This is a genomic window from Bacteroides sp. An19 (genome assembly GCF_002160215.1).
In the GTDB taxonomy this organism is placed as follows: domain Bacteria; phylum Bacteroidota; class Bacteroidia; order Bacteroidales; family Bacteroidaceae; genus Phocaeicola; species Phocaeicola intestinalis.
In genome coordinates, this window is the sequence record NZ_NFKD01000004.1 from 1 (window position 1) to 57,671 (window position 57,671).

Annotated in this window: 42 protein-coding genes and 2 tRNA genes (1 of these 44 running past the window's edge); 29 read left to right on the forward strand and 15 right to left on the reverse strand. The window is 44.9% G+C overall.

The window, feature by feature from the left end; all coding sequences use genetic code 11:
* Nucleotides 1–557 precede the first annotated feature (557 nt).
* Nucleotides 558–633, forward strand: a tRNA-Glu gene (locus tag B5F25_RS02405).
* 14 nt (nt 634–647) lie between these two features.
* Nucleotides 648–734, forward strand: a tRNA-Ser gene (locus B5F25_RS02410).
* 273 nt (nt 735–1,007) lie between these two features.
* Here the strand turns inward: B5F25_RS02410 and B5F25_RS02415 are convergent.
* Nucleotides 1,008–2,429 (reverse strand): undecaprenyl-phosphate glucose phosphotransferase, encoded by a 1,422-nt coding sequence (locus B5F25_RS02415; protein ID WP_087247368.1) that lies wholly within the window; start codon nt 2,427–2,429, stop codon nt 1,008–1,010.
* A gap of 362 nt (nt 2,430–2,791) precedes the next feature.
* On the opposite strand from B5F25_RS02415, the gene B5F25_RS21505 reads away from it, so the two are divergent.
* From B5F25_RS21505 to B5F25_RS02445, 7 genes are all read left to right on the forward strand, one after another.
* Nucleotides 2,792–3,160 (forward strand): hypothetical protein, encoded by a 369-nt coding sequence (locus B5F25_RS21505; RefSeq protein WP_162614345.1) that lies wholly within the window; start codon nt 2,792–2,794, stop codon nt 3,158–3,160.
* A gap of 76 nt (nt 3,161–3,236) precedes the next feature.
* Nucleotides 3,237–3,542 carry a DUF4286 family protein gene (locus B5F25_RS02420; protein ID WP_022039152.1) on the forward strand — a complete coding sequence of 102 codons (306 nt, stop codon included), beginning with the start codon at nt 3,237–3,239 and terminating at the stop codon, nt 3,540–3,542.
* Nucleotides 3,539–4,108 (forward strand): crossover junction endodeoxyribonuclease RuvC, encoded by a 570-nt coding sequence (gene ruvC, locus B5F25_RS02425; protein WP_022039151.1) that lies wholly within the window; start codon nt 3,539–3,541, stop codon nt 4,106–4,108. Before B5F25_RS02420 ends, ruvC begins: the two co-directional genes overlap by 4 nt.
* A gap of 78 nt (nt 4,109–4,186) precedes the next feature.
* Nucleotides 4,187–6,163, forward strand: a complete 1,977-nt coding sequence (gene pulA / locus B5F25_RS02430) for a type I pullulanase (RefSeq protein WP_087247370.1) — start codon at nt 4,187–4,189, stop codon at nt 6,161–6,163.
* 188 nt (nt 6,164–6,351) lie between these two features.
* A complete protein-coding gene (locus B5F25_RS02435; RefSeq protein WP_087247372.1) occupies nt 6,352–7,803 on the forward strand; it encodes an ATP-binding cassette domain-containing protein in 1,452 nt (483 codons plus the stop codon).
* A gap of 81 nt (nt 7,804–7,884) precedes the next feature.
* Nucleotides 7,885–9,429 (forward strand): carbon-nitrogen hydrolase family protein, encoded by a 1,545-nt coding sequence (locus B5F25_RS02440; protein WP_022039148.1) that lies wholly within the window; start codon nt 7,885–7,887, stop codon nt 9,427–9,429.
* Nucleotides 9,430–9,898: 469 nt separating this feature from the next.
* The gene (locus B5F25_RS02445; protein WP_022039147.1) at nt 9,899–10,261 is read left to right on the forward strand and encodes a hypothetical protein; all 363 of its coding nucleotides are present in this window, start codon (nt 9,899–9,901) and stop codon (nt 10,259–10,261) included.
* Nucleotides 10,262–10,552: 291 nt separating this feature from the next.
* Here the strand turns inward: B5F25_RS02445 and proS are convergent, their stop codons facing one another.
* Nucleotides 10,553–12,043 carry a proline--tRNA ligase gene (gene proS, locus B5F25_RS02450; protein WP_087212719.1) on the reverse strand — a complete coding sequence of 497 codons (1,491 nt, stop codon included), beginning with the start codon at nt 12,041–12,043 and terminating at the stop codon, nt 10,553–10,555.
* Nucleotides 12,044–12,340: 297 nt separating this feature from the next.
* Between proS and B5F25_RS02460 the strand changes: the two genes are divergently transcribed.
* Nucleotides 12,341–13,258, forward strand: coding sequence for a helix-turn-helix domain-containing protein (locus B5F25_RS02460; RefSeq protein WP_087212722.1), 918 nt, complete (start codon nt 12,341–12,343; stop codon nt 13,256–13,258).
* Between the two features lie 172 nt (nt 13,259–13,430).
* Here B5F25_RS02460 and B5F25_RS02465 read toward each other — a convergent pair whose 3' ends face one another.
* Nucleotides 13,431–14,870, reverse strand: a complete 1,440-nt coding sequence (locus B5F25_RS02465) for a tagaturonate reductase (protein ID WP_087247374.1) — start codon at nt 14,868–14,870, stop codon at nt 13,431–13,433.
* Nucleotides 14,871–15,171: 301 nt separating this feature from the next.
* Here B5F25_RS02465 and uxaC point away from each other — a divergent pair, with 301 nt between their 5' ends.
* Both uxaC and B5F25_RS02475 read left to right on the forward strand, forming a co-directional pair.
* Nucleotides 15,172–16,578, forward strand: a complete 1,407-nt coding sequence (gene uxaC, locus B5F25_RS02470) for a glucuronate isomerase (protein ID WP_013616758.1) — start codon at nt 15,172–15,174, stop codon at nt 16,576–16,578.
* Nucleotides 16,579–16,683: 105 nt separating this feature from the next.
* A complete protein-coding gene (locus B5F25_RS02475) occupies nt 16,684–17,490 on the forward strand; it encodes an MBL fold metallo-hydrolase (RefSeq protein WP_087247376.1) in 807 nt (268 codons plus the stop codon).
* Between the two features lie 374 nt (nt 17,491–17,864).
* Here the strand turns inward: B5F25_RS02475 and B5F25_RS02480 are convergent, their stop codons facing one another.
* The 4 genes from B5F25_RS02480 to B5F25_RS02495 form a co-directional block, all read right to left on the reverse strand.
* The gene (locus B5F25_RS02480; protein WP_087247378.1) at nt 17,865–19,007 is read right to left on the reverse strand and encodes a DUF362 domain-containing protein; all 1,143 of its coding nucleotides are present in this window, start codon (nt 19,005–19,007) and stop codon (nt 17,865–17,867) included.
* Nucleotides 19,008–19,189: 182 nt separating this feature from the next.
* Nucleotides 19,190–20,092, reverse strand: a complete 903-nt coding sequence (locus tag B5F25_RS02485) for a metallophosphoesterase (protein WP_239414095.1) — start codon at nt 20,090–20,092, stop codon at nt 19,190–19,192.
* A gap of 226 nt (nt 20,093–20,318) precedes the next feature.
* A complete protein-coding gene (locus tag B5F25_RS02490; RefSeq protein WP_022039318.1) occupies nt 20,319–21,743 on the reverse strand; it encodes a hypothetical protein in 1,425 nt (474 codons plus the stop codon).
* 51 nt (nt 21,744–21,794) lie between these two features.
* Complete coding sequence (locus tag B5F25_RS02495) at nt 21,795–24,446, reverse strand: TonB-dependent receptor (protein ID WP_087247380.1); 2,652 nt, start codon at nt 24,444–24,446, stop codon at nt 21,795–21,797.
* Nucleotides 24,447–24,721: 275 nt separating this feature from the next.
* Between B5F25_RS02495 and B5F25_RS02500 the strand changes: the two genes are divergently transcribed.
* From B5F25_RS02500 to B5F25_RS02510, 3 genes are all read left to right on the forward strand, one after another.
* Entirely contained in the window at nt 24,722–25,186 is a 465-nt protein-coding gene (locus tag B5F25_RS02500; protein WP_087212588.1) for a GNAT family N-acetyltransferase, read from the forward strand.
* A 51-nt stretch (nt 25,187–25,237) separates the two neighbouring features.
* Entirely contained in the window at nt 25,238–25,408 is a 171-nt protein-coding gene (locus tag B5F25_RS21510; RefSeq protein WP_158098033.1) for a hypothetical protein, read from the forward strand.
* Nucleotides 25,409–25,536: 128 nt separating this feature from the next.
* Entirely contained in the window at nt 25,537–25,953 is a 417-nt protein-coding gene (locus B5F25_RS02510) for a hypothetical protein (RefSeq protein WP_337625212.1), read from the forward strand.
* Here the strand turns inward: B5F25_RS02510 and B5F25_RS02515 are convergent.
* Together B5F25_RS02515 and mfd are read right to left on the reverse strand one after the other, a co-directional pair.
* The gene (locus B5F25_RS02515; protein ID WP_087247384.1) at nt 25,941–27,227 is read right to left on the reverse strand and encodes a histidine-type phosphatase; all 1,287 of its coding nucleotides are present in this window, start codon (nt 27,225–27,227) and stop codon (nt 25,941–25,943) included. The two genes, B5F25_RS02510 and B5F25_RS02515, sit on opposite strands and share 13 nt — an antisense overlap.
* Before the next feature lie 124 nt (nt 27,228–27,351).
* Nucleotides 27,352–30,720 carry a transcription-repair coupling factor gene (mfd, locus tag B5F25_RS02520; RefSeq protein WP_087247386.1) on the reverse strand — a complete coding sequence of 1,123 codons (3,369 nt, stop codon included), beginning with the start codon at nt 30,718–30,720 and terminating at the stop codon, nt 27,352–27,354.
* A gap of 75 nt (nt 30,721–30,795) precedes the next feature.
* Here mfd and B5F25_RS02525 point away from each other — a divergent pair, with 75 nt between their 5' ends.
* Nucleotides 30,796–32,973 (forward strand): CDC27 family protein, encoded by a 2,178-nt coding sequence (locus tag B5F25_RS02525; RefSeq protein ID WP_087247388.1) that lies wholly within the window; start codon nt 30,796–30,798, stop codon nt 32,971–32,973.
* 221 nt (nt 32,974–33,194) lie between these two features.
* Here the strand turns inward: B5F25_RS02525 and lipB are convergent, their stop codons facing one another.
* Together lipB and B5F25_RS02535 are read right to left on the reverse strand one after the other, a co-directional pair.
* A complete protein-coding gene (lipB, locus tag B5F25_RS02530) occupies nt 33,195–33,866 on the reverse strand; it encodes a lipoyl(octanoyl) transferase LipB (RefSeq protein ID WP_087247390.1) in 672 nt (223 codons plus the stop codon).
* Nucleotides 33,867–34,145: 279 nt separating this feature from the next.
* Nucleotides 34,146–35,312: a mechanosensitive ion channel domain-containing protein gene (locus tag B5F25_RS02535; protein WP_204247017.1), complete on the reverse strand. Its 1,167-nt coding sequence runs from the start codon at nt 35,310–35,312 to the stop codon at nt 34,146–34,148.
* Nucleotides 35,313–35,657: 345 nt separating this feature from the next.
* Between B5F25_RS02535 and B5F25_RS02540 the strand changes: the two genes are divergently transcribed.
* The 4 genes from B5F25_RS02540 (at nt 35,658) to gcvP (ending at nt 40,739) form a co-directional block, all read left to right on the forward strand.
* On the forward strand, nt 35,658–36,509 hold the full coding sequence (locus B5F25_RS02540; protein ID WP_087247392.1) for an RsiV family protein: 852 nt from the start codon (nt 35,658–35,660) through the stop codon (nt 36,507–36,509).
* 10 nt (nt 36,510–36,519) lie between these two features.
* Nucleotides 36,520–37,146, forward strand: a complete 627-nt coding sequence (gene rsmG, locus B5F25_RS02545) for a 16S rRNA (guanine(527)-N(7))-methyltransferase RsmG (RefSeq protein WP_087247394.1) — start codon at nt 36,520–36,522, stop codon at nt 37,144–37,146.
* A 20-nt stretch (nt 37,147–37,166) separates the two neighbouring features.
* Nucleotides 37,167–37,805: an MBL fold metallo-hydrolase gene (locus B5F25_RS02550; protein ID WP_022039329.1), complete on the forward strand. Its 639-nt coding sequence runs from the start codon at nt 37,167–37,169 to the stop codon at nt 37,803–37,805.
* A gap of 81 nt (nt 37,806–37,886) precedes the next feature.
* Complete coding sequence (gene gcvP / locus B5F25_RS02555; protein WP_087247396.1) at nt 37,887–40,739, forward strand: aminomethyl-transferring glycine dehydrogenase; 2,853 nt, start codon at nt 37,887–37,889, stop codon at nt 40,737–40,739.
* A 289-nt stretch (nt 40,740–41,028) separates the two neighbouring features.
* Here gcvP and uvrB read toward each other — a convergent pair whose 3' ends face one another.
* A complete protein-coding gene (gene uvrB, locus B5F25_RS02560; protein ID WP_022039331.1) occupies nt 41,029–43,059 on the reverse strand; it encodes an excinuclease ABC subunit UvrB in 2,031 nt (676 codons plus the stop codon).
* A 141-nt stretch (nt 43,060–43,200) separates the two neighbouring features.
* Between uvrB and bamD the strand changes: the two genes are divergently transcribed.
* From bamD to glmS, 4 genes are all read left to right on the forward strand, one after another.
* The gene (gene bamD / locus B5F25_RS02565; protein ID WP_087209402.1) at nt 43,201–44,034 is read left to right on the forward strand and encodes an outer membrane protein assembly factor BamD; all 834 of its coding nucleotides are present in this window, start codon (nt 43,201–43,203) and stop codon (nt 44,032–44,034) included.
* Nucleotides 44,035–44,060: 26 nt separating this feature from the next.
* Nucleotides 44,061–44,396: a DNA-directed RNA polymerase subunit omega gene (locus tag B5F25_RS02570; RefSeq protein ID WP_022039334.1), complete on the forward strand. Its 336-nt coding sequence runs from the start codon at nt 44,061–44,063 to the stop codon at nt 44,394–44,396.
* A gap of 112 nt (nt 44,397–44,508) precedes the next feature.
* Nucleotides 44,509–44,958, forward strand: a complete 450-nt coding sequence (locus tag B5F25_RS02575; RefSeq protein WP_087247398.1) for a DUF4293 domain-containing protein — start codon at nt 44,509–44,511, stop codon at nt 44,956–44,958.
* A 305-nt stretch (nt 44,959–45,263) separates the two neighbouring features.
* The gene (gene glmS, locus B5F25_RS02580) at nt 45,264–47,108 is read left to right on the forward strand and encodes a glutamine--fructose-6-phosphate transaminase (isomerizing) (protein WP_087247400.1); all 1,845 of its coding nucleotides are present in this window, start codon (nt 45,264–45,266) and stop codon (nt 47,106–47,108) included.
* Between the two features lie 86 nt (nt 47,109–47,194).
* Here the strand turns inward: glmS and B5F25_RS02585 are convergent, their stop codons facing one another.
* The 3 genes from B5F25_RS02585 to B5F25_RS02595 all read right to left on the reverse strand — a co-directional run bounded on the left by B5F25_RS02585 (nt 47,195) and on the right by B5F25_RS02595 (nt 49,737).
* On the reverse strand, nt 47,195–48,382 hold the full coding sequence (locus B5F25_RS02585) for a class I SAM-dependent rRNA methyltransferase (protein WP_022039337.1): 1,188 nt from the start codon (nt 48,380–48,382) through the stop codon (nt 47,195–47,197).
* Nucleotides 48,383–48,462: 80 nt separating this feature from the next.
* Nucleotides 48,463–49,095 (reverse strand): 3'-5' exonuclease, encoded by a 633-nt coding sequence (locus B5F25_RS02590; RefSeq protein WP_087247402.1) that lies wholly within the window; start codon nt 49,093–49,095, stop codon nt 48,463–48,465.
* Nucleotides 49,096–49,125: 30 nt separating this feature from the next.
* Nucleotides 49,126–49,737 (reverse strand): DUF5063 domain-containing protein, encoded by a 612-nt coding sequence (locus B5F25_RS02595; RefSeq protein WP_087247404.1) that lies wholly within the window; start codon nt 49,735–49,737, stop codon nt 49,126–49,128.
* Nucleotides 49,738–49,875: 138 nt separating this feature from the next.
* Here B5F25_RS02595 and B5F25_RS02600 point away from each other — a divergent pair, with 138 nt between their 5' ends.
* The 5 genes from B5F25_RS02600 to B5F25_RS02620 form a co-directional block, all read left to right on the forward strand.
* Nucleotides 49,876–52,302: a DNA translocase FtsK gene (locus B5F25_RS02600; protein WP_225226179.1), complete on the forward strand. Its 2,427-nt coding sequence runs from the start codon at nt 49,876–49,878 to the stop codon at nt 52,300–52,302.
* Nucleotides 52,303–52,381: 79 nt separating this feature from the next.
* Nucleotides 52,382–52,993: a LolA-like putative outer membrane lipoprotein chaperone gene (locus B5F25_RS02605; RefSeq protein WP_225226170.1), complete on the forward strand. Its 612-nt coding sequence runs from the start codon at nt 52,382–52,384 to the stop codon at nt 52,991–52,993.
* Between the two features lie 219 nt (nt 52,994–53,212).
* Nucleotides 53,213–54,160 carry a thioredoxin-disulfide reductase gene (gene trxB / locus B5F25_RS02610; RefSeq protein ID WP_087247406.1) on the forward strand — a complete coding sequence of 316 codons (948 nt, stop codon included), beginning with the start codon at nt 53,213–53,215 and terminating at the stop codon, nt 54,158–54,160.
* Between the two features lie 83 nt (nt 54,161–54,243).
* Nucleotides 54,244–57,060 (forward strand): M16 family metallopeptidase, encoded by a 2,817-nt coding sequence (locus B5F25_RS02615; protein WP_087247408.1) that lies wholly within the window; start codon nt 54,244–54,246, stop codon nt 57,058–57,060.
* A gap of 12 nt (nt 57,061–57,072) precedes the next feature.
* Nucleotides 57,073–57,671, forward strand: partial view of a DUF5687 family protein gene (locus B5F25_RS02620; RefSeq protein ID WP_022039344.1) — the beginning only. Its footprint extends 886 nt past the window's final position; 599 of the gene's 1,485 nt are visible here — the first part of the coding sequence; it begins with the start codon at nt 57,073–57,075; the stop codon falls past the right edge of the window.

The following is a 57,671-nucleotide window of genomic DNA, read 5'->3' on the forward strand; positions in this document are numbered from 1 at the left end:
GTCCTTTTCGCTCCTGTTCTTCGTCAGATAGCCCGCTATCTTCCTCATCACAGAAGCGAAAATGCCTCAAAAACTCATCCCAAATCATCGCACGATAAATTCAAAACAGCTTCTAAAAAACTGATTTCAAGCATGCCTTTTAATGAACATAAGTGAGTTAGCCGTTTCACATAAGTAAGTTATGCGTTTCACATAAGCAAGTCAGTCCTATCACTTATGTTCGTTTGAGAGTGTCAGCATGTGAATGTGTCCTGCAACGACATCAGCAAAACGCACAAATCCATACCGCGCATAGTATGAAAATAGAAAATAAGGACATTCATAAAATAGAAAACCCATAAAATAGAAACCCATAAAATAGAAAACCATAGATTGAAAAAAAATAGTTTTAAAAACTTGTCCAATTCAAAGAAAAGCCATACCTTTGCAGCCGGAAAAGAAAAAGAAAGATTTTCAATTTAATCAAAACCTATTAAAGGCTTGTTAAGAAGAATGTCATTCTTTTCAGTAGCAATGAAAGGACAAACCGGTCCGGCAATTGCTACAAAAGTTCAGATGGCGCTTTCGTCTAGTGGCCTAGGACGCGGCCCTCTCACGGCTGAAACACGGGTTCGATTCCCGTATGCGCTACCAACCTAAATTATATTGGAAGTTTGGGTGAGTGGCTGAAACCAGCAGTTTGCTAAACTGCCGTACGGGTTACCGTACCGGGGGTTCGAATCCCCCAGCTTCCGCTATAACTACTGGACAGAAGTGAATAAGGTCCCATAAATCAATGATTTGTGGGACTTTTTTTACAACTAAAAGTCCACAGAAAACAACATTGTATCTTGTATTATACATAATACATTCAGGGCAAACGCATCTAAATTATACAGATTATCATCTACAGCAGCATTACACGTCCTCCAAAGACCGCCTTTGGATACCCCAAAACGTATATCCCAAGGGCAGTGTTTTGCAGAAATCAAATGCGTCGGCCCTGATAGTACCGTATCTTGATTTTATCAATAAGCATTTTTTTCACCATGAATGGCATTACGGACTGTGCGGTAGATGATATATAAATCCAACCCGAAACTCCAGTGCTCAATATACCAGATATCACCTAAGATACGTCCTTCCATATCTTTTAATTCTTTGGTTTCCCCCCGATATCCCGTCACTTGGCTCCAGCCTGTTATGCCTGGCTTAACAAAATGACGTACCATATATTTATTAATCAATTTAGAATATTCTTGTGTATGTTTCAGCATATGGGGACGTGGTCCGACTATACTCATGTCACCTAGTAATACGTTGATAAATTGAGGCAATTCGTCTATATTGGTTTTACGCATAATATCCCCCCATCTTGTTTTACGCGGATCATTTTTAGTAGCTTGTACGGTATCAGCATCTTTGTTGACCTTCATAGAGCGGAACTTGATGCAATAAAATTCCTTATCGTTCAGTCCATTACGTTTCTGGCGGAAAAATATCGGACCAGGCATGGTTAATTTGGTAACGATAGCCACAATGATAAAAATGATAGGAAAGAAAGTACATAAGAACAAGAGTGAAAATGCAATATCGAAAGCACGTTTCAAGAACTTGTTTTCCGGACGGCTTAAAGGGTCTGGGCGCAAACTGAGGTAAGGCACATTACCCATCATATTGAAATATACCCGGTTATGTAGATAGTTGCGAAGATTAGGAACGCTGTAAAAATGTACCACATTATTCTCGCAATAATTGATAATGGGCAAAATGACATCTGCTTTTCGCGATGGAAGACAACAGAAAAGATAATGAATATAAGGATGAGCAGAAAGATAGTGTTCCACTTCTTCCGGCTTGCCTAGATAAGTGCAATGTTCATTATCCATGTTAGGATTTGGTTCATCATCAAAATATCCCACAACCCCATAACCACTTGCCGGGTCATCGGTCAATTCATGGTATAACTCGATATTGTTTGGAGTACTTCCCACCAAAACTACATAGTGTATGTTTTTTTTGTTGTTCCGGTAAATTTTCAGGCATGTGCGGAACATAAGCCTGTATATACTTATAATAAGGAATAAGGCAGACAGATAAGCTGCATAAAATAATGATATGACATTAAAATGCATACCTACCGTTAATAAAAAACCACTTACAATGGTAAAATAGAATACATTACGAAATACACGTGCAACAATTTGATACGAATGTACCTTTTGTCTATGTAATATAACCCCTCCACGCATTGTGCATAATAAATAGCAAAGCGATATTACTATAAGAATCTGGGGTAAACTGGAATTAAACGAAACAGGCTTGTCCATCATGTTGCCCCAATAATAAAAAGCATAAAACAATCCATTACATAGGCATAAGTCCCCCATTATCACAAAAGCCTGGATGATACTGTTGTATCTTAGGATGCGATTGCTATTACTCTCCATATAAAATAAGGTTTTAGTTAGACTTTATTTAGTAATCAATTCCTTTAAAATAGTTTCTTCGTCTTTTGCCTGTCTGTTTGTTTATTGTGCAAAGATTGTAGAAATTTTAAAGAAAAGCAAATTTTACCCCCTCAAAATCTCATTGATATTTAAATATATGTTAAATAACACACGATTTTTCTTATATATGTATGTTGAATAACATAATATATATATCTTTGCATCGTGTTTTTCATGGTATTAGATTTAAGGTTAATGAAGATTGGGAATCTGGGAAGATTCCCTTTTTTTATGCTTGCTTTTTCCGATGCATATCAGTCCCTCCAGAGCCACTTTAGAAGCTGTTTTGAATTTATCGTGCGATGATTTGGGATGAGTTTTTGAGGCATTTTCGCTTCTGTGATGAGGAAGATAGCGGGCTATCTGACGAAGAACAGGAGCGAAAAGGACCAAAAAATCGCCCAAAGCACACACGAAAACAGATACATCAAGCCAAGAAAAACTTTTTGGAGAAATTCAAAACAGCTTCTTACTGTAGATGCGACAATATCGGTGCTAAAACTAATCTGTTCATGATAGAACCGCCAATGAATGAAGAATCCTTTCGGACATGGCTTCATCAGTCACATTACCGAAAAACTTTGAAAATCAAAGAAAATAAGCCATATCTTCACTTATGCCAAAACAAGACCTTTTACACGACTTTAAATGAAAGAACCATGAAGGCTTGACTTTTTTTCTTATTACTCTAGCCTATAAATCGAGATTTATATCTAAATTTGCAGGGTAATTTAAAGCTCAAAAATTATGTTGATTTACAATACGACCTTTCACGTGGAGATGGCTGACGCACGCAATTTCGTCATCTGGCTTCACGAATGTTATATTCCCGAGGCAGAAAAATCGGGAGAGTTGAGCAACCCGCGCATCTTGCGCATCCTGAGCCATAAGGAGCAGGACAGCGAGTGCTTCTCTTTGCAATGGGAAGTGGAAGACAGTGCCGCACTGCACCGCTGGCACACGCAGGTGGGAGCACACCTGAATGAGGAACTAAAAAGAACGTTTAAAGACAAGGTGATAGGTTTTCCTACCTTGATGGAGGTCATCGCGTGATACAGCCTGTAAGGGAAAAGATTATTCTGGGCATCGATCCGGGCACGAACATTATGGGCTATGGTGTCTTGAAAGTGACCGGCATTAAGCCTGAAGTGATAACACTGGGAGTCATCGACCTTCGCAAATGCGGTGACCCTTATCTGAAACTGAAACATATCTACCAGCGCGTGCAGGGCATCATCGCTTCGTACCTGCCCGATGAACTTGCCATCGAAGCCCCATTCTTCGGAAAAAACGTCCAGTCTATGCTGAAGCTGGGACGTGCGCAAGGAGTAGCGATAGTGGCAGCTTTGTGCCGTGATATCCCCGTAACCGAATATGCACCTTTGAAAATCAAGATGGCGATAACGGGAAACGGACAGGCCAGCAAAGAGCAGGTAGCAAATATGCTGAAACGGATGCTCCACATCCCCGACTCAGAAATGGGTCCCTTTATGGATGCCACCGATGCACTGGGCGCCGCCTATTGCCATTACTTACAGATGGGGCGTCCGGCACTTCCCGATGCCTATTCGGGATGGAAAGACTATCTTCGGAAACATCCGGAGAAGATCGTGAAATGATGTAAGCTTGTTCACCACAGCAGCACATAGAAGTTTTAATATTTGCACCATCTGTGATGAGTAATAAATATACAGACAATGAATATAAAAACAATATTGTTGATGGGAATGTTAACTACAATGATTTTCGCTTGCCAGCCACATTCTGTTTTGTATGCTTCCTACGATGAGTATCCGGTATACGAAGGGAAGTGGGAAGAAATGACATATACCCCTTTGCATACCAGTTTCGCCTTGTGGGCACCTACCGCCCAACAAGTAAAAGTGCTAGTGTATGAAACCGGACAAGGAGGGTCTGCAAAACGAATGGTTGACATGGAGCCGGCCGAAGACGGTATGTGGAGAACATCGGTAGAGGGCGATTTAAAAGGCTGTTTCTATACTTTTAATGTGCGGATAAACGATGTGTGGCAAGGTGACACACCAGGACTATGGGCAAAGGCAGTGGGCGTAAACGGAAACCGGGCAGCCATTATCGATATGAAAGAAACCGACCCCACCGATTGGGAGAACGATCGCCGTCCGACGGCAAAAAGCTTGCAAGATGCCATCATTTACGAAATGCACTTACGCGATTTTACCACGGATAGCACAGGAGGCATGAAATACCGGGGTAAATACCTTGCCTTGACAGAAGATACTACACATACATGGATGGGAGAACATACAGGACTTGCACATCTGAAAGAGCTAGGGGTAACGCATGTACAGCTGATGCCTGTGTTTGACTTTGCTTCCATCGACGAAAGCCATCCCGAACGTACCCAATACAACTGGGGATATGACCCGAAGAATTACAACGTGCCTGAAGGCTCGTATGCTACAGACCCTTATAATCCCCAAGTGCGTATCCGCGAGTTTAAACAGATGATACAGGCTTTACACAATGCGGGTATCCGTGTAATTATGGACGTAGTATATAATCATACGTTTACTGTTCAAGGAAGTGTGTTTGAACGTACTGTCCCAGGATATTTCTATCGCAAGGATGCGAAAGGAAATTTTGCTAATGGATCGGGATGCGGAAACGAAACTGCCAGCGAACGAGCGATGATGCGCCGCTTTATTGTGGAATCGGTCTGTTATTGGGCAAAAGAGTACCACATCGACGGATTTCGTTTCGACTTGATGGGCTTACACGATGCAGAGACAATGCGTACCGTACGTCATGCACTTGACCGTATTGACCCTGCCATCTTCATCTGCGGCGAGGGATGGGCGGCATCAGTTCCAAGTCTTTCGCCCGACCTGCTTGCCATGAAAGAGAACGTGAACAAAATGCCCGGAATAGCAGTCTTCCGCGACGAATTCCGCGATAGTTTGCGCGGGCCATTCGGAAATGACAAGAAAGGAGCTTTCCTGATTGGCAGACCAAACCACGAACAAGGCGTACGTTTCGGCATATCGGGAGGCACATATCCCTTGACTCCCAATGACTCATGTACGGGTTCTCCACTGCAATTCATCAGCTATGTCAGTTGCCATGATGACTTGTGCCTCACCGACCGTTTGAAGGCAACACTTCCAGGAGCTTCAGTGCAGGAACTAGGTTCGCTGCAAAAACTGGCGGCTACTGCCCTCCTTACCTCGCAAGGAGTGCCGTTCTTATTCGCGGGAGATGAATTCTTGCGCACAAGACAAGGGAAACCTAACCCGTATAACCTGCCAGATGAAGTAAATGCCATCCGCTGGAATGACAAGACATTGCATCGTGACGTATTCGATTATTACCGAGGGTTGATAGCCATGCGCAAGGGGCATCCAGCCTTCCGCATGGGAGATGCTGCTTTAATAAGAGAACATTTAGAATTTATCCCCGTGCCTGCTTCTAGCGTTGTAGCTTTCCGCCTGAAAGGGAACCCATGTGGAGATGCTTGGCTCAACACAATAGTAGTGCTCAATGCACGCACAGAAGCCGTAAAAGTGAATATTCCAGAAGGGAAGTACTGGGTGGTATGCCAGAATGGAAAAGTTGATTTGGTACTGGGACTTGGCACAATAACGGGGAACCAACTCCAAGTAGCTCCTCGCTCAGCTACGATAATACACCAATGATTTATGGAAACAAGAACATTAAGACACAAAATCGCGAAGAACTCCTTTTTAGGAAAAACCAAACCCACAGAGATTTGCCGAGAATTATCTCTCCACATGCTCTGCTTCTCTAAAAACAGGAAACTTTGCTTTAACAATAACAACTCTGCGTATTTGCGTCTTTGTGTTCAATTATAATATAAAAAACAATGCAACATATCATTACCATCGAAAACGGCATAACCCGCCATCCGGCATACCGGATGAAAGAACCAGTGAACCTGCAATTCAACGAAGGTGAACACATCGCCATCGTCGGACCCAACGGTGGAGGAAAGAGCCTGCTGGTTGACACCCTAACCGGACGTTATCCCTTGCTAATGAACGAAGTGAAATATGACTTCTCGCCTTCTGCATCGAAAATGGTGTCCGATAACATCAAGTATATCACCTTCCGCGACTCGTATGGTGACTCCGATGCTACATATTATTACCAACAACGCTGGAATGCACACGACCTGGACGACACGCCTGTTGTACGCGACTTGCTCCCCGAGTGTAAGGATGAAACGTTAAAACAAAACTTGTTTGACTTGTTCGGCATCAAGGCGATGCTCGACAAACATATTATCCTTCTTTCAAGTGGCGAACTCCGTAAGTTCCAGCTCACCAAGACCTTGCTGAGTCATCCTAGGGTGCTGATTATGGACAATCCGTTCATTGGCTTGGATGCCAAGACGCGCGACTTGCTGCATGTCTTGTTGAAACGCCTCACCGAGGTAACCCACCTACAAGTCATTCTTGTGCTTTCGAAGTCGGATGATATCCCTGCGTTTATCACCCACGTAGTGCCTGTGTCCAACAGAGTATGCGGAAAGAAAATCACACTTTCTGAATACTTGGCTTCGCATCCTGAAATCCCAGCTTGTGTATTGTCTGAGGAAAAACGCGCACGCATCCTGAATCTGCCATATGCCGAAGGTTTATATCACAGTGACCACATCGTTGACCTGAACAAGGTGAGCATCCGTTACGGAAACCGCACTATACTGAAAGACCTCGACTGGTCTGTGCGCTGCGGCGAACGGTGGGCCTTAAGCGGCGACAACGGATCAGGCAAGTCTACCCTACTCAGTCTGGTATGTGCCGATAATCCGCAAAGCTATGCATGTGACATCTCCCTCTTCGGACGGAAGCGCGGAAGCGGAGAAAGTATTTGGGAAATCAAACGGCATATCGGGTACGTCAGCCCTGAAATGCACCGCGCCTATTTGAAAAACCTACCAGCTGTCGACATCGTGGCAAGCGGCCTGCACGACTCCATCGGGCTATACAAAAAGCGGAGTGACGCCGACCGTGCCATGTGTGAATGGTGGATGGACATCTTCGGTATCCTCGCCTTGAAAGACCGCAGTTTCTTACAACTTTCCAGTGGTGAACAACGCCTCGTATTACTGGCACGCGCTTTTGTGAAAGATCCCGAGTTATTGATATTAGACGAACCACTTCACGGACTCGACTTGTTCAACCGCCGGATGGTGAAAGACATCATCGAGGCGTTTTGCCAACGCCAAGGCAAAACTTTAATTATGGTGACACACTACCAGGAAGAACTTCCGGCATGTATCACCCACCGGCTTTATTTGACAAGAAACAGATAAAGATATACTAACGACAAGGTGGAAATATACGAGTAATGTTGTATACCAACCCACTTTGCCACATTGATAATTATAACCATTATGGAACAGACACATAAAATCAACAAAGTAGAAATCCGCAACTTGCGGATGGAAGATTATGACCAGTTGGCACAATCATTCACACGCGTGTACGCCGACCGGGACGTATTTTGGACACGCGCTCAGATAAAGAAGTTGATTGCCATTTTTCCGGAAGGGCAAATCGTGACCGTGGCAGACGACAAGATTGTAGGCTGTGCGCTCTCCATTATCGTTGACTATGACATGGTGAAAGGCGACCATACCTATGCCAAAGTAACTGGCAATGAAACTTTCAATACCCATAACCCGAAAGGGAACATCCTCTATGGCATCGAAGTGTTTATCCACCCCGAATACAGAGGTCTTCGCCTGGCACGACGCATGTATGACTACCGAAAAGAACTGTGCGAAAAGTTGAATCTGAAAGCAATTATGTTTGGCGGACGCATTCCAAACTATCACAAGTATGCCGACACGATGCGCCCGAAAGAGTACATCGAAAAAGTACGCCTGCGCGAGATTTATGACCCTGTACTCACCTTCCAGTTATCGAACGACTTCCACGTGCGCCGTGTGATGCGCAACTACTTGCCCAACGACGAGGAATCGCGTCATTGCGCCACACTCCTTCAATGGGACAACATTTACTATCAACCACCTACCGACTCGTATGTAGACAAAAAAACTACCGTGCGCGTAGGCCTGGTGCAATGGCAGATGCGTTCATACAAGACTCTTGATGATGTATTCGAACAGGTAGAGTTTTTCGTGGATGCCGTTTCGGGCTATAAGAGCGATTTTGTACTTTTCCCCGAATATTTCAATGCTCCGTTGATGGCTAAATTTAACGATATGGGTGAGGCACAATCCATCCGCGCCCTGGCGCAATACACCGAAGAAGTACGTGACCGCTTCGTTGAGCTTGCCATCAGCTACAACATCAACATCATCACCGGAAGCATGCCTTACGTAAAAGATGACGGAAGCCTGTACAACGTAGGATTCCTCTGCCGCCGTGACGGAACTTACGAAATGTATGAAAAAGTCCATGTCACCCCCGATGAGGTAAAGAGCTGGGGCTTGAGTGGTGGACGTATGGTACGTACCTTCGATACCGACTGTGCAAAAATCGGCGTACTGATTTGCTACGACGTCGAATTCCCCGAACTCTCCCGACTGATGGCAGACCAAGGGATGCAAATCCTTTTCGTGCCTTTCCTCACCGATACACAGAACGGATATTCACGTGTACGTGTCTGTGCCCAGGCGCGTGCCATCGAGAATGAATGTTTCGTGGTGATAGCTGGAAGTGTCGGTAATCTGCCCCGCGTGCATAACATGGATATCCAATACGCCCAGTCGGGTGTATTCACGCCATGCGACTTCGCTTTTCCGACCGATGGCAAACGTGCCGAGGCTACTCCGAATACCGAGATGATTCTGGTATCGGATGTCGACCTTGACCTGCTGAACGAGCTTCATACCTACGGAAGTGTACGCAACCTACGCGACCGTCGCAGCGACCTCTACGAACTGCGAATGAAAAAGAGTGCACAAGAATAAAAAACTAAAGGAAACGAATGTTTTTAATAATGTGCTTTAAATGAAGATATACTTATTTGACATTTCAGGCTGTAGCAGCTAACTGGAATGGCTTATGAAGTATATCTTCGTTTTCGTAGATGATGCATTGGCTGAATGGCAGACATTCATCTAAAGAAAACTTATCATTTTAACGAACTATTGTTTATAGCAACATTAATCTTACAAAAGGTTACTTCTTTTTCAGATAACACATTTAGAATATTACAATTCCATTTCAAAAACACACATTTTGCTATATTGATATTGATTTACATCAATAAATGACACCTTTCTCTATAATTTTCCCCAATATTGTTTTTATGTTATTCAACATATTCTTATCTTTGCAGTGGTAAAAAGATAAAGCTCGAGCTAAACTAGATTTAAAAAGATAACGTAATTGTTTTAAGGTAACAAGTTTTTAGGTAACATTTAAAATTTAGGTATTATGAAAAAGTTTGGATTAACATTAGTAGCTGCTTTGGCGTTTTCTGCATCAGTATTTGCTAACGGTGTGAATGATTCAACTGCTGTTGCCAAATGGGATGGATCTATTAACAAGGCTAAACTGAATAAGTATTTGAAATTAACTTCAGCACAGAATGAAGAAGTTGCAGATATCTGCGATTACTTTCAGGAACAAATGAAGTTAGCGAACAGATCGTCTAAAGATACTGACCAGAAAGTTCGCAATGCAGTATATGGAAATTTGAAGTTGATGAAAAAAACATTAAATGACAAGCAGTATGCCGACTACGTTCGTCTGATGGCGTTAACTTTGCGTAATAAAGGCATCAACATCGACAAATAATTCGTTCAAATAATTTAACCATAAGGCGAATCAATAATCAATTTTATCTGATTCGCAAGCAACATTGGATCAGGTTAGCATTGCAGCAACCAGCTCCATGAAAATAAAACAGTGTCAGCTAGAGATAAAAACATTAACTCTGCCGGCACTGTTTTTTATACAATATCTCTAACCTGATACAAGACAAAAACATGTTCTCACTATCAGCCAACTTCTAATACTCCTTTCCCTGTTTCCAATCAGGATTGGAATCCTGCAAAGCAAAACTCCAATCCTCAGGAAGAAAAATAATCAATAAGCACGTGCAAACAATACGCGGCGTACCGAAGGTTTACCTGTTACCATATCGACGCCCGGTGTCAGACTTTCCTCGTCTGCTTCGAACGGGATGCAACGGATGGTTGCTTTCGTCTCTTCCTTGATACGTTCTTCAGTTTCAGTCGTACCATCCCAGTGTGCAAGGATGAATCCGCCCTTTTCGATCTGTTCCTTGAACTGTTCGTAAGTATCCACTTTCACAATGTGTTCATTGCGGTATTTCAAGGCTTTCTGGTAGATATTCTCCTGAATTTCTTCCAACAGATTCTTTACGTATTCCTCAATACCGTCGCATGAGCGGGTCTCCTTTTCCAACGTATCGCGGCGCATCAGTTCAATGGTATTGTTTTCAAGGTCTCTGCCACCCATTGCCAAACGTACGGGAACACCCTTCAGCTCGTAATCGGCAAACTTAAATCCCGGACGCTTATTATCGGCATTATCATATTTCACGGTAACCCCCATATTACGGAGTTTCGTGACAATACCTTCCACTTTCGCATCAATCTGTTTCAGCTGCTCATCGTTCTTGTAAATAGGAACAATGACCACCTGAATCGGCGCCAGATGTGGAGGAAGAACCAAACCATTATCATCCGAATGAGTCATGATAAGTGCCCCCATCAAACGGGTAGACACTCCCCATGAAGTAGCCCATACGTAATCAAGCTTATTGTTCTTATCGACGAATTGCACATTGAATGCCTTAGCAAAATTTTGTCCCAGGAAATGGGATGTACCACACTGCAAAGCCTTACCGTCCTGCATCAGTCCTTCAATGGTATAAGTATCCAATGCTCCGGCAAAACGTTCGTTGGCACTCTTCACTCCTTTAATGACCGGCACTGCCATGTATTTTTCAGCAAAATCACCATACACGTGCAACATCTTCTGTGCTTCGGCTTCGGCTTCCTCACGGGTAGCATGCGCCGTATGTCCTTCTTGCCACAGAAACTCGGCTGTACGCAGGAAAAGACGTGTGCGCATTTCCCAACGCACTACATTTGCCCACTGATTGCAAAGGATAGGCAAGTCGCGATACGAATTAATCCAGTTTTTGTAGGTACTCCAAATAATGGTTTCCGAAGTAGGACGGATTATCAGTTCTTCTTCCAGTTTAGCTGCCGGGTCGACAATGACACCCGAACCATCCTCGGCATTCTTCAGGCGATAATGAGTGACCACCGCACATTCTTTAGCAAACCCTTCCACATGTTCTGCCTCACGGCTCAAGTATGATTTTGGAATAAGTAACGGGAAGTAAGCATTCACATGTCCCGTTTCCTTAAACATTGTATCCAGCTGGTGCTGCATTTTTTCCCAGATGGCGTACCCATAAGGTTTGATTACCATACAGCCACGCACGGGCGACTGCTCTGCCAGGTCTGCTTTTACTACCAAATCATTGTACCATTGCGAATAATTCTCGCTTCTTTTGGTCAGTTCTTTCAGTTCTTTTGCCATAGATATGTCTTTTGTTTGATTATTCTCCAAGATTTCGTTCGAATTGCAAAATTAGTAAAAAAAGCACTCAATATCGCGTAACGGGCTGTTTTTTTCTCATATCCGGAAGCCATAATACCAAAAACTTCAGATATTTCCGATGCTTTACACACACAATCACAGCAAAATCTGCAGCAAGAGCCTGATTCTTATGGAGAAAAATTACGGAGATTTGTACCTTAATTACAGATTCTATTCCATCAAGCATAGCATTTTTCCACAAAATATGTATTTTTGCTACGTAAAATATACACGCATATGAAAGAAGATTTTATCAAAATGGATTCGGTAGAAGTGTACAATCAACTATTCGGATTAGAATCACTCCATCCGCTGGTAAATGTTATCGACCTGAGCGAAGCCACACACTTTCCTACTCATTTCACCATCAATTATGGAATATATGCCTTGTTTCTAAAAGATACCCGATGTGGAGATATCCGCTATGGCAAGCAGACTTACGATTATCAAGACGGAACCATTGTCAGTTTCGCACCTGGACAAGTTGCAGAAACAGAACTTCAGAAAGGAGTAAAGCCCAAGGCTAAAGGCCTCTTGTTCCACCCTGATCTGATAAAAGGTACGTCACTCGGACAAGAAATCAAATCATATTCATTCTTTGCATATAGTTCGTACGAAGCATTACACCTCTCGGATGAAGAACAAAACACCATCCTTGACTGCCTGACAAACATAAAAGCAGAATTGATGCACCCGATAGACAAACTAAGCAAAAGACTGATAACCAGAAATATACAACTACTACTGGATTATTGTATGCGTTTCTACAACCGACAGTTCGAAACTCGGAAAGAAGTCAACAAGGATGTCCTGACACGTTTTGAATCGTTGCTGGATGACTATTTCCACAACGGAAAGACCCAAGTAGAAGGTATTCCCACAGTGAGATACTTTGCAGAGAGAGTATTCCTATCGCCCAATTATTTTGGAGACCTCATAAAAAAAGAAACAGGCAAAACGCCACAAGAATACATCCAGAATAAAATCATTGACACCGCCAAGGAGCTGCTTTTAGGTTCGGACAAAACCATTACTCAAATAGCCTACGAACTAGGGTTTCAATATTCACAGCATTTTAACCGGGTTTTCAAAAAGCATACAGGACACTCTCCTAATGAATACCGGAAAACACAAACATTTTATCCAACAGCCTAAAGACTGCGATATTCCACATCCGTTTATTCATAATTCCAGTCCGCTGGTCCATTGTTGCCGAACATGAAGAAGGTAGAGGAAATTAAGAAACTTGGGCCCATAAAAAAAGAAGGGAAGTAAAAAACACTTCCCTCCCCCACATGGAATTTCTAACAATTAAGTTAAGGCACTATTACAGAATCGACTTCACAGTTTCCAACATACCTTTTTCCTGAATGCTGTCCAAATCAACTTTTACGGCTGCGGTCAATCCCGGAATCTGATTCAAATCTTCGCCCCAAATAGACTGTGCCGCCAATACACCTTCAGCAATCTTTTGTGTATCGCCAGTCGCCCACAGCTGCTTCAGCAAATCCATGATTTCCGGAGCATCATTCGGAACGATTTCAGCACCGTCTTCGCGTACACCGCCTTTATAATAAGTAATGATAGCAGCCAGTCCCAATACCAAGCCTTTCGGAAGTTCACCCTTACGTTCCAAATATACCTTCAAGCCGGGCAGGTCACGAGTCTGGTATTTCGGGAATGAGTTCAGCATGATAGAGGTCACTTGATGGTCAACGAACGGATTGTTGAAGCGTTCCAGTACATCATGAGCGAATTGTTCCAATTCAGCCTTCGGCAAATTCAAGGTTTCCATCAGTTCGTCAAACATCACCTTGTGGATGAACTTGCCGATAACCGGATGCTGGCAAGCGTCGCGGACGATATTTACTCCCGACAGATATGCAACCGGCGACAATACGGTATGCGGACCGTTCAGCAACGTAACTTTTCTTTCATGATACGGAGCTTCAGACGGAACGAACAAGACATTCAGGCCTGCCTTGTCTGCAGGGAATTCTTTTGCCACTTCTTGCGGTGCCTCGATTACCCACAAATGGAAAATTTCACCCTGTACCACCATGTTATCATCATATTGCAGTTTTTCTTTGATAGCATCAATTTCCTTGCGCGGGAATCCCGGAACGATACGGTCTACCAAAGTAGCATATACACCGCAGGCTTTTTCGAACCAATTCTTGAAATCCTCGCCCAAATTCCACAATTCAATATACTGATAAATGGTTTCTTTCAGCTTATGCCCGTTCAAGAAAATCAATTCGCAAGGGAAAATAATCAAACCTTTTGACATATCACCATTGAATGTCTTAAAACGATGATACAGCAATTGGGTCAGTTTACCCGGATAAGAAGCAGCAGGAGCATCATCCAGTTTGCACGAAGGGTCGAAAGCAATACCTGCTTCGGTAGTATTCGAAATCACAAAACGCATCTCAGGCTGCTCGGCAAGTTTCATAAACTCGTCAAATTGACTGTATGGATTCAATGCACGGCTTACTACATCAATCAATGTCAGGCTATTCACCACCTGACCTTTATCAAGTCCCTGCAAATTAACGTGATACAAACAGTCTTGATTGTTCAGCGTATCAATCATACCTTTACCCAAAGGCTGCACAATGACTACACTGCTATTGAAATCTGTCTTCTGGTCCATATTATAAACAATCCAGTCGACAAACGCACGTAAAAAGTTACCTTCACCAAATTGAATGATTCTTTCAGGACGAACAGGCTTGTTCGCATTTTCTTTGTTTAACGGTCTCATACTTTGTATTTATTTTTAGGTTTACTGTTGCATACAATACATATTCAAGTTCAAATCACCTTCACAAATGGTAAAAAATATTTATCCAGTACATAACCTACCCATCAACGAAGTGATTAATTTTACTAAATATTCGCTGCAAATATACGAAATATTTTGTTATTCCAAATAAAATTTCTATTTTCGTGTTCGATAACGGAGAATAAAACGATATTTGTGTTGTTCAGCATAAAAAATCGTTCCAGCAATTAGAAAAAGTGAAAATACCTAACAAAAAACATAAACCAAAAAGAAAACTTATATGAAAAAATTTATGGACGAAAATTTCCTGTTAAAAACAGAAACTGCACAGGAATTATACCACAACCACGCTGCCAAGATGCCTATTATCGATTACCATTGCCATTTGATTCCGAAAATGGTAGCCGATGATTATCAATTCAAGTCAATCACAGAAATCTGGCTGGGCGGTGACCACTATAAATGGCGTGCTATGCGTAGCAACGGTGTAGACGAACGCTATTGTACCGGAAAAGACACCACAGATTGGGAAAAATTCGAGAAGTGGGCAGAAACTGTTCCTTACACATTCCGTAACCCCTTGTATCATTGGACTCATCTGGAACTGAAAACCGCTTTCGGTATCGATAAAATCCTGAACCCCTCTACCGCACGTGAAATATTCGAAGAATGTAATGCCAAATTGGCTACTCCTGAATACTCTGCACGCAACTTGATGCGCCGCTACCACGTAGAGACCGTATGTACGACAGACGACCCTGTAGATTCTTTGGAATATCATATCGCAACACGCGAAAGCGGCTTCGAAATCAAGATGCTTCCGGCTTGGCGTCCCGATAAGGCCATGGCTGTAGAATCTGCAGCCAACTATCGTGCTTACATCGAAAAACTGGCGGAAGTGAGCGGCGTAAACATTTCTTCGTTCGATGACATGATTGACGCTTTGCGCAAACGTCATGCATTCTTTGCAGAACAAGGATGTAGATTGTCAGACCACGGAATCGAAGAATTCTATGCTGAAGACTATACGGATGCTGAAATCCGTGCGATATTCAATAAAGTGTACGGCGGCACGGAATTGACGAAAGAAGAAATCCTGAAGTTCAAGTCGGCTATGTTGGTTATCTTTGCCGAAATGGACTGGGAAACCGGTTGGGCACAACAATATCACTACGGAGCTATCCGCGACAACAACAGCAAGATGTTCAAGTTATTGGGACCGGATACCGGTTTTGACTCTATCGGTGAATTCAACACAGCCAAATCAATGTCGAAATTCCTCGACCGTTTGAACTCTGAAGGCAAACTGACTAAAACCATCCTGTACAACCTGAATCCATGCGCGAATGAAGTCGTTGCTACCATGCTGGGCAACTTCCAGGACGGTTCGGTACCGGGCAAGATTCAGTTCGGTTCGGGCTGGTGGTTCCTCGATCAGAAAGACGGTATGGAAAAGCAGATGAACGCGCTTTCACTGCTGGGCTTGTTGAGCCGCTTTGTAGGTATGCTTACAGACTCGCGTTCATTCCTGTCTTATCCGCGTCATGAATACTTCCGCCGCACATTATGTAATTTGTTAGGCAATGATGTTGAAAACGGAGAACTCCCGGAATCAGAAATGCCGCGCATCCAGCAAATGGTAGAAGATATTTGCTATAACAACGCAAAGAATTATTTCAATTTCTAATCGTTCTTCATAAATCAGATTTTGCATGAGAAAGCCCGCTATTTGGCGGGCTTCTTTCTTTTTCGTATCTTTGTCCGCTCCTAAAAACAAAAAGACAGAAAGAACATGAAGGTACAATTTATGAGCTTAGGTAGCGGAAGCAGCGGAAACTGTTATTATCTTGCCACCGAGGCATGCAGTATATTAATAGATGCCGGAGTAGGCATCCGCACTGTAAAGAAAATATTCAAGGATTACAACATTGACATGCAGTGCATCCACGCCATCTTTATCACACACGACCATGCCGACCATATAAAAGCTGTAGGCAACCTTGCCAAACGGTATAATATCCCCGTCTATGCCACACAGGCTATCCACAAAGGTATGGAGCGCAGCTACTGCATGACCGAAAAACTTTCGGCAGACTGCATCCGTCTGATAGAAAAAGAAAAAACTATCAGCCTGGGTGATTTCACCATAACCTGCTTCGAGGTGCCTCATGACGGTACTGACAATGTGGGTTATTGCATAGAAACAGGCGACAAGACTTTCGCCTTTCTTACCGATATGGGCCACATTACCCCTACAGCTGCTTCATACATCGAACGTGCCGATTACCTGATTCTGGAAGCCAATTACGATGATGCCATGCTGCAGATGGGACCTTATCCCCCTTATCTGAAAGCACGTATCGCCGGGCCAAACGGACACATGAGCAACCGTGAGGCAGCCCAGTTTATTGCCGAGCACTTTCCTCCCCACCTGAAGGTACTTTGGCTTTGCCATCTAAGCAAAGACAACAACCATCCGGAACTTGCATACAAGACCGTAGAGCTTGCCTTGCGCGAACAAGGCATCGTAGCAGGACGCGATGTACAACTTTGCGCACTAAAGCGCACGCTGCCTTCAGAGTTGTATACTTTCGAATAAGATTGTCTGATTCTGGAAAAAATCCCACAGATAGATGCGCCGACACATATAGGTTCATCTGCTGTAAGATTATTAATCTTCAGGCTGCAAGATTATTAATCTTACAAGCGGAAGATTATTAATCTTACACCAGACGAAGCTATCTGCGTGCGTTGAAGCAAGAAGATAATAACGACAACCTTTTATACCATGCGCGGTATGAAATTGTGTATTTTAATAGGACACAGAAGACACGGAAAGGCACAGACGAACACAGATTTTTATATTTTCCTTCTGTGTATTCTTGTGTAGTCTGTGTTCTATGATAGCATCAACAAAATGCACAAATCTATATTGCGCATAGTATAAATCAGCTAAACGATATGTATCAGGAGCTATCTTACACGTACCAATTCATAATCACGGTTGCCCAACCCGATTTTTTCAGCATGAGCCAAACACGTTTTATATTCCGCGTTCGGATTGGTATTGTCGAAATGGTCATGATGGTCATGAAAATGAGGACTTGCCATTTCATCCGCCAACTGGCTATCGGGCAAAGGAGTCTGTTTCAAACAAGCGTCTACACATGCCTGGTCTAAAGCCAACGGGTCGAAAGATGCGAACATGCCCACATCGGGTATAATCGGAGTGTCATTGCCCGAATGGCAATCACAAGTCGGCGAGACATCGCACACCAAGGAGATATGGAAGTTTGGCCTGCCATAAACTACGGCTTTCGTATATTCAGCCATCCGGCAATTCAGCTCTTTGATTGCCGCATCTTGGGCAAAGCCGATTGCATCAAAATTACATGCCCCAATGCAGCGTCCGCAACCTACACAGTTGTCTTGGTTGATAGACATCTTCTTTCGCCCTTCGTCAAAAACAAGACCGTCATTCGCACATTCGCGCATGCACCTCTTACATCCCCTGCATGCATCCTGATTGATAACAGGCTTTCCGTTGCAGTGCTGGTCTTTCTTTCCGGCTCTCGACCCGCATCCCATACCGATATTCTTTATTGCGCCTCCGAATCCGGTCATCTCATGCCCTTTGAAATGAGTGAGTGAAATAAAAATATCGGCATCCATTACGGCATGGCCGATTCTCGCTTCTTTTACATATTCACCTCCAGCCACAGGCACCGCAATGTCATCCGTTCCTTTCAGTCCATCGCCGATAATCACCGGACAGCCTACGGTCAAAGGCGTAAAGCCATTCTCCCATGCACAATACAGATGTTCAATGGCATTCTTGCGGCTGCCCGGATACAATGTATTGCAATCGGTAAGGAATGGCTTCCCGCCACATTGCTTCACCATATCCACTACAGCCCGTGCATAGTTCGGACGAAGGAAACTCAAGTTCCCCAGTTCGCCGAAATGCATCTTGATAGCGACAAACTTTCCGTCCATATCTATTGTATTCAGACCTGCTGCCTTTATCAGCCTTTTCAGCTTGTCAGCAGGCCCTTCATCAGGTTTGCACCGGAAATCAGTATAATAAACCTTGCTTTTTGTTTTTACTTCATCCATTGTCTTATTCCTTTTGGTCGATACCGCAAAGATAATCGAAAATCACATTACAGGCAATAAAAAAGCAGATTAACACAAATCCTTCCAATCTGCATTAATCCGCTTTCTTAGTTCCTATGTTTGTAATGTGCTATCTTTCGCTAGCACATTACAAACATAGGAACTTATTATATCACAATGTCTTATTTCGTACGGCGAACCGTATGGAGCACTTTCCCGTCCTTGTCCATCATGTGTAGGCAAAGCTCGTGTTTGTCTACCGTAATGAGCGAGAAACCTGTCGCACCGCTGCAGAACTGCGTGCCGTCTACCGGTTTCACTTCGCGTGCCAACGAGCCGGAAGTGTTCACCACATAGTCAATCTTGCTGTCCGTCTTACGGATGTGCTGGAAGTTATGGATATGGCCACATACGTACATGTCTACATTGCCGTGCTTGCGCAAAATAGAGTCTACCCGCTTCTGCATGTCCGTCCGTTCGCTATCGTTCTTATCGGTATCGGCATAGATGGGGTGATGGCCTACCACCATTACCCAGTCTTCTTTAGCCGAAGTCAATACCGAATCCAGCCATGCCAACTGCTTGTCCATATCTTGTTTGCCTGCATCGGGATATTTCTCGGTATCTTCACGGTATTTGTCAAGCAAAGGTGGCGTATCAATCATCACCAAGCGGATAGTCGCCCCGTCTTCCTCCATCACCTTTGTATAATAGCGTGCCGGCATCTCCCAACGGGCGCTGACATTGCTATAATCCAACACCGCCTGCGTATTGCCCCGATACTCATGATTCCCTAAAATGGGATACCAGGGCAACATCAAATCGGGATGGCTGTATATCAGTTCGTAATTGGTCATCCACAAAGGGTCTTGCACACTGCGCACCCCCTCGAAATGATGCACGTCACCGGCAGCTACTACAAATTCGATATCAATCGTTTCTGCCATTTTACCCATCAGTTCGGCTATCGGCTTCTGGTCATAATAACCGTTGCGCCCAAGGTCGTTTGCCAAATAAAAATTAAGCGGTTTTTCCAAAGATTTCCACGTTGCCGCATCTTGCGCGAAAGCGACTACAGCCGCCATTACCAGGAATAAAGAGATTCCTATTTTCTTCATTGATTTCATTTGCTTAAAGATAAATGTTGATTAATAATTATGCGACAAAATTAGGAGACAATTCTGAATTAAAACTGAAACCTCCTGCTGTATGTCTTAATAAAAAATCCGGGTACTGGAGTTATTTCCGGTCCCGGACCTCTTAGGAAAAAAGAATGTATATCAGAGTTGTATCAGAGATACCGCATTCAGATTACTCACCATAAGCGCCATAACGAGCGGCAACTGCCGGTGAAGTATAAGTTTCGCCGTTAACGGTCAGCCCGGTTGTCGAGAAGTAAGGAGCAGCAAATGCCTCTGTACCATCGCAAGCACCTGTCAGTGCCGGAGAGCCAGCTTGCAAATGGAAGTCCCAAGCATCATTGTAAACATAGTCGGTCAAGCCTACACCATTGATGTCGAAACCAACAAATTGCGGATCTTTTAAATCATTTTCTGTAGCGATAACGCTATGCACGTCTACTACCCCTACATTGTAATCTTCGTGTTCATAGTTATAACCTTGCCATGCGTATGCCACACCCGATTCGTCTTCACCATCCCATACAATATCACTCGGTTGGTTACCCGATGCGTAATAGTTGTAATCAATTACAGAATCGTCATCGTAACCTTCTTCGGGGTCGTTCGGAATGTCAAAGCTCGGAGTCATCGCACGGAACTTGCAATTTACCATTAAGTTATTGAATACATTAGCCAAGATATTCTTCTCTACATAGATGCAACCGCCTTTTTCACCGTCGCGTCTCCATCCTGCATTGATGATAGTATTGTTGTAAGCTTGAACCAAAGCCTGGGCACGGTTTTCGCTCTGACCTGAACTAGAGAGCTTCAAGCCGTTGGTGTTCGGGCTGAACATCACGTTTCCGGCAATGTCTACCTTGCAACCTGCTTTCACGTTTACAGCCTCAGCACCATCGAATCCGTTAGCGGCAAAGACATTGTTCATAATAATCGCTTCACCACCCATCAGATAAATGCCATCCGACCATCCGTTACGCAAGATTGAATTCGTAATCACGTATTTACCATTGATATTATTGGTAGTAATCTGCGGATAAGCATCGTCACCGGCGGTATACACACCCGAAGTTGCTGCAGGAGAACCTTCTACTACCTGACCACCGGTATATTCTATGATTGTATGGTCAATCAACATTTCGCCACAAGTTTCCGAAGCTACAATACCCCCCCAAAGACCTGCAAAAATATTCGCCTCTGTGCGGTCGGCTTCAGGAATAGAAAAACGAACAGGTTTTTCTTCTGTACCTTCGCAATACAAGTTTCCATTTACCGTAAACTCTACAGGCACATGGTTCGCTCCTACACCGGCTGTGCTGGCGATGATTTGGACACCTTCTTTAATAATCAATGTTTTGCCTTCGGGCACCGTGTAATGATTAGTCAGGTTGATTATTGTATCAACCGGCCAAGTCACCGTATTGGTATTGTTCCATTGGTCTTCCAGACTTACAGGACCTTCCGGATCATCGCCATTCGGTTCATCCGGTTCTTCTACAGGAGGATTCTGCGGTTCGTTCTCATCATCACTACAAGCAGCGAAGAATGATACGCTCATCAAAGCTGCACCTACGAATAAAAACTTCTTAAAATTCATAATTGAAAAGATTAAATGTGTTTGTTAGTCAATATGTTCTGTTTTTCTTTTTTACAATTTATACCTTACACCTAACATAATGGTCTGTCCGTGCCATTCTTTACGCTCGATAACATTGCCATTATGACGTTCATAATCAATGTTTGCCGTGCGAGGTCCGTTCTGAATGTAGCGGTACAAGGGCACATCCAACAGATTGGAAGCTTTCGCAAATATATTCACGCCACATTTGAAGCTCTTCTCTACCGATACGTCCAACTGGAAATAGCCGTCTTCCCAAATATCATTATCATACCAGTTCGAAATATCACTCAGACGTTTGCCTGTATAGCTTCCGGCGATTTGCCCTTCCCATCCATATTTCGTGCTCTTGAAGAGCAAGGAAAGATTTGCCACGTGGGCAGCTTGACCAAACAATGGACGAGATTGTTTTTGAGTCCTTACTTCCGAACCTTCCATGATGCGTTTATCAGTTGTTATCTTCGAGTGTGTATACGTATAGTTCGCTTTGATACCGAACCAATTGAAATATTTCATAATATCCACTTCCACACCCAAATTGGTTGCATCGCCAAAGTTCATCGGTTGGTAATACGTATCCTGACCCTCGTTTATCAAACCGTATTCAATCGGATTTTGAATATTCTTATAAAACAGGCCGACCATAAACTGCTCCGAAGACTTCGGGAAAAATTCGTAACGCAAATCCACATTATCCGCAACCGTATGCTTCAAGTCGGGATTACCTTTTTCCTTATAGTCTTCGTTGATAATGCTATAAGGCACAATTTCGAAGAAGCTCGGACGATTGATGGCACGGGCGTATGAGAAACGCAAATTGGCATTTTCGTGCACATTGTATTTTGCGTGGAAACTGGGCAATACATCCGTATACTTTTGATTGCCTTCGGGGTCTACATCACGCGGGAATTTCAATACATATCCCTGATTGGTATGTTCCACACGGACACCCGCTATCAATTCCCATTTATTATAGGTATATTTCACCATGCCATAGCCTGCCCCTACTTTTTCTGAAGCGTCATAGTTGAGCGGGTCGCCGATATTACCATAACGGCGCGGTGTAATCAAGATTTCATCGAAATTATTCCAATCCTCGCCCAAATATTGCGGATCCTTGCTTCCGGTAGCCGAATCGAAAGTATATTCATTGAAGAAGCTGTCACGTTTCTTATCACGATACATACCTCCTATGGAGAAATCGAACACCGGACCTCCGTCCAGCTGCCACTTATAACTCAAGTCTACATATCCCGCCTTGTCTTTATCAGAGTTATGTTCCCACCGGCGTGTAGCCGCACCCGATGTCTGCAGGTGTGTCCCTTGCAGGAATATTTCCGCATTGTCCGGCGTTTCACTATAAGCTTTCGAAATGACCGCCGACCAATTCAGTTTCAAGGCTCCGCCTTCTAAGAACTGATGTTCACCTTTCAGGGTTGAATTGATAATGTACTGGCGGTTCCACTTCATCCGGACTGCACGTTCCTGATCGTCCTCCCCATCACGTACTTCCGCTTCACGCATGTCCATATAGCCATTGTACCAAGTCAACTTATGGTTTTCGTTGATGTGATAATCCAGCTTGGCATGGGCACCGATACGGGTCTGTTGGGTGGAATAATTACGGTACACGATACCGTTATGCGAAGTTCCGGGCTGATAATAAATTTGGCTCTCTTTGCCACGATACGTATTCAGATAACTTCCCGCCAACATCACGCCCAGCTTGTCATCGAAGAAACGGTCTCCATAAGAAATGCCTGCTGTAAGGTCGGGCATCGGACGCTTCCATTTCATCCGCAAGTTCGACATCGTGAAGTTATCCTGTGTCACCTGATAATCTTCCGGTTTCCCCATCGCTTCGTATGGCGAATCTTTCACTATGTCCCCGTAGTCGAACGACTGGAAATCGCGGTCGAAATACATAGCGTTATAACCGGTAGAAATGCTTGCCGTGAACTGACGTTCCGTAGGCGCATCTTTCATCACCAGATTGACCGCACCGCCGATGCCGTCGCCTTCCATATTGGCAGTAAGTGATTTGGTCACCTCCAACCGGTCGAGCATCTCAGAAGGGAATATGTCAAGAGGCACGAAACGGTTCTTATTATCGGGACTTGGAATCTTCACTCCATTAATTAAGGTATAATTGTAACGCTTGTCCATACCGCGCAGGATAGCATACTGCCCTTCCCCACTGCTGTTACGCTCGATTGTCACACCCGACATACGCTGGATTACATTCGCGACCGTGATATCCGGAGAAAGCTCGATGGCTTTTGCACTCATCACGTTCACCACGTTCATCGCCTTACGCTCGATGGCGCGTGCACCAGCTTCACTTCGTCCGGGATTGGTAGCCACCACGGTGACTTCTCCCAGCAGCACATCATCACTTGCCAATGGTATTTCTATATCCGAATCCTTCGAAGTGACCTGCATTTCGTAGCTCTTATAACCAATATATGTACAGACAATCGTGAACGTAGGACGGTTTACCGAAAGGCTGAAACTACCGTCAAGCCCCGTCACTGCACCTTTCGAAGGTTCTTCTTTCACTACTACCGAGGCTCCGATAATCTCTTCACCTGTCTTTGCATCTTTTATCTTTCCTTTGATGTCCATCGCATTGGCACTGGCTGCCGTGAGCAACGCCAAGCCCAAAACAACTCTCTTTCTCATAACAATCTTTTTCCCTTTTTGCTTGTTTGACGCCGCAAAAGTAGAGGCAATGTTTTTCAAGACAGTTTCACAAATGTTTCATTTCCGCTACACATGCGAAAGAGGTGCGAAAAGAGTGCTTTTTGAAGATTTTTTGAAGACGATATTACATTCGTGTTACAAATTCAGACCATGTATGACAATTTTATAGTGCATGTGACATTTTATTCAATATAAAGGACGAGAATCGGTACAATCTGATACTTTTGCAATTCGAAACCATGCCTTTTATTTATATGAAAACTATACGAAAAAGCCAGCAGACTGACTGTCTTACCATTTATAATTTAATATGCGATATGGAGGCCCAAACGCTTCCGTACGAAACATTCGAAGAAATTTACTCCAGACAATTGGAGAACGACTGTTACATTTGCTTAGTATACGAAATAAATGGAGAGGTGATTGGCTGCATCAACCTGCGAATGGAATACCAGCTGCACCACGCCGGACGGATATGCGAGATTATGGAATTGGCGGTACGCTCCGACCGCCGCAGCCAAGGCATCGGCAGATGTCTTTTCAATGCTGCTTACAATGAGGCAAAAGCCCAAGGTTGCCTCCAGATAGAAGTGTGCTGCAACCAACTGCGCCTCCGTACCCACCGTTTCTATGAAGTGTGCGGAATGCATAACTTCCACTACAAGTTCTCACTTAGTCTTACCCAAACGGGTGATTACGACAACAAACTGGGGAGGTGAAATTATCATTTTCACGCCAACAATTAGAAGCTGTTTTGAATTTATCGTGCGATGATTTGGGATGAGTTTTTGAGGCATTTCCGCTTCTGTGATGAGGAAGATAGCGGGCTATCTGACGAAGAACAGGAGCGAAAAGGACCAAAAAATCGCCCAAAGCACACACGAAAACGGATACATCAAGCCAAGAAAAACTTTTTGGAGAAATTCAAAACAGCTTCTTAGTAACAGGCAATCTTATTCCTGCAGGAAAAGGCGTAAGCGGAAGTACACAGAAAATCGTCACCTTTGCCTGCAAATCACCAGGATAATATAAGGTATATGGATTTATCGAATTGGTTTAAAAGTTTTGAATGGGTATCGCACGACTCACGGAAGAAGAGCGGAAACGTTTTTTCGCTGAGTGTGGAAAGAATTGCGTGCGCAACGGCGTGTTACCCATTTACGAAAAGCTGTACAAAGATGCCAACGGCAACATGGATACATTCTTCCGCAAAGCAAACGAACTGCCTGGAGTCAGCGGAAAGGTAGTGAAAGAAGGACAGATATACCGTCTTTCCTTTCTGGAATGCACATGCGGACTGCACACAGAGGGGTATGTCCGCACACCCCTGCTGTGTGAATGCTCACGTCAAAGCGTACTCTATGCATTGCACAGCCTGTGGCAGGAACATGATTTCCGTGTAACGCTCTGCTGTTCCATCCTACAGGGAAACGAGAAGTGCATAATGCAGATTGAGGTAATACAAGGCAGAAGTCAATCTTCCTGAGTCACTTCCACATCGGGTAAGGAAATACTATCGACTACCTTCTGCCAGTAAGCACGGACATCTTTCCAATGGTAGAAAGGCGCACAATCGGTCTTGACGGGAAGCGTCACCTCACGCTCGTTCAGAAGAAGCTTCACCAGAATGTCATCATTTTCCGGCTTGCAGAAGAAAATGAGTTGCACGTTGCCGCACATCGGAATAATACGGTAGGTGCGGTAGGTATCGGCTATCTTTTGCCAATCACCGGTAGAAGCAGACAAATGATTGCACCCCATCAGCGTGGCCAAGGGAGCCAGATTGGTATCATGCCCATAACGAAGGGTAACGCAATTCCGTTTCGAGGCAATAACCGTATCGGCAGTCTCTACAAAATTACGGAGCAGGTTACGTTCTACCTTGTACATACAAGCACCGCTCAGCGGGGATGCGCCTTTCTCGTAATACCACTCGAAGTTATTACGTTGCCACAAGTCGTAACGTTCATCTTCGGTAAACAAGAACGCCAAATCAGGCTGATTGTAACTGCTTTGGCTGATTCCGTCCAATTCGAAGAGGTCCATCATCAGTCCCGTAGGATCTTCCACAGTCTGAGGACGGGTGAAGAGCTGCTTCATCAGACGGTCAGGATGCACGTATATGCTGTCGGCAGCACGATAGACCGAATCAGCATTCGCCAAATGGACAGCTTCGTAGGGTTCGTTCTTATACTTTATATAATAAAGGTCATGATTGCTGGCATCGTTGGTGATATTCAATTTCGGATTTAAACCTTTCAGCTCCACACACCCGGCGGTCATCGAAAGGAAAGCACGGGTCTTATAGGTAGAACGGGCATCCACGTGTACACCTTCGGTAAACACTTGCGGATAACGGGCAAACATACGGCGTACCAACTGGCGATGTTGTTCAGCTCCTTTCGGAGTGAGTTCTCCATAGCGTCCTTCGGCTTCCTGCGCCAGACTTTCCACTATCTTGAGTGCCCGTTTCCCATCGGCGGTAAGGATATGTTGCTTTTCGGCATCACGCAAGACAGCCAAGGGCTTATCGTATTTTTTCTGCTTGGTAAGATAACGTGAACCGTGACGGGCGAACATCGAGATGTAAAAGGGTTCATAGCCTTCAGGAGCCGGAGTAAGTTCTACGGACGGAGCCTGATAGGCATAATACTTACCGGCTGCCAAAGCCGGGTTTTGGCGGATTTCATCCTTTGCGGTCTGTGCTGACACTGACAAGGCAACACAAAACAAGGGAACAAACGATAACAATCTTTTCATACTATCTTATAAATAAAAAACGGATGTAAATGTAGAGATTCTTCCCTACACTTACACCCGTTGATACGTTAAAAGATAACGTCAGCCTTTGAAATGAAACAAGACTGAAATATGTTTGTCACGCTTATTGCGCTGGCATACTTACGATCTCTTGCATAATGCGTACGGCGGTCTGCACGTCTTTTACGTCTTTGATGACCATGCTTCGCTTACCATTTTGCTCGCGCAGGTTACATATACGCGGGTTCTGTGACATATAGTTGATTATTTTCCCGAACGCCTCGCTTTGATAATAAGGGCTCTCCAGGTTGCTGACAAAATACAGCGTCATCCGCCCTAACTTGAGGATAACCTTTTCGATGCCCATCCGTTTCGCCATCCGGCGCAAGGGCACGATACGTATCAGTTCTTCTCCTTCGGGCGGAATCTTGCCGAAACGGTCTACCAGCCTTGCCTTGAAGGCTTCGACATCCTTGTCCAATTCCAGTTTATCCAATTCGCGGTAAAGCAGCATACGCTCGCTGCTGCTGGGAATGTACTCGTTGGGGAAAAGCAATTCGAGGTCGCTCTCTACCGTACATTCGTCAACAAATCCCTCGCCGCTCAGTTTTTCTTCACCTGCTTTGATTTCATCGGCATAAAGTTCGGCAAACTCATCGTTCTTCAATTCTGTCACCGCCTCTGCCAGAATCTTCTGATAGGTCTCATAACCCAAGTCGGCAATGAAACCGCTCTGTTCGGCGCCCAGCATATTCCCGGCACCGCGGATATCAAGGTCCTGCATGGCAATGTGAATGCCGCTTCCTAAGTCGCTGAAGTTCTCGATAGCTTGCAAACGGCGTTTGGCTTCGGGGGTCAGAGTAGACAAGGGGGGAGCCAGCAGATAACAGAAAGCTTTCTTGTTGCTCCGCCCTACCCGTCCGCGCATCTGGTGCAGGTCGCTCAATCCGAAATTCTGCGCCTGGTTAATGATGATGGTATTGGCGTTGGGAATATCGATACCGCTCTCGATGATGGTGGTGGCAAGCAACACATCGTAATCATAATTCACAAAGTCGAAGATGATTTTCTCCAGTTCTTCGGGTTTCATTTGTCCGTGCCCCACGCACACACGGCAATCGGGAATGTTACGTTCTATCATCGCTTTCAGTTCGGACAGATTCTGGATGCGGTTGTTTACGAAAAACACTTGCCCGTTACGGCTCATTTCAAAGTTGATAGCATCGGCAATGATTTCTTCATTGAACGTGTGCACCTCGGTCTGTATGGGATAACGGTTGGGCGGCGGGGTCTGGATAACCGACAGGTCGCGTGCTCCCATCAACGAAAACTGCAAGGTACGCGGAATAGGCGTAGCGGTCATTGTCAGCGTATCGACGTTCACTTTCAGCTGACGCAGTTTTTCCTTCACGCTCACGCCGAATTTCTGTTCCTCATCGATAATCAGTAACCCAAGGTCTTTGAACTTCACACTCTTGCCGATAATCTTGTGCGTGCCTATCAGGATGTCTATCTTTCCGTCGGCAAGTTCCTTCAAGATACGGCTGGTGTCTTTTGCCGTACGGGCACGGCTCAGGTAGTCTACCTTGCACGGCATTCCTTCCAACCGCTTGCTGAACGTCTGGAAATGCTGGAACGCCAGCACGGTAGTAGGTACCAGCACTGCTACTTGCTTGTTGTCGGTCACCGCCTTGAAGGCTGCACGCACAGCCACTTCGGTCTTGCCGAATCCTACATCGCCACACACCAGACGGTCCATCGGACGGTCGCTTTCCATATCTGCTTTTACCTCTTGTGTAGCTTTCAGCTGGTCGGGCGTATCTTCGTAAAGGAAACTTGCTTCCAGTTCGTGTTGCAGAAAACTATCGGGGCTGTACTTGAAGCCCTTTTCCTGCTTGCGGCGCGAATAGAGCTTGATAAGGTCGCGGGCGATGTCCTTGATTTTCGTTTTGGTACGTTCCTTCATCTTCTCCCACGCCCCGGTACCCAGCTTGCTGATGCGAGGCTGCTCGCCTTCTTTCCCTTTATACTTCGAAATCTTATGCAACGAATGGATGGAAACGAAGACTACATCGTCATTTTGATATACCAACTTGATAACTTCCTGCGTAGTGTTCCCATTGGGGATGCGCACCAGTCCGGCAAACTTTCCGATACCGTGGTCGATATGCACCACATAGTCTCCCGGTTCAAACTGGCTCAGTTCTTTCAGCGAAAGCGCTACCTTTCCGCTACGTGCCTTGTCGCTGCGTAAATTGTATTTATGAAAACGGTCGAATATCTGATGGTCGGTAAAAATGCAACACTTCAGTGTATGGTCGATGAAGCCTTCGTGCAAAGTGCGGTCTACCGGCACAAATGATATCTTATCGCCACGTTCTTGAAAAATGTCACGCAAGCGGTCGGTCTGCTTCACACTGTCCGAACAGATATACAACTGATATCCCCGCTGCCGGTAATCGGTCAGGGTGCTCGCCACCAAATCGAAATTCTTATGGAAAATCGGCTGAATGGAAGTTTGGAATGCCAACGTTGCCTGAGGAGTGCCTGCCGCTTTATGCCCAAAATCTATCCGCCGGAAAGACAATGCCTTTTGCAGAAAATCAGGCCCGGAAATTAATTTTTTCCGCAAATTTACCCAGTCGGTTTCCTCCCCTTCGTATGCCTGCACTGCCTGAGGAGAAAAAACCTCATCGTGTACCGTCTGGATACGCTCACGCACCCACATCAAGTCTTTGACCCACAGCACACATGTCTCAGGGACAAACTCCAACAGACACACATCCCCGTCAGAAGCCTCCGACAATTCGGGAACAATACTTACCGCATCTTTCTTCTCTTTCGAAAGTTGCGAATCCACCTCAAACGTACGAATACTGTCTATCTCATCACCAAAGAAATCAATACGATACGGATATTCTGATGCGAACGAATATACATCGAGAATACTTCCCCGCATTGCAAACTGTCCTGGCTCATACACATAGTCAACACGATGAAAACCGTATTTTACCAATTCTCCGGTTATCACTTCCGTATCGATGTGCTGTCCGATACGAAGACACAACATCCGTTCATCCAGCGACTTTTGGGATACCACTTTTTCTGCCAACGCATCCGGATAAGTCACCACCGTAACAGGTTTCTCCTGTTTCAACCGTGCCAATACTTCCGTACGCAATATCTCATTGGCTGCATCACGCTGACCATACTTAATGGCCCGCCGAAACGAAGAAGGGAAAAACAAAATCTCTTCATCACCATCGGCCTGTACCATATCGTGATAAAAATATCCTGCTTCTTCCAAATCATTCAAGATAAAAAGATTCACCCGGGAATACTGCTTAATGAAAGCCGATGCAAAAAAAGAAGCACACGAAGCATGAGTGCCTTCCATAAAAACAGTACGTATATCTTGATTCTGCAAAAGTTTCACCAAAGCCCCCACATTCGGATGTTTGGCATAAATTTGTTGAAGTCCAGCTATTTCCATTGTAATTCCTATAGATGGCGCAAAATTACAAAATTATTGCTACATTTGCACTTGTCAAACCAGATAAAAAACTTTATGCACGAACACATCATCGAACTGTTAGACCAACGGCGGCTGAAAGAAGCACTCGTCCAGCTGCAAGCTTTTGCCGTAGAACTGGAAGACTGGCAATTGAATGCAGACATCGAAAGCCTGTCAACTACATACAATTATATGCTGCAATACGCAGCCCAAGGAGTAAACGACCCCGAACGTGGGAAAATGTACTGCCACTTGTGGAGAAGGGCATATGAACTGGCCGACAAGGCAAACTTCATCAAAACCGGAAAACGCGGAACTGGATATTTTGCCGACACCTACCGCCGGCAAATGCAACACCCTGCACATTCGTTGCAAGAATTGCAAATGACCTTGGAAATGTTAAGCGAAGACATGGCATTGTCACAACTGCCAGTGACCGAACCGTTGCAGACAGACAAAAAAGAAAATCCTTTTATCAGGCATGAACAGACGGTAGATGAATTATTTTACAAAATATGGACTTCGGCACAATGGTCGGAAAACGAACAGAACCAAGCCGAAGCCTTTCTCTCGTCATTGCTGATACCAGCCAACGATATTGCCGTGATGCTCAGTGCAACCACCCTCAGCCTGCTACACATATTCGACAGCCGCAAGTACCAATTCCTTATCAATGCCTATCAATCAGGCACCGACACGCTAGTCACCCAACGGGCACTGGTAGGTATCGCCCTGGTAGCATACTACCAAGAGGCACGCCTCAACCTCTATCCCGAACTGCTGGCTGCCCTTTCACTGCTCACCGATAAACCGAAAGCAGCTAAAGAACTGCTCACCATACAAATTCTACTCCTTCTTTCACGCGAAACAGAAAAGATAAGCAAAAAAATGCGTGAAGAAATCATCCCGCAAATGATGCGTTCTGCCAACATAGCCAAAACCGACCTGAAAATTTTAGACCTGGAAGAACTGGAAGACAAAAATCCGGAATGGAGCAAAGGAATGGCACAGGTGGAAAATACCATCCGTGAACTAGGCGAACTGCAAATGGAAGGAGCGGACACCTACATGAGCACATTCTCACAACTGAAAAGTTATCCTTTCTTCCGGGAAGCAGCACATTGGTTCTACCCATTTGATAAACAAACCCCCGAAATAGCTCCACTCTTCAAAGACGAAAAAGAAGGACAACGCTCAATGATGGGACTGATAATGGACTCACCAGTCTTCTGTAATTCAGACAAATACTCATTCTGCCTCACGCTTTTCAACCTGCCCGAACAACAACGTCAGTACATGACTTCGCAGTTCAATGCACAAACCGAAATGCAAGCGGAACAGATACAAGCACTTTCTGAAACATCAAAAGACTTTCAAAAACCCGAAATCGTCAGCCGGCAATACATCCACGACCTTTACCGCTTTTTCAAGCTATGGATGTACCGCAACGAAGTGGACGACATATTCAAAAGCAAACTTGACCTGTGGAACTGCCAAGCACTCGGTCCGCTGTTGCACCACACCGAAGCCATCAAGCACATCGCCGACCACCTGTTTGCCAAAGATTATATGGAAGAAGCATCACAGCTTTATCTCCGGCTGAGCCAGGAAGAAAAGCCCAACGCCGAAATCATGCAGAAGCTCGGCTACACCTACCAGAAAATGAAAAACTATGAGGAAGCCATCCGGGCATACCTTCAAGCCGACCTGCTCAAGCCCGACCATCTTTGGACTTTGAAGCATCTGGCACAATGCTACAAACGTACCCGACAATACTCAAAAGCATTGGAATACTACGAGAAAGTGAAAGAAATGAAGCCCGATGACTTGAATATTCTGCTCCAAATCGGACAATGCCTTGCCACTCTCCGCCGCTACAAGGAAGCATTGGCATACTTCTTCAAGGTTGAATACTTGGACAATGCACCTGCCAATGCACAGCGTGCCATAGGCTGGTGTTACTTCATGACCGGTAAATACGAAGATGCGCTCCGGTTCTATCGCAAACTGACAGATACACCCGATAATGTACCAATGGCCGACTGGCTGAACACCGGACACGCCTATCTGGCACTTGGAAAAATTCCAGAAGCCTTGGAACATTACCGGAAAGCTGAAAACAGCTGCATAAGCCATGAAGCATTTATCCAGAACTTCAAAAACGACAAAGAAGCATTACTTGAACAAGGCGTACCCGAAGACACACTTTACCTTATTCCAGATATGCTGTAAAAGACAAAAAAATGAATGCCCGCAAACAGCCAATACATACCCCTGAAAAATGAATATATACTGCATACGCAGTTGAATATATACTGCATACGCGGTTGAATATATACTGCATACGCGGTTGAATATATACTGCATACGCCTATGGATATATACTTCATCGGCAAATGCAGTACTACTGCGTTTTCAACTCAGTCAGATTGGCTAATTGCGGACATGCATTATTAAAAGGAAACAAGGTGCGCACGGAGTTCCTTTTCCAACCTCAAGCATACCTCTTCCATAGGAATTTCCATACCGGTTTCCTTGGCTAACGAGGTCACTCCCTTATCGATGAAGCCACACGGATGGATGTAACCGAAATAACGCAAATCGGTATTCACATTCAGTGCCAATCCGTGCATTGTGACAAAATGGCTGCTCCGTACTCCGATAGCACATATTTTCCGCTCAGAAGAAGTGCCGATGTCCAGCCATACTCCCGTAGCTCCCTTCACTCTTCCGCCCTCAATGCCATAGGAGCGGCACACACCGATAACTGCCTCTTCAAGTACCGAGACATATTCTTTCAATCCCAAATGAAAATCTTCCAGACAAAGGATGGGATAACACACCAGCTGCCCGGGTCCATGAAATGTAATGTCTCCTCCCCTGTCGATATGAAAAAGCTCTGCACCTATCCGCTTCAGTTGTTCTTTGCCCAACAACATATTCGTCTCTTTCCCGTGCTTTCCCAACGTATATACAGGGAGGTGCTCGCAAAACACCAACCGATTAATATAAGATACATGGCCGGCACGCGCCGCAATCACCTCATTAAACAAACGAGACTGGCGTTCCCATGCTTCCTGATAAGGAATCATACCCCAATTTTCTGTTTCCAACGATACTTTCATTTTGCCTTTCGCTTTATATTATGAATTCCGCATCCAGCCAATATCCCCCCTGAAAACGAAGTTATATTCATAAACCATTCCAATCAACTGCTACAGCCCGCGAAGACAACTGAAACGGTAAAGTTGAGAAGCTGTTTTGAATTTCTCCAAAAAGTGTTTCTTGTCTTGATGTATACGTTTTCGTGTGTGCTTTGGGCGATAAATTCAAAACAGCTTCTGAATATATCTTCATTTGGGAGACATCTTATCCGGTGACTGATTGCGGTATTTATTCCCGTGTTAGATCCCTTGATACAATTTCAGCCCGAAACGGGGAGCCATAGCCAGCAGATGATCGAAAATATCCGACTGGATACGTTCATACTCCCGCCACGCCTTGATGCGTGAAAAGAAATATACACGAATGGGCAGACCGTGCTCGGTAGGTTCTTTCTGCGAAATAATCAAGTCCAAATCCTGGTTCACCACCGGCAAACTCATCAGATAACGCTCGATGTAAACACGATACACCTGCGAATTGGTCGGCACCTGACCTTTGTCCGGCACATAACCGACAAGCAACGGAACATCTTTGCAAAGACGTTCTAATTCATCCGGAGCACAAAAGCGGATAGTATCCAAGTCCAGCCAGATGCGCTTATCCACCCGGCGTCCTCCACTTTCCTGCATTCCACGCCAATTTTGGAACGTACTGTTCACCATTGTATAAGGAGGTATGGTAGTAATGGTATTGTCCCAGTTTTGAATCTTCACCGTGTTCAGCGTAATTTCCTGCACTATCCCGTCGGCTGTCCCATTAGGCAAAGTCACCCAGTCACCAATCCGCAACATATCATTAGCAGAAAGCTGAATGCCCGACACAAATCCCAGAATACTATCCTTAAATACCAACATAAGCACCGTGGCAGCAGCCCCCAGACCGGCAAAAAGCGTCACGGGCGATTTATCGATAAGCGTGGCAACACTCAGTATACCTCCCAGGAAAAACAGTACCACCTGACATACCTGCACCAATCCGCGGATAGGATGGTTCTTCCGGATTTCTTTTGAATTGTAAATGTCGAGCATCACCAGCAACACCGCATTCAGAGTGAACAATATAGACACAATGATATAAACGGCACAGACACGCTGCGAAAAATCCAGCATCCCCTTCCCTTTCACGAAAGCCAAGGGCAAAAGCATATAAATCAACATGCCGGGGACGATGTGCAGCAGATGATGCACCACCTTGCGTTCTACCAGCAAGGTATTCCACTTTCGAGGGAACCGGCGTGTGTAACGCTTGATTCCTCCCACCACAATAGCTTGGAAGAAATAATTCAGGCCCACGGCCAACAATATGATGAGCGCAGCCACCACTGTTTCGTCGAACATATTGGCATACTTGGGTGAGAATCCCCACGAAATAAGCAAGTCGTTCATCCATCCACCCAACGTACCGATGTTTTGTATTGTTTCCATAAACAAATGTTTTTATAAATTATTACAAATAATAACACGCTAAAGATACAAGATGTTCAGCAGACCGGCAAGAAATCCCCCTAAGTTTTTTCCAACAGACCTTCTCCCGACATCCATTCCGTCATTCCCAAATCCATTCCGGATAACATACAGTTCTCATAAATATTTTTTCCACATCACCCTTTGCATAACGAAAGACGCGTGTACGTAGCAACCGACTGATATTTCCAACCTTTTTGCAAAAAGATTAAGAGAATATATACAAAAAATTCACAAACTTGTGTTATCTTTGTCATATCAAAATCAGAGGAACCTAAAACAAATGATATGAAGCATAGAACGAACTTATTTTTATCGCTGATATTCAGCGTCACGGGATGTTGCATGCTGCCGGGCTGCCTACAACAAGACAAAACGGAAACAGCACCACAAGTATGTACTGTGAGCACAGACACCATCATCTACCTGCAAGAAGGAGAAGAAGTTCCATCGTGCAAAATCAACTTGGATTTCTCGTACCTCAAACCAACGGCTGAAAACGATTCGGTATCACCTAGAATCAACGCAGCCATCCAAAAAACACTTTTCGGAAACGCTTTCATGACAATGACTCCCGACAAAGTACTTTCCACACTGGCAGACAATTACATACGCGGATACAGGACAGATGTAAAAGGACTGTTCGATGCTGACATGCACAATGGTATGAAACCAACCGACGTACCGGCATGGTACAACTACGAATACCAATTGAACACAGAAATGAAGCAAGGATACAACGGCGTATGGAATTACACACTGACTAATTTCCGTTATACAGGAGGTGCACATCCCAACACTGAAACCACCTGCCTGAACATCGATTCAAAAACGGGAACGATATTGAAAAAAAATGATGTATTCAACCCCAAAGATACCGCCAATATCTGCAAGCTCATCATGAACGAACTGATAAAAGAAACAAACCGAAGACTGAATACCGATACCATCACGTCATTGGACGGACTGCAAGAACAAGGCATCTTACTGGATACATATTTATACATACCGTCGAACTTCCTGCTGGAAAAAGAAGGAGTGACATTCTACTACAACCACTACGAAATAGCCCCTTACTCGGCCGGCGACTTCCGTTTACAGGTAAACTATGACGATATTCAACCTTATATGAAAAAGTAACAGTACAACCATGGACATCATTCTAAAGTACTTTCCTACCCTGACAGATACCCAAAAAGCACAATTTGAAGCATTGGGAGAACTTTATACCGACTGGAACAGCAAAATAAACGTCATTTCCAGAAAAGACATCGGAAACTTATACGAACACCACGTGTTACACTCACTAGGCATCGCAAAAATTATTTCGTTCCGGCCAGGAACAGAAGTGATGGACTTAGGTACAGGAGGTGGGTTCCCTGGCATTCCGCTTGCTATTCTCTTCCCCAAAGTGAAATTTCACCTGATAGACAGCATCGGGAAAAAGATAAAAGTAACTACGGAAGTGGCTAATGCTATCGGGCTGAAAAATGTAACCACACGCCAGTGCAGAGCTGAAGAAGAAAAAGCACAGTTCAATTTCGTTGTAAGCCGGGCTGTAATGCCACTGGCCGACCTGCTGAAATTAGTCCGAAAGAATATCAAGAAAGAGCAATGCAATGCCTTGCCCAACGGCTTGATTTGCCTGAAAGGCGGCGAGCTGCAACACGAAATTCTACCCGTAAGGCATCAGGCAATTGTCACGGAACTGACAAATTTCTTCAAGGAGGAATACTTCAATACGAAAAAGGTTGTGTATGTAAGCATAAACAAATAAAAAGTGACTCTACGAAAGCTATGACCATCAAACGTTTTCAATTCAATATGTTTCCCGTCAATTGCTACGTGATTTCCGACAAAACGGGAGAAGCAGCCATCATCGATGCAGGATGTTATTATCCAGAAGAAGAACAGCAACTGAAAAGATACATTAACGACAACAACCTGAATGTAAAACACTTGCTGAACACCCATCTCCATTTAGACCACATATTCGGCAACACATTCCTGTTGCGCGAATTGGGACTGAAAGCTAAAGCATGCAAGGAGGATGAATTCTTGCTGGAAAAGATGCCTGCCATGTGCCGTATGTTCGGATTTCCGCCCAACGCTGCCCCGGCAGAATTGGGAGGATACATAGCCGATGGCGACAAAATACAGTTTGGAGAAAGCACGTTGGAAGCCATCCATGTACCTGGACACTCTCCAGGAGGAATGGTATTCTACAATGCTGAAAACCAATGCATCTTCAGCGGAGACGTTCTGTTCCAAGGAAGTATAGGACGTGCCGACCTGGAAGGAGGAAACTATGACGAGTTGCTGGACAGTATTGCAACCCGTCTCTTCACCTTGCCTGATGAAACAATCGTATATCCCGGACACGGAGAACCGACCAGCATCGGACAAGAGAAAATGAACAACCCTTATTTTAAATAACAACCAGACAGACAAGTCGACAAGACATGAGGGAAACAAAATAAGAAATCTTGCCGACTTGCTCCTAAAAATCTAAAAACCATGAAGACAGACATTTTTGCCAACCGCCACATTGGCATTTCGGACTCCGACCTTCCCAAGATGTTGGAGAAAATAGGTGTCGGCACATTGGATGAACTCATTGACAAAACTATCCCGAAACAAATCCGACTGAAAAAACCGCTAGATCTGCCACCGGCAATGACCGAACGAGAATTTTCCGAACATATCACGCAGATGGCTTCGCACAATAAAGTCTACAAATCGTATATAGGTACGGGATGGTATGATACAATTACTCCAGCCGTCATCCAACGTAATGTATTCGAAAACCCGGTCTGGTATACTTCGTACACACCTTATCAAACCGAAATCTCACAAGGACGCCTGGAAGCCCTCATCAATTTCCAGACTGTAATAAGCGACTTGACCGCCATGCCGCTCGCTAACTGCTCACTCTTGGATGAAGCGACTGCAGCAGCTGAAGCCGCCACAATGATGTTCGCTTTACGTAGCCGCGCACAACAAAAGGCTGGCGCCAACACACTCTTTGTCGATCGGGAAATATTCCCACAGGTACAGGCAGTTATCCGCACACGTGCCATACCGCAAGGTATCGAAATAAAAACCGGTGACTATAAAAAACTGGAATTCACTCCCGACATATTTGGTTGCATTGTACAATATCCAAACAATAGCGGCAACATCGAAAACTACAGCAACTTTACCGCCCGTGCACATGAATCTGGATGCAAAGTAGCAGTAGACGCCGATATTTTAAGTCTAGCCCTGCTGGTTCCTCCCGGAGAATGGGGAGCCGACATTGTATTCGGAAGCACCCAGCGACTGGGTATACCTCTGTTCTATGGAGGACCATCAGCTGCTTATTTCGCCACACGGGATGAATACAAGCGCAATATGCCAGGAAGAATCATCGGCCTCTCGAAAGACAAATATGGACATGTATGTTACCGGATGGCTTTACAAACACGAGAACAGCACATCAAACGTGAACGGGCAACATCGAATATCTGTACAGCTCAGGCACTGCTCGCTACCATGGCGGGTTTTTATGCTATATGGCACGGTGCAAAAGGCATTAAAGAAATAGCCCAACGCATCCACAGCATAACCAACTGGCTGAACCTCCGGCTTACCGGCTTGGGATATATCGAACGGAATGAAACATTTTTCGATACACTCCGCCTTGGCCTTCCAGAAAATGTGTCGCAAGAAAAATTGCGCACCATTGCTTTGAGCAAAGAAGTAAACCTGCGCTATTTCGACAATGGCGATGTAGGTATCAGCATTGACGAAGCTACCACATTGGCAGATGCCAACCAACTCTTTATGATATTCGGCATCGCTGCAGAAGAAACGGTACATGAAGTAAAAGATATCACAGACAGTTCTTCAATCAGCCCCGACATGTGCCGCCGTTCACCTTTCCTTACCCACGAAGTATTCAGCCTTTATCACACGGAAACGGAAATGATGCGCTATATCAAGCGACTGGAACGCAAAGACATTTCCCTTACCCATTCCATGATTTCATTAGGGTCGTGTACCATGAAACTGAATGCCGCAGCCGAAATGTTACCACTTAGCAATTCGGCATGGATGAACATCCATCCGTTAGTGCCAGAAGAACAAGCCCAAGGATACCACGAACTGATAGAAAACCTTTCCAAACAATTGCTTGCCATCACAGGTTTTGACGGCATTACTTTTCAGCCCAATTCAGGAGCAGCCGGCGAATATACAGGACTGCGCATCATCCGCAGTTATTTGGAAAGTATCGGACAAGGGCATCGGAACTTGATTCTGATTCCAGCATCAGCTCACGGAACCAACCCGGCATCTGCCGTACAAGCTGGATACGAAACCTTGACTTGTGCCTGTGACGAACACGGAAACGTAGACGTAAATGACTTACGCGAAAAAGCAGAAGCCAACAAAAATCGTCTTGCGGCACTTATGATTACCTATCCGTCTACTCATGGCATTTTCGAAAGCGACATTATGGAAATCTGCCAGATTATCCATGCCTGTGGAGCACAAGTATATATGGACGGCGCAAATATGAATGCGCAAGTGGGACTGACAAATCCAAGTACCATCGGGGCAGACCTGTGCCACCTCAACCTGCACAAAACATTTGCCAGTCCACATGGAGGAGGCGGTCCAGGTGTAGGTCCAGTTTGCGTATCCGAACACTTGATTCCATTCTTGCCAGGTCACAATCTGTTCGGGAATGACACTAATGAAGTTTCATCTGCCCCATACGGAAGTGCCGGCATCTTACCCATTACTTATGGGTACATTTCAATGATGGGTGCAAAAGGACTGGAACAAGCCACAAAAACAGCTATCCTCAATGCCAATTATCTGGCAGCATGCCTGAGCGATACCTATGGTACAGTATATCGGGGAACAAACGGCTATGTGGGGCACGAAATGATTCTGGAATGTCGCAATATCCACGAAGAAAGCGGAATAACAGAAAACGACATTGCCAAACGTCTGATGGATTACGGTTATCACGCTCCGACCCTATCATTCCCTGTACACGGCACATTAATGATAGAACCTACCGAAAGTGAAAGTTTAAGTGAACTTGACAACTTTATAGACTGTATGCTCTCCATCTGGAACGAAATAGAAGAAATCAAAAATGGCGAAGCATCAAAAGAGGACAATGTGCTAGTCAATGCCCCTCATCCCGAATACGAAGCCGTATCAGATCGATGGCAACATTTTTACACACGTGAAAAAGCTGTCTATCCGACAACAAGTGTACGAGAAAACAAATTCTGGATAAATGTGGCACGCGTAGACAACACATTGGGAGACCGCAAACTATTGCCTACACGCTACGGTTCATTTACAGATTAAAAAAGACAGATAAAGACAATAAAGAAAGGCTCAAAATAGCATTTGGGATTAAAGTCAAGACATGAAGCAAGAGAAATCTTTCCTTTCTTACCTTATATATTATAAAGTATAAAGGACTTCATATCATAAGTATAAAACCAAGACATCTCATTTTCTATCTTGAGCCCTTTCTTTTGATTAAAGATTCATCGGTCTCGAAAACCTATCATAAAAAAGTACCTGTTGAGACGTCTGCTAAAATCATATTTCCCCAAGTATGCAGAAAGTGAAACACGCTTTCCAGGCAATATCACGGTTTTTCTTTTAATGAATTTTCCAGACGGATAAGCTCATCACGATATTGTGCAGCTTCAATGAAATCCAGTTTCTTAGCCGCTTCCTGCATCAGCTTCCGAGTGCGATTGATGCTTTTCTGCAACTGTTCTTTTGACATGTATTGTACAATCGGGTCTGCCGCAGCATAGAACTGTTCCGGAGCATCGGTGTAAGCCTTAGGTTGTTTCGAAACCGGTGTCTCGGTATCTGTCTTTTCAAGCAAAACGTTGTTGTATGCCCGCTTGATTTGTTGAGGCGTGATGCCATGTGCTTCGTTGTAAGCCAGCTGCTTGATGCGGCGGCGATTCGTTTCATCGATAGTCAGCCGCATACTGTCAGTTATCCTGTCGGCATACATAATGACTTTCCCATTAACATTCCGAGCTGCCCTGCCGGCTGTCTGGGTCAACGACCGGTGTGAACGAAGAAAGCCTTCCTTATCCGCGTCCAATATGGCAACCAGCGACACTTCAGGCAGGTCAAGCCCTTCACGAAGCAAATTGACACCAATCAACACATCGTAGGTACCTTGGCGCAAATCGTCCATTATCCTCACACGCTCCAGTGTCTCTACATCGCTATGTATGTAGGTGCAACGGATACCATGGTTGAGCAAGTATTCAGTCAGTTCTTCTGCCATACGCTTGGTAAGCGTGGTGACAAGTACACGCTCCTGCATTTCAATACGTTGCTGAATTTCTTCCATCAGGTCGTCCACTTGGTTCATACTGGGACGCACCTCAATAACCGGATCCAATAAACCAGTAGGACGGATGACTTGTTCCACGACAATTCCTTCACTTTGCTCCAGTTCGTAATCGTCTGGGGTAGCACTGACATAAATAACCTGCTTCACCATTTCCTGAAACTCGTCAAACTTCAACGGGCGGTTATCCATAGCTGCCGGCAAACGAAACCCATATTTAATCAGGTTTTCCTTACGGGCACGGTCACCTCCATACATAGCACGAATTTGCGGCACACTGACATGACTCTCATCGATAACCATCAGAAAATCTTTCGGGAAAAAGTCGAGCAAGCAATAAGGACGGGTACCTGCCTCCCTACCATCGAAGTATCTTGAATAATTCTCAATACCGGAACAATGCCCCAGTTCGCGAAGCATTTCCATGTCATAAGTAACACGTTCGTACAAACGCTTGGCTTCGAACGTTTTTCCCTGATCTTCAAAAAAAGCCACTTGTTTGGTAAGGTCGTCTTCTATTTCGTGAATAGCCCGGAGCACACTTTCCTTTGTAGTCATGAACAGATTGGCCGGGTAAATTCTGTACTCGTCAAATTCTGCCTGCCTGTGCCCTGAAACCGGGTCTATCTCTTCAATAGCATCTATTTCGTCATCCCAAAACATCACCCTCAAAGCACTGTCGGTATAAGCGAGATAAATATCCACCGTATCTCCTTTTACCCGGAAGTTTCCCCGGTTCAGTTCAATATCGTTTCTGACATAGAGACTGTCTACCAATTTTCTGAGAAAGACATTCCGATCTATCCGTTTGCCTTTCTTAATGTCTATTACGTTATTGTAAAAATCTGCCGGATTACCCATTCCATAAATACAGGATACAGATGATACCACAATGACATCTTTCCTGCCAGAAAGCAAAGCCGAGGTAGCAGCAAGCCTCAACTTGTCAATTTCCTCGTTTATGGCAAGATCTTTCTCTATGTAAGTATCAGTAGAGGGGATATAAGCTTCCGGCTGATAGTAATCGTAGTAGGAAACATAATATTCTACGGCATTGTTCGGAAAGAAATTCTTAAACTCACCATACAATTGAGCGGCAAGTGTCTTGTTGTGACTCAGAATCAACGTTGGCTTGTTGATGTTCTTGATGACATTGGCAATGGTAAACGTCTTACCCGACCCAGTCACACCAAGCAGCGTCTGGGCAGGAATGCCATTTTTTACTCCTTCGGTCAATTGCGCGATAGCTTCCGGCTGGTCGCCAGTAGGCTGGTAGTCTGATACGAGTTCAAAATTCATACGGCTATGTTTAAAAAGCGTGTAAAGTTACACAATAATTTTCATCGGAATGGAACAGACGAGATTTTTTGTATTAAAAATTATTGAGATGTTGCATTATTCGGCAGAAAGCCGTAATTTTGCACAACTATATAGATTGATATGAAAAAGTACATCGTTATGGCATTGCTTCTTGGCGGAGTGTTGTCTTCGTGCGGGGAGTATAATACCGTACTTAAAAGTACGGACTACGAATATAAATATGAGGCAGCCAAAGGGTATTTTGCCAAAGGTCAGAACAGCCGGGCTGCAACCTTGCTGGAAGAACTGATTTCTATCTTGAAAGGAACGGCCAATGCAGAAGAGTCAGCATATATGTTGGCTATGACGTATTTCAACCAAGGCGATTATATTTCGGCTTCTCATTATTTTAATGTGTATTACACTACTTACCCGCGTGGAACCTATACTGAATTGGCACGCTTTTTCTGTGGAAAATCGCTGTATCTGGATACACCTGAACCGCGGTTGGACCAGACAAGCACTTATAAAGCCATTCAGGAATTACAGATGTTCATCGAATACTTTCCGACAAGTTCACGCAAGGAAATAGCCCAAAACATGATTTACGAATTGCAAGACAAACTGGTGGAAAAAGAATACTTGTCTGCAAAACTGTATTACGACCTAGGTTCGTACACAGGAAACACCTCGTATAGCAGTACGGGTAACAATTATCTTGCAGCCGTTGTGACAGCACAGAATGTCTTACGGGATTATCCCTATACCAAACGGCGGGAAGATCTTTCGATTCTGATTCTCCGGGCCAAATATGATATGGCAAAAGAAAGTGTCCTTGAAAAGAAGGAAGAACGTATGCGCGAAGCAATAGACGAGTATTATGCATTCAAAAACGAATTTCCCGAAAGCAAGTATATGCCGGAAGTGGAAAAAATCTTCAAGGATGCCAGCCAATACATAAAAGACGAAAATTAATCAAAGGTTTATAATAAAGTAAAATTATGGATTACAAAAAAACAAACGCTCCGACCAATACCATTACCCGTAACCTGATGGAATTGTGTGAAGACACGGGTAATATCTATGAAACCGTAGCTATTATCGGTAAGCGCGCAAATCAGATCGGCGTAGAAATGAAGAACGATTTGTCTAAAAAACTTCAAGAATTTGCTTCTTACAATGATAATTTGGAGGAAGTGTTCGAGAACAGGGAGCAGATTGAAATTTCACGTTATTATGAAAAATTGCCGAAACCAACATTGATTGCCACCCAAGAATATATTGAAGGCAAGGTATATTACCGCAATCCGGCCAAGGAAAAAGAAAAATTGCAATAATCGAATTAAAAACAGGACACAGATACGTATTGTTACCAGACTTTCCAGAATAAGGGAAAAGGTATAAGAATACGCTTCTGTGTCTTTTTGTTCTAGAAAAGAAAGACTAGTTATGATACAACGTATTCAAACAGTTTATTTATTTGTGGCTACAGTACTGCTGGCAATCGCGATGTCGGTACCTGTGGGATATTTTTATACAGAAACCAGTGTGGCTGTGTTAAGTAATCTGTCTGTTATCGCTGCAGACGGTACCTCAAATTACACACCGGGAGTAATGTTTGTGCTCCTGTTCATAGCTGCCTTACTTGCATTCGTCACCATTTTCTTCTATAAAAAACGTATGCGGCAAATCCGCTTGGCTATATTCAGTAATGTGGTTTTGGCAGCATACTATCTCGTAGTAGGAATATATGCTTATTCTGTATTGGCGGCATACGGTAGCTTCACCCCCTCATGGGCAATTTGCTTGCCATTTATTTCGCTTGTGCTGAATTGGCTTGCCATCCGTGGCATAAAGAACGACGAAAAATTAGTACGCTCTTACAACACAATCCGTTAAACTGCCTGAAACACTCTTCTATTTAATTATAATGAATGTCCGCATTCAGCCAATACAATACCTCTGAAAAATGAATATATACTGCATCCGCGGTTGAATATAACTGCATCCGCCTACGAATATATCTTCATCGGCAAACGCAGTAGTACTGCGTTTACAACTCAACTGGACCGGCTAATTGCGGACATTCTTTTTAGCTAATTACAATACCAGAAATTCAGTAAAAAATCAAGAGATAAGATACCGTCAGTCATCTTTCTTCATTCGTTTTTTACTAAAGAATACAACAACTAAACAAAAAAATTATGTGTGGAATCGTAGGATACATCGGACAAAAACAAGCTTACCCCATCCTGATAAAAGGGTTAAAACGACTGGAATACCGTGGATATGACAGTGCCGGAGTAGGGCTGATCAATGAATACCACAAGCTAAATGTGTATAAAGCTAAAGGAAAAGTTTTGAATCTGGAAGAACTCACCACGCAAAAAGATGTGACAGGATGCATCGGCATCGCCCATACACGCTGGGCTACACACGGAGAACCATGCCAAGCTAACGCTCACCCGCACGTGTCTCAATCAGGAAACCTGGCATTGGTACATAATGGTATCATTGAGAATTACGCCCTTTTGCGCGAACAACTCCAACAAAAAGGATATACCTTTAAAAGTTCGACCGATACCGAAGTGCTGGTCCAACTCATAGACTACATCCAGACCAGTTCGCATATTGACCTGCTGGATGCTATCCGGATAGCCTTACACCGCGTTATCGGAGCATACGCCATCGCCGTTATTGACCGACGACAACCAGGCCGCATTCTTGCGGCACGCAAAAGCAGCCCATTAATAATCGGCGTAGGAAGTGACGAATTTTTTCTGGCATCAGATGCTACTCCTATCGTAGAATATACAGACAAAGTGGTTTACCTGCAGGATAATGAAATAGCGGTACTCGAACCTGGGAAAGCACTTAAGGTAGTCAATCTTGAAAACGAACAACAACTGGCCGAAGTGAAAAAAATAGACCTGAACATCGGCCGGCTGGAAAAAGACGGATACCCACATTTCATGCTGAAAGAAATATTCGAGCAACCCGAATGCATCAACGACTGCATGCGTGGAAGAGTGAACAAAGAGACTCATGAAGTACAGCTCTCTGCCATAAGCGAACATAAAGAGCGCCTGCTTGGAGCACGAAGATTCATCATTGTAGCTTGCGGTACCTCATGGCATGCCGGACTTATCGGGAAACAACTCATCGAAACCTTCTGCCGCATCCCTGTGGAAGTGGAATACGCCTCGGAGTTCCGTTATCGCAATCCGGTGATTGACAATGGAGATGTAGTTATTGCCCTCTCACAATCAGGTGAAACAGCCGACACGCTGGCAGCCATCGAATTGGCAAAAGAAAAAGGAGCTTTCGTATACGGCATCTGCAACGTAGTAGGTTCGTCCATTCCACGAAACACGGATACTGGTTCATACATCCATGTAGGTCCCGAAATCGGGGTGGCATCCACCAAAGCCTTTACCGGCCAGGTAACAGTGCTAACCCTCTTTGCCCTGGCACTGAGCAAAGAAAAGCAACTTATTAATGACACAACGTACCGCTGTATCATTGACGAACTGGAGCAGATACCAGAAAAAATAAAAGAGGTATTAAAACAAAACCAAAACATTGCCGAATTATCGCGCATATTCACATATGCACACAATTTCATCTACTTAGGACGCGGATACAGCTATCCTGTAGCATTGGAAGGTGCACTGAAATTAAAAGAAATCTCGTATATTCATGCCGAAGGCTATCCGGCTGCCGAAATGAAACATGGCCCCATCGCTTTGATAGACACAGAAATGCCCGTAGTAGTCATTGCCACACAAAATGCAATGTATGAAAAAATAATAAGCAACATTCAGGAAATCAAGGCACGAAAAGGGCACATCATCGCTTTAATAAACCCGAACGACACGATAATCAGCAAACTGGCAGACGAATGCATCGAAATACCGGAAACTCTGGAATGCCTGGAACCACTCATTACCACTATTCCCCTCCAACTATTAGCCTACCATATTGCCGTATGCAAAGGCAAAGATGTAGACCAACCACGGAACTTGGCAAAATCGGTCACAGTAGAATAGCGACACGTCAATAAGTTGACAAGGTTTTCTGATACATTAACTACTCAAAACCTTGTCAACTTATAATGATATCTCGTCAACTTTGGTTACTCCACATACAATACCAATCCTTTCAAATATTCTCCTTCAGGATGATAGATATTTACCGGATGGTCACCGGGCTGAGTCAGCTGGTGCAAGATACGCACACTACGCCCTGCCTGAGCAGCAGCTGTAAAGACCGCATTGCGAAAATTATCCTTCGTTACCACCTGCGAACAGGAGAAAGTAAACAGAATCCCTCCCGGACGAATCTTCTCGAAAGCTTTTGCGTTGAGTTTGGTATATCCACGCAAGGCATTACGAAGTGCGTCACGGTGCTTGGCAAAAGCCGGTGGATCAAGAATAATCAAATCATACTGTTCTCCCATACGGTCAAGATACTTGAATGCATCTTCGGCAAATGCCTGATGACGCACATCGCCAGGAAAATTCAACTGCACATTTTCATTAGTAAGGTCGATTGCTTTCGAAGAACTGTCTACAGAATGTACCAGTCTGGCACCTCCGCGCATTGCATAGAACGAAAATCCACCTGTATAGCAGAACATATTAAGTACATTTCTCCCTGCTGCATAACGTTCCAATAAGCGACGGTTTTCCCGCTGGTCGACAAAAAAACCTGTTTTTTGTCCTTTAAGCCAGTCAACATGAAACTTCAAACCATTTTCCATCGCTACATTATCTACACTTCCACCTCGGATAAATCCATTTTCAGTAGCCAGCAAATCGGCCTTGAAAGGCAACGTGGTTTCCGACTTGTAATAGATATTCTGAACCGTATCATCCATCACTTCGGACAAAGCGGCAGCTATTTCCATCCGGTCCAAGTGCATTCCTGCCGAATGAGCCTGCATCACAGCCGTCTTACCATAAATATCAACTATCAAGCCGGGCAGGTTATCGCCTTCACCATGCACCAGGCGATAAGTATTGGTCTGCGGATTACCAATCAGTCCCAAAGCCTCACGTACCTTCCGTGCACACGACAATTTACGTACCCAAAAAGCACGGTCAACCGGTTCTTGTACAAACGAAAGTACCCGTACTGCAATGCTTCCAATCTGGAAATGTCCGCAAGCGATAAATTCCTTCTCCGATGTATATACATCTACTACTTCTCCTTCTTCCGGTTCATTCTCTACCCGAGCTATGGCACCTGAGAAAATCCAAGGATGAAAACGCTTCAATGATTCTTCCTTTCCGGATTTCAAATAGACTCTTTTATATGACACGTTATATAATATTTATTAATAGATTAAACGATTGATATCAGACAAAGAAAGGTCCCCAAAGACTCCCTATGCTGTTGAAACTATTCACCAGCCTTCTCCTCTACCTTTTCAATGCGGTAGTTGCCATGACTCCGAAGGTCTTCAAGATAACTGTAAATTTCCACACATGCCCAAGCATCTGTAGCAGCATACAACTGCTGTGCTTCAGTAAGCACCTCTGCCTCCCAATTGGAAAGGCGTTGCGCCTTCGATATTTTCTTGCCAAAAAGCAATGCATAGATTTTTTGCAGACTTTTCTCTTCAATACCGAAATGCGGCACATAATCCTGCAACTCTATCCAGTTTCCGTCACGCAAATCGCCTCCATTCCGCTTACGGAGCACAGCAAAATCATCGCGCAACGACAATCCTACCTTCAACACATCATTCTGCAAAAATTCTTCCAGAAAATCGGGAAGTCCCAAATGGTTCAAGCGGAACAAGAAACACGTGTCATAAGTAGCTATTTGCAAAAGAGCGACCTTATGAGTCATCCCTTTACGGAAAGAAGGACGTGTCTCGGTATCCACCCCTACTACAGAATGCGTGTTCAAGTAATCGATTGCCTTACGTGCTTCCGTTTCGGTGTAGATAACAAAAATGCGCCCCGAGAAACTAACCTTCTGCATCTCAGACACTTCTTGTTTGGATATCTTATTCTGTAATATAATCATAAATGTTTTTTGAGTTCTCACATGCTTTTCTCACTCCCAACGGTCGCCCGAACCATCATCATCGGTTTCAAGCCCACCGTACAAATCATTTCCCGTATAGCCGTCATTATCCTCCTGCCCGGAAGCAGTATTGTATTTCACATCATGCAAGGCACGCATGGCATTGACCAGACGCTGCCCCCAGAACTCTGCAAACCCTTCGCGACAAATCACCAATGCATCATTCATCGTCTGGTCAAATCCCAAACGGTACACGCACACAAAATCTTTCAACGCCTGGTAAATATCGGCAAGGTTCTCTGATATGGTCTGATGAATAGGCGTGTCGCTATATACCATATCCTCTACAAACACTTCAAGGTAATCATCATGTCTCCCCATCAAAGATGCCACACCGGCACGCACACGCTCGTAATCACCTTCGGTTACAAAAACTTCAGGGTCAAACTCATCCATCCGCACGGCATGTTCCGGAAGCATTGATGCTTTCAGATAGAGCAACGGAAGCAACTTCAACACCTTATCCACGAACTCAGGATGTTCTATTTCACCAACACGCTCGAGGAAGCCACAAAACTCTGCAGCCACCGTTACAAACTCGACTGTATTTTTATCGTAAACGACTGATAAATTCTTTTTCATAACGAAACTTGATTGCGGCACAAAAATACAAAAAAATATTCGTACATTTGCGATTGATTTTTACCATTTTGCTATAACATTATGAAGAAAAAGACAGAAACAAAAGAAAACGAAGAGAAAAACATCCTTCCCAAAAAGATGCTTACCGCCATAAAAGGCGAAACCATACACTTCATCCTCGGCTTGCTTTGTGTCATATTCGGTGTCTATATGCTACTGGCATTCAGCTCATTCTTTTTTACCGGAGGAAACGACCAAAGTATCCTGGCACATCCAGATCCCGGGGAATTGCTCGAAACCCAGAACGGCATACAAAACTATGCCGGAGCACGCGGAGCCCAACTTTCGCAATTCCTTATAAACGATTGTTTCGGGATTTCGGCATATTTTATTGTGGTGTTCCTCATTGTCTGCGGCATGAGGCTGATGAAAGCTTACCGGTTCACCATATGGAAATGGTTCGTAAGCTGCTCCATATTAATGGTATGGCTATCCGTCACTTTAGGCTTTGCCTTCGGAGGCACGTTTCAAGACTCTTTCCTCTATCCTGGAGGATTGCACGGATATAATGTGAGCCAATGGATTTGTTCCCAAATCGGTGCACCAGGACTTATCCTCGTTTTGCTGGTTACCTTGGTACTCATCGGCATTTTCTTTACCCGTGAAACGATGCAAGTAGTACGAAAAGCTTTCCATCCAGCCCTTCCGAAACGGAACAAAAGAAAAGAAGCGTTCCCTACAGAAGCTGCCCAACAGCCGGCCGATACGGAAAACACTGCCCTGCACCATACGCCCGACAACACATCAGATGCCACCGGCACAAAAGAAGACGAACAGCCGGTAGAAATAGAACTTGACCCCATAGAAAGCCAGGCAGACAACACAACGCCAGCCTATGCTACCGAAATGCGTAAACAACCCGATGAAACGGTAATAGCCGAAGCCGGGACAATCCATCAGAAAACTCAGGCAAAAACGACCGAAGAGCCCACGTTCGAAATAGAAGAAACTCCCGAAGAAGAAGAACAGGAAGACGAACGTGGATCGCTAGACCAGCCTTACAATCCGCGGCTGGATCTGGAACACTACCACTTCCCGACACTCGACCTGCTCAATTCGTATAACGACAACACCCCTGCCATTGATATGCAAGAGCAAAATGCCAACAAAGACCGTATCATCCAGGTATTGAGGAGCTTTGGCATCGAAATCAGTTCCATCAAGGCCAGCGTAGGCCCTACCGTTACATTGTATGAAATCACTCCTGCCGAAGGAGTACGCATCAACCGCATCCGCAACTTGGAAGATGACATCGCCCTGAGCCTTTCGGCACTGGGCATCCGTATCATCGCTCCTATTCCGGGTAAGGGAACCATCGGTATTGAAGTGCCGAACGCCAACCCGCGCATCGTATCAATGAGCTCTATATTGAACAGTAAAAAATTCCAAGACACTACATTCGAACTCCCTGTAGCCTTGGGAAAAACCATCACCAACGATGTTTTCATTGTCGACTTGGCAAAAGCTCCCCACATGCTGGTAGCTGGTGCTACAGGACAAGGTAAATCAGTAGGATTGAACGCCATCGTCACCTCCTTATTATATAAGAAACACCCTAGCGAACTGAAATTCGTCATCGTCGACCCGAAAAAAGTAGAGTTTGCCATCTATGCACCGATAGAAAAGCACTACCTTGCCAAGTTGCCCGACTCGGACAGCGCCATCATCACCGATGTAACCAAAGTGGTGCAAACCTTAAACTCGCTCTGTATCGAGATGGACACCCGCTACGACCTTTTGCAAAAAGCAGGATGCCGTAATATCAAGGAATACAACGCAAAGTTTATCAACCGCCAGCTGAACCCTGAAAACGGACACCGCTTTATGCCGTATATCGTCATCATTATCGATGAGTTCGGTGACCTGATAATGACCGCCGGCAAGGAAATCGAGCTTCCTATCTGCCGCATTGCCCAACTGGCACGTGCAGTCGGTATCCATGCCATCATCGCTACCCAACGGCCTACTACAAACATCATCACCGGAACCATCAAGGCAAACTTCCCTGCACGCGTAGCATTCCGCGTAGCATCGATGATGGACTCACGTACCATCTTAGACCGTCCTGGTGCACAACAGCTTATCGGTAAAGGCGATATGCTCTACCTGCAAGGCAACGACCCTGTACGTGTACAATGTGCCTTCGTTGATACGCCCGAAGTAGAACGTATAGTCGATTTCATCAGCCACCAACAGGGATATCCCACCGCTTTCATGCTGCCCGAAGTAGAAGACGACACAGAAGGAGGAAGCAGTGCCGACGTAGACATGAACCGGCTCGACCCACTCTTCGAAGAAGCTGCCCGCCTGCTCATCTACCACCAGCAAGGGTCCACCTCACTCATCCAACGCAAGTTCTCCATCGGATACAACCGCGCCGGACGTATCATGGACCAGTTGGAACGTGCCGGCATCGTAGGTCCTGCCAATGGAAGCAAAGCACGCGAAGTGCTCTGCATGGACGAAAACGACCTTGCCATGCGCATGAACAATTTGAAAAATTAAAACCAACCGCAGATTGCATGATTGCCCTAACCGTTCTTTCCGGCACATGCAACCTGCGGTATTCCAAAACTTCATAAATATGATGAAACGTATCTTTTTCTCCTGCTTGCTAGCCTTACTGGTATCTGTAAACCTGCAAGCCAACGAAGACACCCGTGCCCAATCCATCTTAAGCAAAGCCGCCACTGCTTACCAGAAATCCGGCGGAATAAGCATCCGGTTCGGGGGAAGCCAACAAGGAACCCTCGCCCTGAAAGGAACATGTTTCTACCTGGAATGTGGAGGCGTAAAAAGCTGGTTCGACGGAACTACCCAATGGAGTTATGTGGAACAAAACGAAGAAGTGACCGTCTCTACCCCCTCCCCCGACGAACTGCAAAGCATCAATCCATACGCTTTGATAAACTCTTACAACCGGCTTTTCCATTGCCGCTATGGAGGCAAGCATACCATACGAGGTAAAGAAGGCAACGAAATCATCCTTACCCCCCGCCAAAAAGGTGATATCGAATCGGTAGTGCTTTTCCTTTCCGAAAACTATCAGCCTCTCTATATCACCGTCAAACTGGCCAGTGGACAAACCCAAGAATTCCGCATACTCGACTATCAGACCGGAATGTCCTATACCAACGACACATTCCGTTTCGATGCGAAAAAATACCCACAGGCGGAAGTAATTGACATGCGATGAAAAAACTGTTTCCATACCCTGCACAACCAATAATCAAGACTCTTAAGGAAGGAAACGAATATATATGCACCGGCGCATGTAGCTGAATGCATAGCTTAATCCATATAGTTCCGTGTCCATACGAAACAGTTTTTTAGATTGTTTGGTCACTTCGGCAAAATACACTATCTTTGTTTCATTAAAAGAATTGAATAATCTCATTAAACCAATCAAAAGAATATGACAACAGAACATGTAAAATGCCTGATTATCGGATCAGGACCCGCCGGATATACGGCAGCTATCTATGCCGGACGCGCCAACATCGCACCGGTACTTTACGAAGGAATCCAACCCGGAGGACAACTCACCATTACGACTGAAGTGGAAAACTTTCCGGGTTATCCCGAAGGAGTGACCGGACCGGTACTGATGGATGACCTGCGCCGGCAAGCAGCCCGTTTTGGGGCAGACATCCGCTCTGGTATCATCGTCAAAGCAGACTTAAGCCAGGCTCCTTACCACTTCTGGACAGATGATGAAAAAGAAATCACCGCCGATACCGCCATCATCGCCACCGGAGCTACCGCCAAATATCTGGGACTGGAAGACGAAAAGAAATATGCAGGCATGGGGGTAAGCGCCTGCGCCACATGCGACGGCTTCTTCTACCGGAAAAAGACCGTAGCCGTAGTAGGAGGAGGCGATACCGCCTGTGAAGAGGCTATCTACCTTGCCGGACTGGCAAAACAAGTCTATCTGGTAGTACGCAAACCTTATTTACGCGCTTCCAAGATTATGCAAGAACGTGTGTTGAATCATCCTAACATCCAAGTGCTGTTCGAACACAATGCCATAGGTCTGTATGGTGAAAACGGTGTGGAAGGAATGCACGTAGTAAAACGCATGGGAGAACCCGATGAAGAGCGTTACGATGTACCTATCGACGGATTTTTCCTTGCCATCGGTCACAAACCGAATTCGGACATCTTCAAACCATGGATAAAAACTGACGAAACAGGATATATCCTGACCGAAGCAGGAACACCACGCACAGGTGTGCCGGGCGTGTTCGCCGCCGGTGATGTTGCCGATCCCCATTACCGGCAAGCCATCACTGCGGCCGGAAGCGGATGCAAAGCCGCCATAGAAACCGAACGATACCTTTCGGCCAACGGCTTGCTTTGATGCTTTTTTCACCACAGATTACACAGACAAACCACCAGAAGGCATCTGTGTAATCTGTAGCAAACTCATAAAAACTTACCACAATGAAGAACTTTTACAGAAAGACACTGATTGCCGCTTTCCTGATAGGAAGTGCGGCTACAGCATTTTCACAACAAATGCCGCCTATTCCCACCGACCCTGATGTAAGAACAGGTAAGCTGGAAAACGGACTGACTTACTACATCCGTCATAATGAACTGCCCGAAAAACAGGCAGACTTCTACATTGCACAAAAAGTAGGTTCGATTTTGGAAGAAGACAACCAGCGCGGACTGGCACACTTCCTTGAACATATGTGCTTCAATGGCACCAAGAACTTTCCGGGAAACTCACTACGCGAATACCTGGAATCCATCGGTGTAAAATTCGGTGTCAACCTGAATGCCTACACCTCCATCGATGAAACGGTATATAACATCAACGATGTACCTGTCATCCGTGAAGGCATCATCGATTCGTGCCTCCTTATCCTGCACGACTGGGCAGACGACCTCACTCTCGACCCTAAAGAAATAGATAAAGAACGCGGAGTCATCCACGAAGAATGGCGTACACGTACCGGAGCCATGATGCGTATGTACGAAACCGCTTTCCCTACCATCTTTGCAGGAAGCAAATATGCCTATCGCCTGCCTATCGGAACGATGGAAGTTGTAGACAATTTCCCTTATCAGGCGTTGCGCGACTATTATGAAAAATGGTACCGCCCCGACCAACAAGGCATTATCGTAGTAGGTGACGTGAACGTAGACCAGATAGAACAGAAAATCAAGAACCTGTTCGGTCCCATCCAAATGCCTGCCAACCCCGCAGAACGAGTACATTATCCAGTGCCCGACAATAAAGAAACCATCGTGTCCATCAACAAAGACAAGGAACAGGAAATCAACCAAGTCATGGTATTCCACAAACATGAACCTTTCCCTGCAGAAATGAAGAACACCGTAGGATACCTTGCCTATTCATTTATGGACTATGCCATCAGTCACATGCTGAACGCCCGCTTGCAAGAACTTCTACTCACTGCTACCCCACCCTTCATCAATGCCGGAGCGCAAGACATGGACTTTATCCTTGCCAAGACAAAACGGGCATTTACGGGTGTAGCCATCTGTAAAGAAGATGGAATAGAAAGCGGACTGAAAGCTCTGATGCGAGAAATCGAACGCGCACACCGATTCGGATTCACCGCCAGTGAATATGCACGGGCAAAAGCCGATTACCTGAGCAACCTGGAAAACGTGTACAACGAACGCGATAAAATGAAAAACAATCAGTTCGTAGCCCAATACGTATCTAATTTTATTGATGGAGAGCCTATCCCCAGTGTAGAATATAAATACACAATGATGAACCAGTTGGTACCCAACATCCCCTTGGAAAGTGTGAACCAACTCTACCAGCAACAGGTAAGCGACACCAACCGGGTAGTATGCCTGTTCTGCCCTGACAAGGAAGGTATGAAATATCCCACCGAGGAAAGTATCCGCAAGGTACTGGCAGAAGTAAATGCTGAAAAACTGGAACCTTATGTCGACAAGACTTCTGACGAGCCACTGATGAAAGAAAAACCGACTGGAGGCAAAGTGACAAATACAGAAAAAGGACCGTTTGAATCAACAATTCTCACATTAAGCAACGGAGTACGCGTGGTATTGAAGCCTACCAATTTCAAGGCAGATGAAATCCGGATGCAATCGTTCAGTGCTGGAGGAAACTCCCTATTCGATGATGAGGATGCCCTGCAATACGCCGTACTCGATGAAGTCGTATCTTTGGGCGGTCTGGGCAACTTCAGTGCCATCGACCTCCAAAAAATATTGGCGGGAAAAGTAGCTTCGGCATCAGCATCTGTACGTACCCTGACCGAAGCCGTAAACGGAAGTTGTGCCCCGAAAGACCTTGAAACAATGCTTCAGCTCACCTACCTGTCGTTCACCGCTCCACGCACCGACCAGGCAGCTTTCGAATCATTCAAGAACCGGCTGAAAGCTCAACTTGCCAATCAGGAAGCAAACCCGAACACGGCGTTGAGTGACACAATAACCAAAGTGTTATATGGTGATAATCCTCGTGCCGCACGCATCAAGGCCGACAAGGTAGACCAGATAGACTACGGGAAAGTAATGGAAATGTATCGCGACCGATTCAAGGATGCAAGCGACTTTACCTTCATTTTCGTGGGCAACATCGATCCTGCTACCGCTACTCCACTCATCGAGACTTATCTGGGTGGTTTGCCATCGACGGGACGTAAGGAAAACTTCCGTGACCCGAAGCTGGACATCCGCAAGGGAGAGTGGAAAAACATCTTCCACAAAGACCTGCAAACCCAAAAAGCAACCGTTATTATCGTAGAAAGCGGCACATGCGAATATACCCTGAAGAATAAACTGATGATGAGTATGCTCTCGCAACTGCTTACAATGAAATATACCGAGACCGTGCGCGAAGAAGCAGGAGCATCGTATGGCGTAAGCGTACAAGGCAACCTCAGCAAATATCCGAAGGAAGAAGCCACGCTACAAATCTTTTTTGATACCGACCCTACCAAGCGTGCCGACATGAGCCTGCTTATAGACAAAGGCATCGAAGAATTTATAGCCGGAGGCCCTAAAGCTGAAGACCTGGCTAAAGTAAAAGAATACATGCTGAAAACCTACGAAGCCAACCAGAAAGAAAACGGATACTGGATGAGCCTGCTCTACGGAAGCCTGTGGGAAGGCATGGACGGACGCACCGGATATACCGACCTGGTGAATGGCATCACAAATGCCGACCTCCAGCAATTTGCCAAGACATTAATGGCACAAAAGAACCGCATCGAAGTGAGCATGACTTCGGGCGATACCAATTAAAACCGGATGCCTATGTCACTCTACTCCGATATCCGACGCATACAGAAACTTGACGAAAAGCGGAATCCGATGTTCGAGAAAAACCGCTTCGCCAAAGTAATGATTTATATCGGAATTGCATTTTGGGCAGCATACCTCGTTTTCTTCGGGGTATTGCTGCCCGCTGCTTTTTCCGACAGTTTTCCCAACATGGAACCTTATCACATCTTGAACAAAGGTTTGCTCATTGTCTTGGTCCTCGATTTTCTGATAAGGTTTCTGTTCCCTACTCCAGTACAGGAAATCAAGCCCTTCCTCTTGCTTCCTATACCCAAAAAGAAAGTGATGGCCGCACTCCTTCTGCGAGAAGCCGCCAACCCGTTCAATCTGTTCTGGCTCTTCTTGTTCATCCCCTTTGCCCTGCTTAGCGTCACCCGTTTCTACGGACTGGCAGGAGTGCTGGGATATGCTTTCGGCATTTGGCTGCTCACCGTGGCAAACAGCTATTGGAGCATGCTCATCCGGGTATTGAAGCGTCAGAAATTTGTCTACATCTGCTGGTGCCTGCCTGTTTATGGCATCTTTGCCCTACTTGAGTTCTTACCCGGCACACACTGGGTAAGCACTTTCAC

What these genes read in the sequence shown, in the direction of transcription:
- B5F25_RS02415 (WP_087247368.1), bottom strand. Translation starts at nt 2,429, where the DNA reads ATGGAGAGTAATAGCAATCGCATCCTAAGATACAACAGTATCATCCAG.
- B5F25_RS21505 (WP_162614345.1), top strand. Translation starts at nt 2,792, where the DNA reads ATGATTTGGGATGAGTTTTTGAGGCATTTTCGCTTCTGTGATGAGGAA.
- B5F25_RS02420 (WP_022039152.1), top strand. Translation starts at nt 3,237, where the DNA reads ATGTTGATTTACAATACGACCTTTCACGTGGAGATGGCTGACGCACGC.
- pulA (WP_087247370.1), top strand. Translation starts at nt 4,187, where the DNA reads ATGAATATAAAAACAATATTGTTGATGGGAATGTTAACTACAATGATT.
- B5F25_RS02435 (WP_087247372.1), top strand. Translation starts at nt 6,352, where the DNA reads ATGCAACATATCATTACCATCGAAAACGGCATAACCCGCCATCCGGCA.
- B5F25_RS02440 (WP_022039148.1), top strand. Translation starts at nt 7,885, where the DNA reads ATGGAACAGACACATAAAATCAACAAAGTAGAAATCCGCAACTTGCGG.
- B5F25_RS02445 (WP_022039147.1), top strand. Translation starts at nt 9,899, where the DNA reads ATGAAAAAGTTTGGATTAACATTAGTAGCTGCTTTGGCGTTTTCTGCA.
- proS (WP_087212719.1), bottom strand. Translation starts at nt 12,043, where the DNA reads ATGGCAAAAGAACTGAAAGAACTGACCAAAAGAAGCGAGAATTATTCG.
- B5F25_RS02460 (WP_087212722.1), top strand. Translation starts at nt 12,341, where the DNA reads ATGAAAGAAGATTTTATCAAAATGGATTCGGTAGAAGTGTACAATCAA.
- B5F25_RS02465 (WP_087247374.1), bottom strand. Translation starts at nt 14,870, where the DNA reads ATGAGACCGTTAAACAAAGAAAATGCGAACAAGCCTGTTCGTCCTGAA.
- uxaC (WP_013616758.1), top strand. Translation starts at nt 15,172, where the DNA reads ATGAAAAAATTTATGGACGAAAATTTCCTGTTAAAAACAGAAACTGCA.
- B5F25_RS02475 (WP_087247376.1), top strand. Translation starts at nt 16,684, where the DNA reads ATGAAGGTACAATTTATGAGCTTAGGTAGCGGAAGCAGCGGAAACTGT.
- B5F25_RS02480 (WP_087247378.1), bottom strand. Translation starts at nt 19,007, where the DNA reads ATGGATGAAGTAAAAACAAAAAGCAAGGTTTATTATACTGATTTCCGG.
- B5F25_RS02485 (WP_239414095.1), bottom strand. Translation starts at nt 20,092, where the DNA reads ATGGCGGCTGTAGTCGCTTTCGCGCAAGATGCGGCAACGTGGAAATCT.
- B5F25_RS02490 (WP_022039318.1), bottom strand. Translation starts at nt 21,743, where the DNA reads ATGAATTTTAAGAAGTTTTTATTCGTAGGTGCAGCTTTGATGAGCGTA.
- B5F25_RS02495 (WP_087247380.1), bottom strand. Translation starts at nt 24,446, where the DNA reads ATGAGAAAGAGAGTTGTTTTGGGCTTGGCGTTGCTCACGGCAGCCAGT.
- B5F25_RS02500 (WP_087212588.1), top strand. Translation starts at nt 24,722, where the DNA reads ATGAAAACTATACGAAAAAGCCAGCAGACTGACTGTCTTACCATTTAT.
- B5F25_RS21510 (WP_158098033.1), top strand. Translation starts at nt 25,238, where the DNA reads ATGATTTGGGATGAGTTTTTGAGGCATTTCCGCTTCTGTGATGAGGAA.
- B5F25_RS02510 (WP_337625212.1), top strand. Translation starts at nt 25,537, where the DNA reads ATGGGTATCGCACGACTCACGGAAGAAGAGCGGAAACGTTTTTTCGCT.
- B5F25_RS02515 (WP_087247384.1), bottom strand. Translation starts at nt 27,227, where the DNA reads ATGAAAAGATTGTTATCGTTTGTTCCCTTGTTTTGTGTTGCCTTGTCA.
- mfd (WP_087247386.1), bottom strand. Translation starts at nt 30,720, where the DNA reads ATGGAAATAGCTGGACTTCAACAAATTTATGCCAAACATCCGAATGTG.
- B5F25_RS02525 (WP_087247388.1), top strand. Translation starts at nt 30,796, where the DNA reads ATGCACGAACACATCATCGAACTGTTAGACCAACGGCGGCTGAAAGAA.
- lipB (WP_087247390.1), bottom strand. Translation starts at nt 33,866, where the DNA reads ATGAAAGTATCGTTGGAAACAGAAAATTGGGGTATGATTCCTTATCAG.
- B5F25_RS02540 (WP_087247392.1), top strand. Translation starts at nt 35,658, where the DNA reads ATGAAGCATAGAACGAACTTATTTTTATCGCTGATATTCAGCGTCACG.
- rsmG (WP_087247394.1), top strand. Translation starts at nt 36,520, where the DNA reads ATGGACATCATTCTAAAGTACTTTCCTACCCTGACAGATACCCAAAAA.
- B5F25_RS02550 (WP_022039329.1), top strand. Translation starts at nt 37,167, where the DNA reads ATGACCATCAAACGTTTTCAATTCAATATGTTTCCCGTCAATTGCTAC.
- gcvP (WP_087247396.1), top strand. Translation starts at nt 37,887, where the DNA reads ATGAAGACAGACATTTTTGCCAACCGCCACATTGGCATTTCGGACTCC.
- uvrB (WP_022039331.1), bottom strand. Translation starts at nt 43,059, where the DNA reads ATGAATTTTGAACTCGTATCAGACTACCAGCCTACTGGCGACCAGCCG.
- bamD (WP_087209402.1), top strand. Translation starts at nt 43,201, where the DNA reads ATGAAAAAGTACATCGTTATGGCATTGCTTCTTGGCGGAGTGTTGTCT.
- B5F25_RS02570 (WP_022039334.1), top strand. Translation starts at nt 44,061, where the DNA reads ATGGATTACAAAAAAACAAACGCTCCGACCAATACCATTACCCGTAAC.
- B5F25_RS02575 (WP_087247398.1), top strand. Translation starts at nt 44,509, where the DNA reads ATGATACAACGTATTCAAACAGTTTATTTATTTGTGGCTACAGTACTG.
- glmS (WP_087247400.1), top strand. Translation starts at nt 45,264, where the DNA reads ATGTGTGGAATCGTAGGATACATCGGACAAAAACAAGCTTACCCCATC.
- B5F25_RS02590 (WP_087247402.1), bottom strand. Translation starts at nt 49,095, where the DNA reads ATGATTATATTACAGAATAAGATATCCAAACAAGAAGTGTCTGAGATG.
- B5F25_RS02595 (WP_087247404.1), bottom strand. Translation starts at nt 49,737, where the DNA reads ATGAAAAAGAATTTATCAGTCGTTTACGATAAAAATACAGTCGAGTTT.
- B5F25_RS02600 (WP_225226179.1), top strand. Translation starts at nt 49,876, where the DNA reads ATGCTTACCGCCATAAAAGGCGAAACCATACACTTCATCCTCGGCTTG.
- B5F25_RS02605 (WP_225226170.1), top strand. Translation starts at nt 52,382, where the DNA reads ATGATGAAACGTATCTTTTTCTCCTGCTTGCTAGCCTTACTGGTATCT.
- trxB (WP_087247406.1), top strand. Translation starts at nt 53,213, where the DNA reads ATGACAACAGAACATGTAAAATGCCTGATTATCGGATCAGGACCCGCC.
- B5F25_RS02615 (WP_087247408.1), top strand. Translation starts at nt 54,244, where the DNA reads ATGAAGAACTTTTACAGAAAGACACTGATTGCCGCTTTCCTGATAGGA.